Raw genomic sequence first — 57,671 nt, 5'->3', positions numbered from 1 at the left:
CTCGCGCGCGAAACCGCGCGTGCGGCGATCTCGGGCTTGCTCAAGGGGCGCTCGCCATCGACACGTCTGCGCAGCCTGCTCGAAGACACCTGGACCGACGCGCTGGCACTGTCAGCGCTGCGCGGCGGCGCCGATGGCTCCGAATTCACCGAATGCCTCGACATTGCCGCCGACCTGCTCGCCCGCGGCATGAAGCCACTCGGAGACAGTCCGGGCGACAGGAAACTGCGTCAGGGTGCAGCCACGCACTTGCGTGCGGTCGGCCTGCACGAGGACGAGATCAATGGCCTGATCGACAACCTGTTCGAGCAGGCGCCGACCGACGCCGCGCTGGCTCAGCTCGAGCGCATCGACGAGGCGCTGCGTGCCAAGCCGCGGCTCGGCGGCGAGACGCCCAAGCAGGCCGAAAAGCCCAAGCAGCCACTCGATCCCAACGAACAGAAGATGCTCAACCAGATCATGCAGACCTCGTTCGGCACCTGGTTCGAGTTCACCAAGAACGCCAAGGGCGAAGTCACGCGGCGCAAGCTGGCCTGGTTCTCGCCGATGACCGGCAATTGCCTGTTCGTCAATCAACGCGGCGCGCGCATCGAAGATCTCACGCTGGACCTGCTCGCGCGTGAAATGGCCAGCGGGCGTGCCCGCGTGGCCACCGCCGAGAAGACCCGCTTCGTCGATCGCGCCTGGAAAACCATCGTCTCGCTGCTGCGCCCGCAGGCGAGCGCACTGCCCGTGGGAGAGGCCACCGCATGACCGTCACTCCGCGCCAGCGCGCCGCCCGCAAGCGGCCCGATCACACCATCATGGTGGTTGACCAAATGACGGGAGAACAGACCGGTCACATCGGCAACCTGTCACTGAGCGGCATGATGCTGATTGCCGACCATCCCTTCGTCGAGGATGCGCTTTACCAGCTTGCCTTCACCCTGCCCCATGCGAATGGCCAGCGCACGATCGAGGTCGGCGTGCATGAGCAGTGGCTGGCTGACGGCACCGTCCGCGGTCAACAATGGGTTGGCCTGCAGTTCATCGACATCTCGGAAGAAGACGAAAGCGCGCTGCGGCAATGGCTCATGCACGCGCCCGACGATGACCGCTGATGCCGGCAATGTCGTTTGCCGCGCTCAGGAACGCGCGCGCGCGACCCCGTAGGCGCGCAGGAACATTTCGGCCGTGGCGGCAAGGTGCTGATCCAGTTCGGACGCGGTCCATGACGCGCCACAGCCACACATCATGCGGGAATGCATTTCGCCTTTGAGCAGGGCGAAAAACTGTGACGCAGCGCGTGGTACATCCTCGATCTGCAGCTGCCCGGCTTCGATCTCCTCGTGCAGAAAGGTCTGAAAGGCGTCCTGCACGCGTTGGGGACCGGCTTCCCAGAACAGTTCGATGAGCTTGGCGGGTGCCGAGCCCGAAGCCAGCAAGCGATTGAGCGCAATGGCGTCTTCCGACGTGATCAAGGCGAAGAACGCCCTGCCGATCGCCTCGAGCTGGCGTCGCAGCGACCCTTGCACCTTGATGTCGAACAGGGCCTCGGGCATCTGCTCTTCGCAGCGCTCGCGGATCGCGGCGAGAAACAGCGTGTCCTTGTCATGGAAGTGGCTGTAGACCGTGAGCTTGGACACCCCGGCGTCGGCAGCGATCGCGTCCATGCTGGTGCCCTCGTAACCGCTCGACGGGAACAAGCGCTTGGCCGCGGCCAGGATCGCAGCACGCTTTTCCAGGTCCTTGGGCCGCCCGGGCCTGGCTGGCTTGGCACTGACATCGGATGGACGCGTCGCGGGTTTCATTTGGATGACTTATGTCACTGGTTCGACCGGCTGGAACCCGATACTATACTGGAAAGTTCGAAAATGCCTGCCGCAGCTGGCTTGAATGCCACGCAGTGGCGCGGTTTCCGCCAATTGTTGCCGGTTTTCCGCAGGCAAACCCTGATCTGCGGCAATTGATGGGGCATTCGTCGCTTCAAGTCTCTCGCCGCACCGTCCCGGCCCACCTCCCTCCCCGCGACCGGGCCGGTGCGGACGGGAGCATCGCTGTCCGCACGCGGACAGTGTCCGGCCGCGGACGCGGTGACTTCCGGCACTTCGGTGCCGTTGTCGTCATGGCAAAGGATGGATTTGCCCGCACGTCGCGCTCCTCCTATGCTCTTCGACCTTTTTCCTTCCAGGAACATCGAAATGTCGATCGACACCGAACTGGCTCGGAGCAACATGGTCGAGAATCAGGTTCGCCCGTGGGAAGTGCTTGATCCACGCGTGCTCGATACGCTGCGCGACCTGCGCCGCGAGAACTTCGTGCCCGCCGATCTTCGACATCTGGCCTTCGCCGACATCGCATTGCCGATTGGCCACGGCGAAGTGATGTTCAAACCCGTGATCGAAGGCCGCATCCTGCAGGCGCTCGCCCTGCAGGGCAATGAACGCGTGCTCGAAATCGGTACCGGCAGTGGGTTCCTGACTGCTTGCATGGCGCACTTGGCCGCATCGGTGACCAGCGTCGAACGCCATGCCGACCTCGCCGATGCCGCGCGCGCGCGCCTGGCCGCCGCCCGCATCGATAACGTGCGTGTCGAAGCGGGCGATGCGCTCGGTGACGCGCAGACCAACGAGACTTTCGATGTGGTGGTGCTCGGCGGCGCGGTTCACAGCCTGCCCGAACGGCTGCGCGCCTGCGTGCGTCTGGGTGGCAGGATGTTTGCATTCATCGGCCAGTCGCCCGCGATCGAAGCCGTGTTGCTGACGCGCGACGCGACCTCGCACTGGACCCAACAGAGCTTGTTCGATACCGACCTGCCCTATCTTTACCATGCCGAGCCACCGCATCGATTCACGCTGTGACCGTGCTGGCCTGAATCCGTTAAAAGCCTCCGAGGTAGATTCGATGATCCGCTTTCGCACCTTGCCACTTGCCATCCTCCTGAGCTGCGCCGGCACGGCCCATGCAGAGGATCTGCTGCAGATCTACCAGCAGGCGCGCAATTCCGACCCGACCCTTGCCGGCGCGCAGGCGACCAAACTTGCCACCGACGAAGTCGTCGACCAGGCGCGCGCGCAGTTGCTCCCGCAGATCGGCATCGACCTGAGCTTTTCGCGCTCGCGCTCGGGCAGCAATGGCAGTTCCCAGGTCGCGCTCGACCCCAGTGATCCGACCAACACGGTCACGGTCGACGGCATCACGCGCACTGCCTATACGCGCAGCACCGGCGCATCGGTGAGCCAAAGCATCGTCGACATCAGCCGCTGGACTGCGCTCAAGTCCAGCCGCTACACCGCCAAGGCCGGCGAAGCGACCTTCGACGCCGCCCAGCAGCAGCTCATGATCGACAGCGCCCAAGCCTACTTCAACGTGCTGTCCGCGCTTGATGCGCTGCGCTTCGCCGATGCCAACGAGAAGGCGCTCGCACGCCAGTATGAGCAGGCGCGTCAGCGTTTCGATGTCGGTCTGGCCGCAATCACCGATGTCAACGACGCCAAGGCCCAGCACGATCAGGCCGTGGCTACCGTGATCAGCAACAAGAATGCAGTCGATACCGCGCGCGAAGCGGTGCGTCAGCTCACCAATCAGGAACCGGGCGAGTTCAAGCACCTGCGCGAGGATCTGCCGCTCGATCATCCCACGCCCGACGATCCGGCGGCCTGGGTCGACGTTGCGCTCAAGCACAATCCGTCATTGCAGGCGGCTGCGCTGCAGATCGATGTCGCCAACGCCAACATCAATACTGCACGCGCCGGTCACTTGCCGACGATCAATGGCACCTTCAGTTATGGCCGCGCGCAGACCTGGGGCGATACCCGTTACGGCGGCGTCGGTACCTCGCCCATCTATGCCGGCGATCCGCGCTGGGGCAGCACGGTGACCTTGACCCTGAACGTGCCGCTGTTCAGCGGCGGCTTCACCCAGTCGCGCGTACGCCAGTCGATTCATCAGCGCGATTTCGCCCAGGACCAGTTCGAGGTCGGTCGCCGCCAGGTCGAAGCCAATACCCGCAACAGCTATCGCTCGGTGATTGCCGGCGCGAGCGAGGTCGAGGCCACGCGCGCGGCGGTGGTGTCCGCGCAGAGTTCGGTCGAGGCGACCCAGGCCGGCTACGAGGTCGGCACCCGCACCATCGTCGACGTCCTCATCAGCCAACAGACCTTGTTGCAGGCGCAGAGTGCCTACTCGTCCGCACGCCACAACTTCGTCATGAATGGCTTGCGCCTCAAGCAGGCTGCCGGCGTGATCGAATTCAAGGATCTCGAAGCGATCAACGCCCTGCTGGAGTGACATCCTGATCGGCGCACCGCGCGGCTCACTGCGCCGCGCTCAGGCCGGCATCACCCGTTCGATCAGCGCCAGCGTGCGCGCCACCGCGCCGCGCTCGCGCTCCATCACCGCGAACGCCGCTGCGCCCATGCTGCGCCGCTCGACATCGCGCGACAGCAGACGCAGCACTTCCGGACCCAAGGCTTCGCCATCGGCAATGCGCAGCACCGCGCCGGCATTGATCAGGTTCTCGGTGACTTCGGCGAAGTTGAAGGTCTGTGGACCAACGATCACCGGCTTGCCGAGCGCCGCCGGCTCCAGCAGGTTGTGGCCGCCGACGGCGACCAGACTGCCCCCGACGAAGGCAACATCGGCGGCGGCGTAGAAATCGAGCAGCTCGCCCATCGAATCGGCGACGAAACACTGGCACGCAGGATCGGCATCAAGGTCTTCGCTGCGCGTGCGCGTGTTGAACCCGTAGGCACGGCATGCCGCCGTCACCGGCCTGAAGCGTTCGGGATGGCGCGGCACGATCAACAGCAGGGCGTCCGGAAAGCGCCGCAGGATCTGCGCATGCGCCTTGAGTACGGCCAATTCCTCGCCTTCGTGCGTGCTTGCAGCAATCCACACCGGCCGCGCACTGCCTGCCGCCTGGCGAAACTCCACACCGCGCGACTTCACGCCTTCGGAGACGACCAGATCGAACTTGAGATTGCCCACGGTGGCCAGACGTTCGCTGGTTGCGCCGAGCGCCAGCAGCCGCTCGTAGTCGGACGAAGACTGCGCGGCAATCACGCTCGCGCAACGGATCGCGCGGCGGGCCAGCGGCTGGATTGGCCAGTAACCACGCAACGAGCGCTCCGACAGGCGCGCGTTCGCAATCACGATCGGAATCCGGCGTTCATCGCAACTGATGAACAGATTCGGCCAGATCTCGGTTTCCATGATCACCGCCAGGCGCGGCCGCACCCGATCGAGGAAGCGATTGACCGCACTGGTCAGGTCATAGGGCAGATAGACATGGAACACGCGCTCGCCGAACAATTTGAGCACGCGATCGGAGCCCGTCGGCGTCACGGTGGTGATCACGAAACGCGAGCCGGCATAACGCCGCATCAAGGCTTCGATCAGCGGCGCCGCGGCATTGACCTCGCCCAGCGAAACGGCATGCACCCAGATGCTGTCATGTATCTGCGGATCGGGAAAGAATCCGAAACGTTCCTTCCAGCGGGCGAAATAGCCGTGGTACTTGATGCCGCGCGCCGTCAGTCGGTACAACACGAACGGCGTCAGCAGGTACAGCGCAAGGGCGTAGATGAAGCGCTGAAGCACGGCGTAACCGGAAAATGAGGGCGCGGCAGTATAGCGTCAGGCCCGCGGGCGTTTGCGTCCCTGCCGGGACGCTTCCCGCATAATCGGCGGCATGCCGCAATCGCCCCCTCCGTTTCGCCGTACCCTGCTCTCGCCCCGGCATTGGCCGGCCTGGCTCGGTGTCGGCATGATGCGTGTGCTGGCATTGTTGCCTTGGCGCTGGCTGCTGCGCGGCGGCCGCGCTCTGGGCTGGCTCATCGCGCGCGTTCCTGGCGAGCGCCGTCGCGTCGCTGCGACCAATCTTGCGCTCTGCTTTCCCGATCTCGACGACGCCGCCCGTAGTCGCCTGCTTGAAGAAAACCTTCGCGATGCCGGCTGCATGCTGGCCGAGTTCACCCTCGCCTGGATGGGCTCGGACGCAGCCATCGCGCGGATCGCGCTGACGATCGACGGACTCGAGCATCTGGAAGCCGCCCGCTCGGCCGGCCGCGGCGTGTTGCTGGTGGGCGCGCATTTTTCCCATCTGGAATTGTGCGCACGACTGGTCTCCCGCCGGATCCGCATTGCCGGCATGTACCGCGAACATGGCGATGCCGCCTTCGAATGGGCGATCAAGCGCGCACGCCTGCGCTACGCCGACGCCATGTTCAGCAAGGACGAACTGCGCGCGAGCATCCGTCACCTGAAGAGCGGCGGCACGCTCTGGTACGCCCCTGATCAGGACATGCGCGGCAAGGAGGCCGTGTTTGCGCCGTTCTTCGGCGTGCCGGCATGGACGATCACTGCGACCCACCACCTGGCACGACTGTCGGGAGCGCAAGTGATCGCCTTCTATCACCAGCGCACGGATTCAGGCTACGCGATCCGCCTGCAGGCGCCACTGGCGGACTTTCCCGGTGCCGACGTGGTCGCCGACACCACCCGCATCAACGCCTGCATCGAGGACATGGTGCGGGCCGCGCCGACGCAGTACTTGTGGCTGCACAAGCGCTTCAAGACCCGACCCGCGGGCGAAAGCTCGCCCTACGCCTGACTGCGATCGGCTGGCACAACCGCGCTTTGTTCGGCAGCGAGAACGCCCTGGATATCCGCCGCCGGCATCGGCCTGCCATACAAGTAGCCCTGGAGTTCGTCGCAGCCATGCCGGCTGGCCCAGTTGGCGACTTGCTGCGTTTCCACGCCTTCGGCGACGATCGTCACGCGCATCACCTTGCACATCGCGATGATGGTCTGCACGATCGCAGCATTGCGCGGCAGGGCCGCGATCAGACCTTGGTCGATCTTGATGCAGTGGATCTCGGTGTCGCTCAGGCGCGCGAGGTTGGAGTAACCGGTGCCGAAATCATCGATCGCGATGCGCATGCCCAACGCGCGCAGCCGATCGAGGTTTTCATGCACGGTGCGCTTGCCCTCGACCAGCAGGGTTTCGGTGATTTCCAATTCGATTCGATTGACAGCGCAGCCGGTTTCGGTGAGCAGTTGCGCCAGCAATGCGGCAAAACCCGGATCGCTCAGTTGCTGCTGCGAGACGTTGACCGAAATCGCCACGTCCAGCCCCATGTCCTGCCAGTTGCGCTGCTGCTGCATTGCCTTGCGCAACACGAAGCTGCCAAGCGCGTTGATCACGCCTGAACGCTCGCACAAGGGGATGAATTCACTCGCCGGCACGGTACCGTGCTCCGGGTGATGCCAGCGCGCCAGCGCCTCGACCGCAATCGTCCGCCGCTCGGCCACCGAATGGCGCGGCTGGTAGTAGACATCGAACTGACCGCGCGCATCGGCTTCCTTGAGGTCGGCCAGCAACTGCACCTGGCGCTCCATGCGCACACGCAGCCGGTCGTTGAAAATCCGGAACTGGCCATAACCACGCGAGCGCGACTCGTACATTGCCCAGTCTGCATGGCGCAACAGGGTCTGCGCATCTTCGCCATGCTCCGGAAAGCGGGCCACGCCGATGCTCGGCGAAATCACCAGGTGCCGTCCGCTGCCGTCGACGGGAATCGCCAGCCTTTGCAGCATCTCGCCGGCCAACAACTCCAATCGAGACTCGCCCCGCGGTTCGACCGCAAGGAACAGGAATTCGTCTCCCCCCAGACGCAGGGCGATGTCGTCCGCACCGCGCAAGGCCAGCAGGCGCCGTGCGACCTCGCGCAGCAGGCCATCGCCATGCGGATGGCCGAAGGTGTCATTGATCACCTTGAACTGATCGAGGTCGATGAAGAACACCCCGATCGTCGAACCATTCGCCCGCGCCTGCGCCCCCAGCCGATTGAACAAGGGCTCGACCATGAGCCGGTTGGGCAAACCGGTCATCGAATCACGATGGGCCATGTCCTGCGCCACCGCTTCGGCTTCCTTGAGGCTGCTCACATCGGTTGCGCTGATCAGGATCGACGGCGCTCCCGAAGCCGGGTCAAGGCAATTGCGCGCGGTGAGTTCATGCCAACGGATGCCCACCCGCGTGTAGACGCGCGCAGTGACACGCGCCTCGCCATGCTTGCCAAGCGCCTCCTGCAGGCGCGTTTGATCATCACTTTGCACGAAACGATCGAGCAGCAAATCGGCTCGCCCTTCGAAAGCGCTGCGCGCCGCCGGATTCAGGTAGAGCGTGCTGCCGTCCTGTCGATGCAGGGAAATCATCATCTGGGTATGCAGCAGCGCATCGGTGCTGCGTACGACCTCGGGCTCGATCGCGCCTTCCGGGATGCCTTCGCACAACATCGCCATGCGCTCATCCGGCAGGCGCACGCCGCTGAAACGCACCCGCATCGTCCTCGGCACACCGCGCGGATAGAGTGTCCACAACTCGGTGAACTGCGCATTGCGCGCGCTGAAATCAGCCTGAAACTGCTGCAGTCGGCGCAATACGGCAGGCGACATCGTCTCCTTCATGCGTCGAGCGCGCAGCTCGTCGAGACTGTCGGCACTCCACACCTTGAGCGCAGCCGGATTTGCCCACACCACCCTGCCAAGATCAATGTCGAATACCCAGATTGCCGCGCTCAGGCCATCGAGCAGCCAGGCGTTTTCGGCAGCGGGATCAAACTTGTGCACGTGGCTTGCGCTCATCGTTGAACCCCCCGCTTCGACGCGAGGATGGCCGATTGCCCAATGTCCGCGCCCACGCACATGTGCAGGCCCGCGCCGCTGCGGCTCGGCTTCACGCTTGCCCGCCTGGAACTCGTTCGACGCATCGTCAGTTCGCCCCCTGCAAGGCCGGCCGCCGAGCAGCGCAGGATCCGCCTGGTCACAACCGGATCCTGGCAGCGGTGATCGGACTCCGGCATCACTATAGGGCAGGCGACGCTGCATGGGCAGATGCCCTGCCGGCGGATCTCGACCGGAGTACCGCCCGCCCGGATGTGCAATCCGGGCGCCGATGGGCTGCAGGAATCAAGCCGGCGCGGACTCGGCCGTGGCGTTCCCGGCATCACCGGCCAGGGCCGCACAATAGAGCGCCAGCAGCCACCAGAACAACAGTCCCCACCAAGCCGAGTAGAACGCCAAGTGGGTATTGAGGGGAAAGCACATTGCGATCAGGCACATTCCCGGCGCCCGCGCACGCGCGCGCGCTGCGGCCCCTGCCCTACGCCACGCACGCACCGCCAGAGCGGTGCCACACAGCCATGCCAGCAGACCGACGATGCCGGTCTCACTGAGGATTTCCAGCACGATCTGATGAGCATGTGCAGCCCCGGTGCCGCGGGCGACATCGACGAAAGCGTCACCGGGCGCCGCATAAGCCGGATAGGCGTAACGAAATCCACGCACGCCAACCCCGGCCAGCGGATGATCGACAATCATCGCGGCGGCGGTGCGCCAGATACGCAGCCGGCCCGCGCTCGCCTCGTCGACCGCCGCCTCGGTGCCCTTGAGGACAAGCAAGCTGCGCTCGATGCGTGCGTCCAGCCGCAACGAGCCCTGCCACGCCACCGCCACCAGGGCGGCGCCGGCCACGGCCAGCGCTGCCAATGCCGGCAGAAAATGGCGCGCACGCCGCGTTTCGCGCCAGGCGAGGATCACCAGCACCAGCGCATAGGCAAGCCATCCTGCACGCGAACCCGCAAGCAGGATCGGCAAGGCCATGACCGCCATCGCCAGCAACAATCCCGTGCGCCCGAAACGCTCGCGTGCCGCCAGCAGAACCAGCGGCGACAACGTCGCCAATACCTGACCAAGCTTGAGATTGCCGGCACCGAACACACCGGAAATTCGTGCCTGCTCGGGTGCCCCACCCAGACTCAGTCCGGTCAGGGCCTGCAACCAGGCATCGAGCGCCCACAGCGCAACAATCGCGCCACCGGCGATCAACAGGCGTGGCCAATTCGGTGCGGCGCGCAGTGCCCAAACCGCAAAGCAGACGAACGGCAGGAAACGCAGCGTGCTTGCCACCGTCATCCACGAGCGCTCGGGCGCCACCGCGTCAATCGCGGAAATCGCCGCCGGCAGCCAGTAACAGGCAAACAAGGCAAGACCCAGGCGCATGGCGGAATCGCGCCAAGGCATGCGTCCACGCAGCGTGAGCACCAGAGCCAGCAAGGCCATCACTGCCACCGGCAATTCGGCGCTTCGTCCGACCGGCAGCAAAAGCAGGGGCGAGAGTACCAGCAGCCAAGGCCATTGGGACAACAAGCGGGCTGACACTGGACTGGACATCATCACCTTCCGCGCAAGAGCGCACATTCTAGGCAATCCGCGGATGCCGCCGCGGCGGTCGCCGGAAACATGCCTATCCCGCCCCTGCCTGCGTCCCGCCACATGCAGCAATCCGGTCCATTGCCGTGCCGGCTGCGCGCGAAGTCCGCCGGCATCGGCGACACCGCCCCGCCACGATCGCGGCGGCCACGCTCTGTCCGTCAGGAGGTACTGTCCTCGCCGCTCACGAGGCTGGCGTAGAGCTTGAGCGTCGCCGCCTGCATGTCGACCAGTCGATAGCGATTGAGCGGCGTGATCGGCGGCGCGGCGCTCAACAATTGGGCGGCACGCTCGGTGAGGCGCTCGCGATCACCGGGCGGCACGCGTCCGGCCGGATAGAGATCGGTGAGGAGCTCGCCGACACCGCCGTGGTCATAGCCGAGCACCGGGCGGCACAGCGAAATAGCCTCGATCACGGTGCGCCCGAACGACTCGGGCTTGTTCGACAACTGCAGCACCAGGGCCGAGGCGGCACAGACATCGCGCGCATCCTCGCGCTGTGCGCTCATCGCGATCCAATCGTCGACACCCAGGTCAGCCGCGAGCTTCTCGAGCTCGGCCACATAGGCCTCGCGTCCGCTCTGGCGCACGCCGAGCAGGATCAGGCGCGTCTCGATCGCGCGTGCCTTGAGATCGGCCAACAGGCGGATTGCGTCCGCGTGCCCCTTGAGCCGGGTCCCACGCGCCGGCAAGGTGAGCAGGGGCGCGCCCTTGAGCTGGGGAAACTCGGCGAAGAACCACTCGCGCCAGTAGTCGTCAGGCTGCCAGCCATAGGGAAACGCTTCGGGGTCGACCCCGCGCGGAATCACCACCAACCGACGCGGATCGGCAAAGCGGTAATGCCGCAACAGATGGTCGCGCACCATGTTGGAGACACAGATCACGCGCTCACCGCGCGCCATGATCGAGCTGTAGAAGCCGGTCGAGTTGAGGCCGTGTGCCGTGGTCACGAAATGCGCGCGATGAGGCTTGCCGCGCAGGGCAAGCCAGCCGATCCAGGCCGGCACACGCGATCGCGCATGCACGATGTCGGGCTGCACCTCGCGCAGCAACGCGCGCAACTTGGGCACCTGCAACAATGTGACCGGCGACTTGGCCGCGATCGGCATCTCGATGTGGCGACTGCCTTCCCGTTCCAGCGTCGCCGTCAGACGACCACCCGTGGACACGACCAGCGAACGGTGACCCGCAGCAACCAGCGCCCGCGCAATCTCCAGCGTCGAGCGCTCGGCGCCGCCAGCCTCAAGGGCCGGAATCAACTGGAGGACGGTGAGCCGCTCCCTCATCCCGGATCAATCTGCGAGATCGTACTCGGCGCTGCAATACGGGCAGCTCACATGACCGCCATCCTCGACGATCGGCAAATAGACGCGCGGATGCGAATTCCACAACGACATGCCGGGCATGGGACAACTCAAGGGCAGGTCGTCTCGGCTGACCTGGTAGCGATGCTCGGCATTGGCGGGGACCGCCTTGGCCAAGGCAGGATTTGGACGTGACATGAAGGCCTCCAGGGAAACGCGAAAGTCTAGCAGGCCGCTCAGTCCGATCCGTTCCGGGTCCGACCCGCCACCGGGCATCTGCAAGCCGCACCGTCGCCGATGTCCGCAATCAGGTCAAGCAGGATGCATGCCAGCAGCGTCGAATCGGCAGCGTGACACGGTTCACAGCGCCGCCGTGATGCAGTGCGGGCGCGTTGCCCGCCACAGGTGACTAGAATGCATGGGTTTTTCCTTCTCGCTCATTCCGACCCGGGAGATTCCAGTGGATATCAACAAGATCATTGGCCGCGTCCAGAACATCCTGCTGACACCGAAAACCGAATGGCCGGTCATCGCCAACGAACCGGCGACGGTGGCCGACCTGTACAAGAACTACATCGCGATCGTGGCCGCGATCCCGATCATTGCCCAGTTCATCAAGGGCAGCCTGATCGGCTATGGCGCCTTCGGTATCACGGTTCGCACCCCGATCGGCAGTGGTCTCGTCGCGGCCGTCATCGGCTACGCGCTCAGCCTCGGCGTGGTCTACCTGATGTCGCTGATCATCGATGCGCTCGCGCCGAACTTCGGCGGCCAAAAGAATCAGGTACAGGCGCTCAAGGTCGCCGCCTACGCCTGGACCGCCTCCTGGATTGCCGGCATCGGCGTGATCGTGCCCTGGCTGGGTTGGCTGATCGCGCTCGCCGGTTTTGCCTATGCGATCTACCTCATGTTCATCGGCCTGCCCGAGACGATGAAGTGTCCACCCGAAAAATCGGCCGGCTATACCGCGGTCAGCGTCATCCTCGGCATCGTGCTGAGCTGGATCGTAGCCATCGTCGTCGGCGGTATCGCCGGCACCGGCGCGCTCATGAACGCTGCCAGTTTCAATGGCAGCGCGGATTCAGTCACGATCGACAAGGACAGCCCCTTGGGCAAACTCGGCGCCTGGAGCAAGAAGATGGAGTCCGCCGGCAAGCAGATGGAAGCCGCGCAGAAGTCGGGCGATGCTGACGCACAGAGCAAGGCGATGGGGGCAATCGTGGGCGCCGCGCTCGGCGGTGGTGACGCGGTCGAGGCCCTCGCTCCCGACCAGCTCAAGCCCTTCGTGCCGGAGACCCTTGCCGGCCTCAAGCGCAGTGATTTTTCCGCCGAACGCAGCGGCGCAATGGGTCTGCAGGTTTCAACTGCGCAGGCGACCTACAGCGGCGACGATGGCAAATCATTGCATCTGGAAGTCACCGATACCGGCTCGGCCAAGGGCCTGATGGGGATTGCGAGCTGGGCCGCGGTACAGAACGACCGTGAAACCGATCATGGCTACGAGAAAACCTACAAGCAGGATGGCCGCCTCGTCCACGAAGAGTGGAACAACCAGGACAAACACGGTGAATTCTCGATCGTGCTCGGCAATCGCTTCACGGTGAAGGTGTCCGGCAACGCCGACAGCATTGATCAGCTCAAGGCCGCGGTCGCCAGCCTCAACCTCGCCGGGCTCGAAGCGCTCAAGGCGCACGGCGTCAAGAACGGTTGACCGCATTCGCTTGCGGCCAGACGGAGATTCTTGCCGAAGCCCGTGCGTGCGCGGTCGGTGCGGCACGAACCTCTCGAATTCGGGCACTCAACGGGCGCGGTGCCCGGCACCGCGCCACGCGGCAGCCGCAGATGCGGCCTACTTTGCCGCCTCGGCCTTCACCGACGATTCGACGGTGATGCGCAGGTTGATGTCGTCGCTGATGTTGGGCACGTAGCCGCCGATGCCCCACTCCGAACGCTTGATCGTCGCATGCGCATCGAAGCCGGCTGATGGCTTCTTGCTCATCGGGTGCGGGCCGACCTTGTTGATCGTGACGTCGAGCACGACCGGTTTGGTCACGCCGTGCAGGCTGAGGTCGCCGGTGACCTTGAGATGATGGGCGTCGGCGCCCGCCTCGACCTTGGTGCTCTTGAAGGTCGCCTGCGGATACTTCTCGACATCGAAGAAGTCGGCCTTCTTCAGATGATCGTCGAGAGCCGGCACGTTGGTATTGATGCTGCCGACGTCGATGTTGACCTCGACCTTGGCCTTGGTCGGCGCGGCGGCATCGAAATCGAGCGTGCCGCTGACCTTGCCGAATTGGCCGCTCGGGTTGGAATAGCCGAAGTGGTTCCAGCTGAACACCACCTGGGTGTGCCCGGGATCGAGCGTGTACGTGGCGGCAAATACAGGTGCGGTGACCAGGGCGAGCGCGCTGGCAAGGGCGATGCGGCGGATCATCGGTCGTCTCCTTGGGGTGGATGGGTCGATCAGACTGCCAACAATGCGGCAGCGTGGCGCCAAGCTCAAGCGACACAACCCGGAAGCAGTGTTTCCGGCAGGGAAACGATCGCGGCCGGCCGCGGCTGCATTACGCTCACCGCATGAAACCCGAAGACTCTGCCGATTGCTGGGTGCTCAGCGACGGCGCCGCCGGCAACGAACGTCAAGCATTGGCACTCGCCCATGCGCTGGAACGAGTGCCGCGCGTGATCCGCCTGCGCATCCATGAACCCTGGAACAGTCTTGCCCCGCATGGATTGACGGGGGCTGGCTGGGCCCTGCGTGACGCGCAAGGTCAGCGCCTTGCTGCACCGTGGCCGGCTCTCGCCATCGGCTGTGGCCGTCGCGCTGCATTGGCAACGCGCGCCTTGCGTCGCTGGAGCGGGCGACAAAGCTACTGCGTGCAGATCCTCGATCCACGCATCGACAGCCAGCAGTTCGATCTCGTCATTGCCCCGCTGCATGACGGCCTCGACGGCGCCAACGTGATCACCAGCATCGGCGCCCTCAACGAGGTCGGTCCCGAATGGCTCGCGCGCGGACGCCAGCGCTTCGCCGGAATCGCTACATTGCCTGCGCCGCGCACTGCGCTGCTGATCGGCGCCAGCACCCGCGCACAGCGCCTCGACAAAACATGGTTTGCGACTCTGGTCGAACTGCTCACGGCGCAGCAGGCACGAGACGGCGGCAGCTTCCTCGTCAGTGTCTCACGCCGCACGCCGACACCGCTGGTCGCCCATTTGCGCGAACGCTTCAACGGCTTGCCCGGCTTGTTCTGGGGTGGCGAGGAAGATGGCGAGAATCCCTATGCCGGCCTGCTCGGCTGGGCTGACCGCCTCGTCGTCACACCCGATTCGGTCAACATGATCAGCGAGGCCTGTGCAACCGGCAAACCGGTATACACCTTCACGCCCCGCCCCTTGTCGGGCAAGCTCGCGAGCTTCCACGCCACGCTCCGGGCAAGCGGTCATCTGCGCGAACTCGGTGACACCAACGCGCGGGCGCTGCCCGCGCCGCTCGATGAAACCCGCGAAATTGCCGCGCACGTGCGCGAGCGTTGGCTGGCGCGCTGAACAGGGTCTTCAGAAACATGCTTCACGCTCAGGCGCTGGCCATGCCATGCCGCGCAATGATCGTTCGTGCTGCGGCGACGGTCGCCTCGATCCCGGGATCACGCGCCAGCATGCGCGCGCGCCCATCCAGCGTGCAACGGATCGCGCGATCGAGCAGCAGCGTGTGGGTTTTGAGCAATTCCCGTGCCTCGCCGGCATCGAGGATGCCGCTGTCTGCGAGCGCGCCAAGCAGACGCGCCGAGTTGCCGCTGCCACGCAGCGCTGGCTGCCGCGCCGCGTGGATCAGCACCAGGGCCTGCAGCAGGAACTCGATGTCGACCAAACCACCCGCGCCTTGCTTCAGATCGAACAGGGCCGCGTCGGAGCGATCGCGCTCGCTGCGCCAGCGCCCGCGCATCTCGATCACGTCGGCACGCACAGCCGCCGCGTCGCGTGGCGAGGCAAGCAGTTCATCCCGCAGTTGCGTGAATCGGCGTGACAAGGCGACATCGCCGGCAACCGCACGCGCACGCACCAGCGCCTGCAATTCCCAAGTCCAGGCGCGCTCGCGCTGATAGGCAGCGAACGCCTCCATTCCGAGCACGAGCATGCCCTTGCTGCCATCGGGGCGCAGGCGTACATCCACTTCATACAGACGCCCGGCGCGCGTGAGCACACCGAGCAGGTGCACCACGCGTTGTGCCAGACGCGCGTAGTAGCGCGAGGCATCCAGCGGTCGCGCGCCATCAGACTCGCCTTGCGCGATGGCGCCGTCATACAGAAAAACCAGGTCCAGGTCGGAGCTGAAGCCGAGTTCCTCACCGCCGAAACTGCCATAGGCAATGATGGCCAGACCGCTGTCCGCGCCCGGGATTGCGGCAAAGCGGCCATGACTGGCCATCAAGTCGCGTTCGGCTATGCGCAGCACCGCGGCCAACGCGACTTCGGCGACCGTGGAGAGCGCAGCCGCAGCCGCCACCGCGTCAAGGTGTCCAGCGAGGAAGGCCAGGCCGATGCGAAACAAGGCCGACTGCCGCACCTCCTGGATCAACTCGATCTCGGCCTCGGCATCGGCCTGCGCAAGCGCGGCAAAGCGCCGTGTGAGTTCGGCCTCGATCAGGGCGCGCGTCGGCGGCGTCGGTTCGACCCGATCGTCGAACACATCATCCAGCAAGAGCGGATGCGCGATCACGCGCTCGGCAAGGAAGGCGCTGGCGGCGAAAACCGCGCTGACGCGGCGCAGGGCCGCGGGCTGTTCATCGAGCAAGGCGAGGTAAACCGAGCGACGCGCCACTGCCTGCACCAGGCGCAACAGCCGCACGAGGCAGGCAACCGGATCGGTCTGCGCGGCAGCTGCGGCAAACAAGGCTGGCATCACCCGATCGAGCCGCTCGCGCGAGCGGGTGGACATGTTGCGCAGATTCACGCCGCCGAGCAGGGCTTCGAGTTCGTCGATCGCAGGCTGCGCCGGCACGAAGCCTGCCGCCAGCAGCGGCGCGGGATCGAGCGGCGCGCCGGCGCCCAGATCACGCCACCACTCGACCCATTGCAGCTGCGTGCGCTGCATGTCGCCACGCGCCTCCACTGCCATCAACGCGGCGAATTCCTCGGCAACTGCGTGCCGGTGGCGTTCAAGTTCCGATTCCAGGGCCTGCGCATCGGCAAATCCCAGCGCCACCGCCACGCGCTGGCGCTGGAACTCATCCGCAGGCAAGGCGTGGGTCTGCTCGTCGGCAAACATCTGCGCCCGATTTTCCACCCCTCGCAGGAACAGATAGGCCTCGCGCAGGATGCGCGCGCGATCGAGCGGAAAGAAGCCGCGTTGTTCGCAGGCTGCCAGCGCCGGCAGCAAGCCGCGCACGCGCAGGGTCGGTTCGCGGCCGCCACGGATCAGCTGCACCAATTGGACAATGAACTCGATCTCGCGGATGCCGCCGGGGCCGAGCTTGAGGTTGCCAGCCAGATCCTTGCGCGCGACTTCGGCATCGATCAGGCCCTTCATCTCGCGCAGACCCGCAAACGCGCCATAGTCGAGATAGCGCCGATAGACGAATGGACGCAGTGAGTCGAGCAGGCGCGCTCCGGCGATGCGGTCACCCGCGACCACGCGCGCCTTGATCCACGCATAGCGCTCCCAATCGCGGCCCTCGCGCTGGTAGTACTGCTCCATCGACGCGAACGACAGCGCCAGACGACCGGCGTTGCCGAACGGCCGCAGGCGCAGGTCGACGCGATAGACATAGCCATCGGCATCGTGATCGGCCAGCAGGGCCACCATCGCCTGGGCGACGCGCGCGAAATAGGCCGCGGCATCGAGCGGGCGCGCACCATCGCTCATGCCGTCCTCGTCGTAGGCGAGGATGAGATCGATGTCGGAGGAAAAATTGAGTTCGCCACCGCCGAGCTTGCCCATGCCCACGACCACGAGGCGCTGCTCCTTGCCAGCGGCATTGCGCAACACGCCGTGCCGCTGCGTGACCTGCAGCTGCGCACCCCGCAGTGCCTGTTCGATGCAGGTATCGGCGAGCAGCGAGGCGCCGGCCAAGGTGGTGGCGACGCTGTCATCGCCATTGACGTCGCGCCAGATCAGGCGCAGCGCCTCGCGCAGGCGGAAGCGGCGCAGCAGGCTGCGCAGCTCCAGTGGATCACGCACCTCGGCAAATACGCCGGCACGGGCGTCGGCGTGGCGCGGATCGCTCATCAGGCGCAAACCGTCGGGGCCAAGCAACATCGGATCACGCAGCAGGCTGTGCCAGGCAAACTCACTGGCCAGCAGCACCCGCTGCAGGCGTTCATCGACGCCGGCATCATCGTGGAAGGGCACGGCCGCCGAGCGACACGCCGCCTCCAGGCGCGACAGGCGCTCGGTGACGAACGCGACCAGGGGCCGCGACCAGCGGGGGAGATCGGACATGCGGCGATTGTCGCAGGCGCCGTGCAGGGCCGGCCAGTCAACGCCAGCCAAACAGCCCGACCGTCTGCAACGCGAAGTTAACGCGGTCTTGCCCGCAGCGTGGCAATGTCGCGCCCCACCATGCCCAAGCCCCTTGCCATCCCGCGCAACCTTCGCTGGCGCCCGTGCGTCGAGCGCGAGTTCACCGCGCTGTGCGCCTGTGTGCTGCTGCTGGTGCTGAGCGTGGCCCAGCTCGATCCGGGCATCGATCTTGCCGATGCTCACGGCTCAGCGCCTGCGCTGCGCGTGCTCGCGCTCAACCTGCTTCCGGCATTGACCGGATTCGCGCTGGTGCTGGCACTCAGTCGCCGTCTGCTGCTCTCGGCCTGGTTGCTGTTGCTCACGATTGCCGGGCTGTATGGCGCCAATGCCGCCAAACTCGGCGCGCTGCAAATGCCGCTGCTGCCCGCGGACCTGCGCTTGTTCATCGAGCCCAGGCCGGCGCTGCAATTGTTTTCGCACTACGTGCGCGTCGACTTGCTGCATGGCCTGCTCATCGTTGTCGGCGTCGGCATCACCTTCACGTTGCTGCGCGAACGCCCACTGCGCCTGCTCGACCCGCGTCGTCGTCTGCTCATGGGCGCGACCGCGCTGTTGGCCGGCACCACGCTGTACGCCGGCGCGCAGCCGTGGCGCGAGCTTTACCGAAGTGCCGAACGCGACTTCCAGCCGTGGGCATTGGAGCAGACCGCGATGCGCACCGGCCTGCTCGGCAGTTTGCTGCTCTACCACTGGGAGATCGGCAGTCGCGGCATTCCCGCCGCCGACCGCGCGGCGGCAGTCGCCTTGTTGCAGGCCCATGCACCCGAGCTTCGAGCGGGGCTGGCACTGTCATCAACGCTCGCCAGTCGACCCGACATCGTTGTCGTGCAAAGCGAATCGCTGTTCGATCCGGCGCGCATGCGTGGTGTCCTCAGTGACCGTTGGCTGCCCAGGTACCATGCCTTGCGCAAGCGCGGGCAGAGCGGCGAACTCACGGTGCCAACCTTCGCCGGCGGCACCATTCGCACCGAATTCGAAGTCCTCACCGGCGCACCCCTGACAAGTCTGGGCGGCATCCAGTATCCGTGGCTCGAGCTTGATCAGACCGAATATCCGGGCCTGACCCAGGTACTGGAAACCAACGGCTACGCGACCACGGCCCTGCATCCCAACGCCGCGGCATTCTGGAACCGCGACAAGGTGTTTCCCGCGCTCGGTTTCGAACGCTTTCTCGATGCCGGCGCGTTCCCGCTCGACCGCATCGTCGGCCTGTTCACCGCCGACGCGGCGCTCACCGAGCGCATTCTGGCCGAACTGGCCAATGAGGGTCCGCCGCAGTTCCTGTTCGCGATCAGCATGGAAAACCACGGCCCCTTCGATTGGCGCCCCAACCTCGATGCGCAACGACTGGCCGCCTTGCCGATGCCCGAAGGCCTCGACGAAGGTTCACGCCTCTGGCTGCGCAACTATCTCTATCTGCTCGATGACGCCGATACCGAGCTCGGACGCCTGGCCAAGGCGCTGGCCAAGCGCAAGCGCCATACCCTGCTGCTGTTCTATGGCGACCATTTGCCCGATCTCGGCCCGGTCTACGCCGAACTCGGATTTGACGATGGCGGCGACGCCAAGGCGCAGAGCGTGCCCTGGTTGTTGCTCGACAACCGCAATCCACGCGCACGGCGCAGCAACCTGCACGCCTTCATGCTGCCCGCCCGTCTGCTTGAAGCCGCCGGCATCCGCGATGGCGCGTGGTTCGACATCCTCACCACCCTCACGCACTCGCCCGATTTTTCGTTCGACGACCCGCCCACGCGCGCCGGTCTCGATGCACTGGCCCAGCTGCATCTGCACGGCGAACTCAATGCCGTGCTCGACGACACTTTCGGTCTCGCAGCCGTCGAGCCGCAATGAGGCCCGCGCGCCTCGTCGGCACACACGCGCGGCACGTCAAGATGAGGGCGCAATTTCGAAGTTGTCCGAGAAGATCCAGTCGGCAATGCGCTCGTAGGCACCCAGATCCTGTGGGCCGAAGACATCCTGAATGTCCATGTCGAACACGCGCGGGCCATGGTCGCGTGTGCTGTTGGCGACCTGCGGTGGCGCGAAGTCAATTGCCGGCGAATACAGCGTCAGTTCGAAATTGCCCGCGGCTGGATCGACGAACACGGGGTCGGCAACCACGAGGTCGTCTGCCTGGAGACCGGCGAAGTCATTGCCGACGAGATAGCGGAAACACTCCGCGTGGATTCCCAGCCAGGATTCCAGAACAGGGTGGCCCGCCTGCCAGATGATGCTGCGATAGACATGCGTGCCGCGGTAATCGCTGTTGATGTCGCATTCACCGCCGGCGCCGATCACGCCACGCCCCGATCCCAGCACATTGCCGGACACCGTGCTCGCCGACAGCACCAGGGAATTCTCCGAGCCTTCGTTCGCCTCAAGCAGGACCGAGGATGCGGTATTGCGCACCAGCAAGGCGCCATCGAAGGACACCTGGCCATTGGTGTTGACATGGCTGCTCAAGGTCTCGCCGCTGTTGTGCTCCAGGCGCGTGCCGCGAAACGTGGCCCGCGCCATCTCGCCGGACTCCGCATTGACGATGATCGCACTGCCCTTCTTCGGCGTGCCGCCCTCGATCGCCTGATTGTCATGGATCCTGTTGCAGGCTTCGGGGTCGGCGCAGTTGACCGCGGCAGATGGCGCGCCGCGCGTCGAGCCCTGCATCAGAAAGTTGGTTTCGGTGCCGGAGTTTGCCCAGGCATGCAGGTAGACCGCGCCGCCCATGAGGCTCGCCGTGTTGTGGTCGATGTTGATGTCGAACGCGCGCAGCTGCGCCCCGCCCAGAAGAGCGACACCGCCGCCGAATGCTGCGCTGTTGCCGGCGATCCGCGCCGGCGCCAGTGGATCGATGGTGTAGATGTCCCCCTGGCTGCGCTCACCCAGCATGACGAGGCCACCACCCGCACCGGCCACGGCGGTGTTGCCAAGCAGGATGACACCGTTGATTCCGCTCGAGCGCGCCTCGATGCGGCAGTCCACCGCATAGATTCCGCCGCCAACGTCCGAGGCCGTGTTGAGTGCCACATGGGACTGGTCAAACAACATCACCGTCGCGCCATTGCAGTAGATGCCGGCGCCACCAATGGCCGAATTGCTGTTCACGGCGGAGTTGCCGAACAACAGCAACTGCATGCCGTCGAGGCCATCCTGCGGGTCGACATTCCTCACCGCAATGCCACCACCGACGTAGGCCTGGTTTGCGCGCACCCATGTGTTGGTGAGCATGAGCACGGCGCCACCACTGCCGCTCACGTCGATCCCGCCGCCATAGCTGTTTGTGCCGCCATCGACAAGGTCGAGATTGCTCAGCGACACCGTGCGGGTACCGAGGATTTTCAGAACCGGCAAGTTGCCATCACCATCGATCACCGTGCGCGCGCCGGCGGCCGGCGTGCCGCTCGAACAGGCGGCATAGCCACCGACGAGGCTCAGACTGCCTTGCACCTGATCGATCAGGATGGCCTGCTGCACGTAGGTCTGTGACTGGCTGATGCGGATTTCATCGGCCTCGGCGCTCTGGCTGGCCGCGCCAACCGCCGCCTGGATCGAGGCATGGGTGCAGCCGGCGCCGCTGCCGACCCGGTAGATCGCCGCCGGTGCAGGCATGGCAGCAAGCAAGGACGTGAAGGTCAGTACGCGAAGCATGCCGTGCCACATGGGTGTCACCTTTCGGAGTGGGTCCGATCACCTCGACGACGAAGTGTCACCAAAACCGACATGCCAAGGCTCCGACCTCCCGGCATGCCGCCGCCGCGGGCGATGCGCTAGAGTGACCGTGGAGGACTTCGCCATGGCTGACAGCCAACCCGTTGCCATCGACGACACGGTATTCAGCGCGGTCTACCAGCGCCTGCGCGAGGTCGCCCGGCGCGAACGGCGGCGAGTCGGCGCGAGCGACACCGTCAACACCACGGCGCTCGTGCACGAGGTCTACATCGATATCTGCAAGAGCGAGAACGCACCCTCGATCCAGGATTATTTCGGTTACGCAGCCCGCGCGATGCGCAACCTGCTGATCGACCACGCGCGGCGACATTTGCGACCCAAGCATGGCGGCGATCTGCAGCGCACCGTGCTGGACACCGGATCGCTCGGCGGAGTCTGCATTGACGCCAGTCAGGCGCTGGAACTGGATTCGGCGCTGGAACGACTGGCCACGCTCGACCCGCGCGCGGCACGGGTGGTGGAACTGCATTTCTTTGCCGGCCTCGACCTCGCGCGCATCGCGCAATTGCTGGAAGTCTCCGATCGCACCGTCAACCGCGACTGGCGCGTGGCCAGAGCCTGGCTGCAGCGCGAACTGGCAGATTGAGGCCATGTCGGTTCCGGCCCCGATTCCGCGTCATGCATCGACATGAACCCGACCGACCGCAACGCCTACCTCCGCCTGCGCGAACTGTTCGAACGCTGCGTCGACATGGCGCCGGGCGAGCGCGACAACTGGTTTGATCGCGAAGGCATCGGCACCACCGCGCGCATCGAACTCGAACTGATGCTGGCCGCCGACGCCAACGCGAATGACATGCTGCAGCACGACGTGGTGGAACTGATCGGCAAGTTCGGTGATGACGCAGATGCAGTGGATCCGGGGCGGCTGATCGGCCTGCGCTACGGCGCTTTCCGGCTCAAGCGACTGATCGGCAGCGGCGGTCAGGGCACGGTGTACGAAGGCGAACGCGTCGATGGCGAATTCGCGCAAGCGGTCGCGGTCAAGCTGCTGCGGCGCGGCATCCACGACCCCACCGAATTTCGTCGCTTCCGCCGCGAACGCGACATACTCGCCCGTCTCGACCATCCCGGCATCGCCCGTCTGATCGACGGCGGCGTCAGTGCCGAAGGCGTGCCCTACCTGATCATGGAACTGGTCGACGGTGAACCGCTCGATCGCTGGTGCGAGCAGCACGCGCAAGACATCGGCGCGCGGCTTGCCTTGTTCGAACGCCTGTGTGAAATCGTCCAGGCCGCGCATCGCATGCTCATCGTGCATCGTGACCTCAAACCCGCCAACGTGCTGGTCGGCACGAACGGCGCCGTCAAGGTGCTCGACTTCGGCATCGCGCGCCTGCTCGACGAGGACGACGCGCAAGAGCGCACCATCGTGCCCATGATGACACCGGGCTACTGCGCGCCCGAGCAACGCGATGGGGGCCAGCTCACGCTCGCCACCGACGTCCATGCGCTGGGCGTGATCCTGCGCCAGTTGCTTACCGGTCAGACACCGGTCACCGGCAAGAGCGTTCGGCAGTCACCCGTGACAAACCCATCGCTTCCTGCCGAATTGCAGTGGATCGTCGCCAAGGCATGTGACAGCGAACCGACGCGTCGCTATCGCGACGCCACCGACCTGCTTGACGACCTCGTCCGCTATCGCCGCGCGCAACCGCTCCACGCGCACCCGCCATCAAGGATTTACGCGGCACGCAAATTCGTGCACCGTCATCGTGGCGGCGTATTGGCCACGATGCTGTTCCTCATCGGCGTGCTCGCCAGCGCCGGCGTCGCGTTGTGGCAGGCCAAGGTTGCACGCGAGCAGGCGCAGCGTGCGGAAGCCACGCGTGACTTCCTGCTCGGCATCTTCGAGACCGCCAGACAGGACTCGCCGCGCGAAACACGTCCGACCCCGGAAGTGCTGGTGCGCACCGCCGCGAAAAAGCTCGACGGCGATTCAAGCCTCACGCCTGAACTGCGCGGCGAGTTCCTCGGCACGCTCAGCGCGATCAGCTACAGCAGCAGCGACTATGCGACCGCCGTGGAGCAGGCCGAGCATGCCTTGCAAGTCTTGCAGAGTGCCGGCTTGCAGGATTCGCGGCAGGCGCTTGCCCTGACCCTCCGCCGCGCCAACGCACTCATCAGCCTGAACCGCGCCGCAGAAGCCGATGAGGCGCTTGCGGCAAACCTGGGCCGGATACGCGCGGCCGCCGACAAGACCGCCGTGGAGGGCTTGTCGTCCGCCAGTGCCGCACGCTTCGGCAATGGCAAGGTCGATGACGCGATTGCTCTCGCCGGCGAAGCGGCGCAACTGGCCGAGCGCGTGTTTGGCAAGGACTCGCAAGACACGCTCGAAGTCGAACTCAACCATGGCGATCTGCTGGTGGTCGCTGGCCGCAGTCGCGAAGGCGCCGCCTCACTGGAGAAAACGCTTGAGCGTTGGCGAGCCGCCGGGATCGCACAAGACAGCGATTTCGCCAACTCGCTGCAAAGCTTGGCCGAAGCAAAATATCGTCTGGGCGATCTGGCCGCGAGTGGGCGCGCGCAGCGCGAAGCGCTGACCCTGCTGCAGCGGATCTACACGGCGCCGCACGAGAAGATTGCCGATGCGCTTTTCAGCCTCGCGGTGCCGCTCATGAATGAAGACAGGAATGACGAAGCCGAGCAGGTATTGCTCGATGCAGCGCAGATGTATTCGGCGCTCTTTCCGCCGCTGCATCCGCAGAATGCGGGGATGCTCGATGGTTTGGGTTCGTTCGAACTCAAGCGCCAGAATTACCCGAAGGCTGCTGGCTATTTCGAGCGCGCGACGCGCATCTGCATCGAAGGCAAGCTCGACAGGAATCCGGATTGCGCGCGCTTTTGGCAGAACCTGAGCTACACCTATCTCAAGCTCGATCGCATCGATGATGCCGCACAAGCCAATGCGCACAGCCTCGAACTGCGTCGCAGCCTGTTTGGCGAACACCATGCAAGCTACGCGAGCAGCCTCGGCGGTCTGGCTGGGGTGCAGCTCGCGCGCAAGCAGCCAACGGCCGCGCTGGCGACGATCGACCAGGCTCTGGCGATTCTTGCCGAGCATGGCCAGAGCGAGAGCATCGGCGCAACGATGCTTTTGCGCACGCGCGCACGCGCACTCAAGGACCTGAGTCGCCCCGCGGAAGCGCTGGAAATACTCGATCGGCTCGTTGCGCTGCTCGACCGCCTCGTGCCTGACGACACCGAGCATCACCTCAACGCGCTGTCGCTGCGCGCCGAAACACTCGAAGTCCTCGGGCGCACGGACGACGCGCGCAAGGCGGCGCGCGCGGCGCTCAAGTTCGAACGGCAGCGTGCTCTGATTTCACCCGAGCGCTGGCAGCATCTGAAGGCGCTGGCACGCTAGGGCAACGCGGCTCAGGCCAGCGCGGTTTCCAGCTCGCGCTCGACTTCCAGGTTCTGCCGATCGCGCCCCAGCGTGACCGCGGCGAGCAACTGCCCTTTGCGCAGCAAGCGCACGCAGACATCGCCGGACGCGATCGAGCCTTCCATGCGCGCCTCGTCGAAGTCACGCGCATGCCCGGTGTAGCGCAGGTCCATGCCGTAGTGGTGCGTCCAGAAGAAGGGCACGTCGGCGAAGGCATGCCGCTCGCCAAGCAGGTTGCGCGCCGCGCACTGCCCCTGACGCTGCGCATGCACCCAATGCTCGATGCGCGTGCGCTCCCCGCGCCAGACGAAGCGCGCGATGTCGCCCGCAGCGTAGATGTGCGGATCGGAGCTGCGCAGACAGGCATCGACCAGCACGCCGCCCTGCTCCATTTCCAGCCCGGCGGCGCTCGCCAGCGCGGTGCGCGGACGCACACCGACGCCAACCAGCACCACGTCGGCGGCCAACACGGCGCCGTTGTCGAGCTGTAGTTGACGCGCCGCGGCGTCGTAGCGTGCGGGTGAGCGCTCCAGATGGAACTGCACGCCATGACTGCGATGCAGGTCGACGACCTGCGCGGCAAGCTCTGCACCGATGACGCGCGCCATCGGATCGCTCTCGCGCGCGATCACATGCACGTCGAGCTTGCGTTCGCGCAGCGCGGCCGCGGCTTCCAGTCCAATGAAGCCGGCCCCGATCACCGCCACCGAGCGCGCACCTTGCAATGATGCAATCAAGTGCCGCGCATCGGCCATCGAGCGCAGCACATGCACCTTGGGTGCATCGAAGCCGGGCACCGGCAAACGCACCGGCTCGGCGCCCGTGGCCAGCAGCAGCTTGTCGTAGGTCCACTGCCGACCATCGCTGCTGCGCAACGTGCGCGCAGCGCGATCGAGCGCGCTGATCTCGCAATCCAGCTGCAGGTCGATCCTGCGCTCCTGATACGACTCCGGCGACTGCAGCGGCATCCAATCCGCGGGCGCGCTGCCGGCGAGGAAGTCCTTGGATACGTTGGGCCGATCGTAAGGCGCGTCGCTGTCGGCGCTGAGCAGGTCGAGCGCGCCGTCATAACCGAGCTCGCGCAGGCGCAGCGCCGCCGCGGTACCGGCCGCGCCACCGCCGACGATGACGATGCGGCGTGGCACATCGGCGCCACGCACGGGTGCTGCTGCAGGCAAGGCGGGCAGCATCTCGCCCACGCGCACGCGATCGCCTTCGATGAGAACCTTCCAGCGCGGCAGTGGCGCCAGCGCCGGGCCCCCCAGGCAGCGCCCACTGCAGACATCGAACTGCGCGTGATGCCAGGGGCAACGCACCTGACCATCGACCACGAGTCCTTCGCCCAGCGGCGCGCCGTAGTGGGTACAGCGCCCGCCGATCGCATGGACCTGCCCCTCGCGCCGCGACAACAGCACCGACTCGTCGCCGACATGCCCGGCGAGCACGCCCCCTTCGGGAATGCTCGCCAGTGCCACGCCAGCGGCCAGATCCGGCCCCAGCGGGGCGCCCTGATCATTACTCATGGAAACGTCTCCTGCATGCGCAAAACACACTCAATCTACACCTTTGTCACGCCTGCTTCGCCACGCGCGCCCATGTGACGCGCGGGCGCGATTCAGACTCATTACCGATCGCTTGCATTGGATGCGTGTTCGCGCGCCGACGTTCCCGCGCGCGAGCACGATCTACAGCAGGCCGGACTCCAGCGCCAGACGATGCAAGTCCAGATCACTGCGGACAGCGAGCTTGTCGCGAATGACGCTGCGGTGCAGGTAGGCGGTCTTGACGCTGATGCCCAGATCCGCAGCCGCCTGCTTGGGCGTCACGCCACGGGCGAGCAGCACGAACACTTCGCGCTCGCGCCTTCAGACCACGCATTCCTTGCATGGCCCGATCTGCCGCAGTTCGGAAGAACCCGGTGCTTCGCCTAGCCGTGCAAGCGGTGTGGCTCAGTCCCGCGCGATCAACACGGCGATGTTCGCGCTGTTCATGGTCGGGGCGTGAGCAGGGCAGATGACCCGCGAACGCGGACACTCAGCCTGCCGGCCTGAAGCGCAGGTGGACGACGGTGCCGCCATCGGGATTGCCGTCAATGTCGAGGCGCCAGCCGAAGTGTTCGCACAAGCGTGCAATCAGGTCCAGGCCGATGCCGCCGCCGTCGCGGCTTTCGCCGCGCGCCAGGCGTGAATAGATGCGCGCGACTTCCTCTGGATTCATCCCATGACCTGGATCAGAGATGGTCACGCTGGCATCGGCGTCCAGGCGCACGTGCAAGGTACCGCCGTCACTGTGCTCGATGGCGTTGCGCAACAGGTTGCCAATCGCCGCGCGCACGATACCCGGTGGCGCATCGACCTCGCATTCGGCCAATGCGTCGAGCCGGATTTCGAGTTGCTTGCCGCCTGTCAGGTAGTGATGATCATTCACGATCTCCGGCAACAGCTCGTGCAAGGGGACGCGCTCGGCGGCGTCGGCCAGTCGTTTCGGGTCCTTGGCCAGCGTCAGCAGCAACGCAATCAGCCGCTCCACGTGGCGCGTGGTGGACAGCACGCGACGGACCTGTTCGTAGGCGGACTTGGGCAAGCCTTCCTGTTGCACAACCAGTTGAGCGGCGCCGGCAATGGCGGCGATGGGCGTGCGCAGTTCGTGGCTGGCGCTATCGATGAAGGCGCGCTCGCGCTCGAGGAAGCGTTCGTTGCGCTGCAGGTAAGCGTTGAAAGCGTCGGCGATGACCTGTTGCTCGTGGCAGTCGCCGGGACCGACCTCAATGCGCTGCCCGCCGCGTTCCGGATGCAAGCGGGCGATGTCGTCGGCCAGCGTGGCCAACGACCGCACGGCGCGGCCGATGACGAGCACCAGCAACACGCCCAGCAACACCACCACGCCCAGTATCAACGCCATCACGCGCAGACCGATCGAGGCTTCCAGATCCTCGAACTCGGTGATGTCAAGCACCAGCGCGAGACGTCCCTGCGCTGAGTCACGCACCAACACAACGCACAGAATACCTTCAACCCAGACGTCATCGTGCAGGCCAGGCGCCAGCGGTGCCAGTTCTTCCGGCGGCGGCCCCTCGTTCCAGTGGAACAGGCGCATGCCATCCGCGTCGTGCCAGTGGTAGCCGGAGTCTTCGGCGCTGCGCTGCAGATAGTGGTTCATCTCCGTGTTCAACAGCGAACGCCAGACCATGCGCTCGGCGTGTTCGTTGAGGACCAGACCGGCGACAACCAGCGCGAGCGAAAGCAGCGTGAGGTAGACCAGCAGCCAGAACAGCAACCGGTTCTTCAGGCGCGGGCGGCGACGCGGTTCAGTTGCCATGCGAGGGCGCCCCGACCACGGCCAGGCGATAGCCGATCCGTGGCAAGTTGTGCAACAGCTTGATCGCAAACGGACCGTCGATGCTGCGCCGCAGTTCGTACATGTGGGACCTCAGCATGTCGCCGTCGGGCGGATCTTCGCCCCAGAGCGCGTATTCGAGGCGATCGCGGGTGACCGCGGCGGGACTGGCCCGCATGAGCACTTCGAGCAGCTTGCGGCAAGCCGGGTACAGGTGCAGCGGCAAGCCCGCGCGGCTGGCCTCCAGCGTGGACAGGTCCAGGCGCAGGTCGCCCACCTGCAGCATCCGGCTGTGGCCACGGCCGCGGGTGCGCGCCAGAACCGCTTCCAGCCGCACTTCCAATTCGGGCAGGTCGAATGGCTTGGTCAGATAGTCGTCGGCGCCGGCGCGAAAGCCGGCGATCTTGTCCGGCAGTTCGTCGCGTGCGGTCAGCATGATCACAGGCACGTCGCTGGCGTGTTCCTCGCGCAGGCGGCGCAGCACTTCGCGCCCGTCCATGCGCGGCAGCATCCAGTCGAGCAGCACGGCGTCGTAATCGCCATGGCTTGCCAGGTGCAGGCCCGTGACGCCGTCAGGCGCGGCGTCGAGGTGGTGGCCATCCGCCTCGAAATAGTCGAACAGGTTGGCGACCAGAGTGAGGTTGTCTTCGATCACGAGCAGGCGCATCGCGGGGTCCGACGAGGGCCGCCGTTGTGCGGCGCCGATGATTCTCCCACGACGACTGCCTGAACGCAGAGGCCAAGTCGGACGCGGCAAGTGCTCGATTCCGACCGTTTTCCGACAACGGCATGGCCAGTATCGCTCGTCGTTGTCGAAGTGCGCCGCACCCCGAGGATTCACTGATGCTGCTTGCGTCCCGCGAGGGAATCCTTCGCCTGTCTCCACCGCCGCAGGCACCGCTTGGCCCTCACCTGCTTGTGCCGCTGCTGCTGTTCACCCTGGCGACGCTGTGGCTGGTCCCATTGCATGGCGACTTGTGGATCGCAGATCGGATCTATGCCTGGGAAGGCTACGCATGGGCGCTGCGCGACGCTTACGTCACCCAGTCACTGGTTCACGTAACGGGAAGGAATCTCAGCGTGTTGGCGTGGCTGGCGGTGGCCGCGCTCTACGCCGCCACATGGCGCCTCGCTCGTCTGCGCGCGTGGCGCCGGCCGCTGCTGTACCTGCTGATCGCAGTGGCGCTGGGTGCCGGGACGGTGTCGGTGCTGAAGCACCTCACCAATGTGGACTGTCCGTGGGACATCGCGCGCTACGGCGGCTTGCACCCGTACATCGCGCCGTTCGTTGCGCGTTCGAGTGAATTGCCGCGCGGCGAGTGCTTCCCGGCAGGACACGCCAGCGCTGGCTATGCATGGCTTGCGTTGTATTTCTTCTTCATGGCGGCGCGACCGGCATGGCGCTGGCGCGGGCTGGCCGTCGGACTGGTGGCTGGCGCGACGTTCGGAATCTCGCAGCAGTTGCGCGGTGCACATTTCCTGTCGCACGACCTGTTCGCGCTGATGGACTGCTGGTTGGTGGCGCTGGCCGCGCACCGGGTGTTCTGGCCGGCAGCGCGAAGCTCGGCGGCTGCGCAGCCACTGCCGGCGCGGCAACGAAGGACCCTCGGGTGAGCACGGGCGCGCTCAATGCCATCGTGCGGAGCAGACGCGGCTCCGTGACTGCCTGGCTCGGCTGGCGGCCGGAGTTGTCCTCCGAAGCGTTGGTGGTGCTCACCTGCTTGTACTTCACCGTGTTCAGCAACGGGACGTTCTGGCGCAACGCGATCGTCGCGCCTCTGGCGCAATGGAAACTGGTGGCGGCGCTGTTCGTCGTGATCACGGCGCTGCATGTGTTGCTGCTGGGGTTGCTGGTCCATCGCGCGTACGCCAAACCGCTGCTGACCGTACTGATCCTGGCCACCGCGGCGGCGGCGTATTACATGTCGGCATTCGGCGTGTACATCGACGCCGACATTGTCGGCAGTGTGCTGCGCACCGACTTCAAGGAGTCCGGCGAACTTTTCATCTGGCCACTGTTCGCGTCGCTGCTGCTGGCGCTGGCACCCGTCGCGCTGCTGTGGTGGGTGAAGCTGAGGCGGCGGCCGTGGCAACGCGCATTGCTGGCTCGGTTGGGCTTGCTGCTGGGCGCGCTGGCTGCGCTGGCACTGGCGGCGATCCTGTCCTACCAGGATCTCGCGTCGCTGCTGCGCAATCATCGCGAGATCCGCTACCTGGCGGCACCGTACAACCTGATTGCAGCGACGTCCAAAGCGTTGTCGTCGACGCCGCCCGGTTCGAGCCGCCCGAAGCTGCCGATCGGCGAGGATGCCAAGCAGGTTGCGCGCGCGCCGGGCGCGAAGCCGCGGCTGCTGGTGATCGTGGTCGGCGAAACCGCGCGGGCGATGAACTGGGGTCTGAACGGCTACGCCCGCGACACCACGCCTGAGCTGCGCAAGCTGGACGTCATCAACTTCCGCGACGTCACCGCATGCGGCAGCGCGACCGAAGTATCGCTGCCGTGCATGTTCTCACCGTATGGCCGCCACGATTACGATCAGGACCGCATCCGCAGCCACCAGTCTCTGCTGCACGTGCTCGAACACGCCGGCATCAGGACGGTGTGGCGTGACAACCAGACCGGCTGCAAGGGCGTGTGCGATGGCCTCGCCTTCCAGTCGCTGGAGAACTCGAGGGCGCCGCAATGGTGCGCGAACGAGCGCTGCCTGGATGAAGTGCTGCTGGACGGGTTGGACGAAGAAATCGCGCCCGGTCCCGGCGACCGCGTGGTGGTGTTGCACCAGTTGGGCAACCATGGCCCAAGCTACTACTTGCGTTATCCGCCGCAGTTCAAGCGTTTCGCGCCGACCTGCGAGTCCGCCGATCTGGGGCGCTGCGATCGCCAGAGCATCGTCAATACCTACGACAACGCGCTGCTGTACACCGACCACTTCCTCGCCCGCGTCATCGAATACCTTCAGCGGCACGACGCCTACGACACCGCGCTGGTTTACGTCTCGGATCACGGCGAATCGCTCGGCGAAAAGGGCCTGTACCTGCATGGCGTGCCGTACGCGATCGCGCCGCGCGAACAGGTCAAGGTGCCGATGGTGATGTGGTTCTCACCGGGCTTTGCCGTCGACGCGCGGCTGGACGTCGCCTGTCTGCGTCGCGAAGCGGATGCGCCGGCCAGTCATGACAACCTGTTCCCGTCGGTCCTGGGGCTGATGGACGTGCGCACGGAGGTTTACGACACCGGCCGGGATCTGTTCGCGCGTTGCCGTGCGGAGCGTTGAAACCGGAAGCCACGGTTCCACCACCGACCCCGAAGCCAGGCTTTACCGCAAGCGCAATGCCGCGATGGCGAAATTGCACTGTCTGGCCCAGGTTCTGATGAAGAATCGCAGTAACCTCATCGTGACCGTGGAGACCACGCCCGCCACAGGCAGTGCCGAGCGCGAGGCGAACCTGCCGCTCGCTCGGTGGCACGGCCCGATCCATCGAAGAGGTTCAGCTCATCGCGGACCCCTGTCGGGACTTGCCCTGAGGATCCGCGTAAGAACACCGCAGCGGGAACTCCGCAGGCGTTCCCAAGCGCGAGCGCGATCTACAGCAAGCCGGACTCCAGCGCCAAGCGATGCAGGTCCAGATCACTGCGAACGGCAAGCTTGTCGCGGATGACGCTGCGGTGCAGGTAAACCGTCTTCACGCTGATGCCCAGGTCCGCAGCCGCCTGCTTGGGCGTGACGCCGCGGGCGAGCAGCACGAACACGTCGCGCTCGCGCTCGCTCAGATGCCGCAGGCCGCCGGGGCGAGGTGGCACGCGATCGGCGATATCCGTGCTGACATACGACTGACCGGCATGGATCGCGCGCACGGCGCCCACCAACTCGTCGGTGGCCGCGCCCTTGCTCACGTAGCCGCGCGCACCGCGGCGCAAGGCTTCGGCAATGTACGGTTCGCGATCGTGCATGCTGAGCACGAGCAGGCCAAGCAGGGGCTTGGTCTCGTGCAGGTTCGACAGCAAGGCGAAGCCGCCACCGGGCATGGACAGATCCAGCACCAGGACGTCCGGGTCGAGACTCGCCACGAGCTCCTTCGCCGTTTGCGCATCCGCGGCCTCGGCCACGATGCACAGGTCCTCTTCCTGCTCGATCAGGGCACGAAAACCCGTGCGCACGATGGCATGGTCGTCGGCAAGCACGATGCGGATCATCGCCCGAGCATAGCCCATGCACGCATGGCGGGAGCCTGGATTTTTTCCAGGCGCAATTGCTGGCGTGCACGACGGCGACCTTCGCTACCATCGGGTCATGAACCGCCTCCCCGCCTGGCTGATCGATCTGCCGTGGAGCCTTGGCTACGCCTTGGTCTTCTACGCGGCGTTCCAGACCGCGCACCTGTTCTGGTACCTGCCCGCGGGCGTGCGCTTCGGCGCGTTGCTGATCTCGCCGTACCGCCGCTGGCCCTGGCTCATCGCAGTGGAAGCCGCACTGTTCAGCGTGATCCTGTACGACCGCTTCATCGCGGTGCACGGCGCTCTTGCCATCGCCACGCTCGTATCCAACCCCGCGCTGGCCGCAGTGGGGCCATGGTGGCTACGCAAGACAACGTGGCGTGCGCGCCCGGCATCGACGGGCTTCATGGTGCGCCTGCTCTGCGCGCTGGCCCTCGCCGCACTGGGCGGCTTGCTCGGCAACCTGTTCTATCCATTTGGGGAAGCTGCCCACGCGTCGGCGGCCTCGATGGCCCTGCAGATCGTGCTGGGTGACTACATCGGCATGCTCTCGCTCGTTCCCTTGATCGTGATGGCCGCATGGCTGCGACCCGCGGCAGACCTGCGACGCCGCTGGCGCGTCGATGTTCCTGGCGTGCTGGTACCGGCGCTGGCGGTGTACCTGCTGCTGGCCACGCACTTCACCGATATGCAGTCGTTCTTCATGGCGTCGATGCTCGCCTTCGTCCCGAGCCTGTATTTTGCGGTGCGCAGCGGCTGGCGCGGCGCCGCGATCGCAATCGCCACGGCCACCATGGCCGTGACTTGGACGGGCGTGATGGCCGGGGATGCCACGGTCGCACTGCAAGCCCAGGGTTTGCTCGCCATCGCGGGCAGCGTCTGCCTCCTGCTGGGCGCCTCGCAGGATGCACTGCACGCCAGCGCGCTGGCCCTGTCCGCGCGCAATGCGCAGCTCGCGCGCGCCCGCTCGCGCCAGCTCCAGCTGGACGACGCCTTGCGCCAGGCGGCCCGTCGCAATCTCGACCTGTCCGAGCAGGTGCGCCGCTGGATCACCGCCGAGCTGCACGATGAAATCGGCCAGAACCTCACCGCCATGCAGACGCGCCTGCGTCTGCTCGAGCGCAAGGCCAAGCTGCCAGGCAACGAGTTGTTCGGCGAACTCAGCGCAATCCTGCTGCGCATGCGCCAATCGGTATCCGGCCTGCTGTCGAGTCTGCGGCCCATCGGGCTCGACGAACTCGGACTCGGGTTCACGCTGCGCGACGGCGCCATCCGGCGCCTCGTCGAGAGCGCGGGTCTGCAGTACGACCTCGCCATCGAGGATCCCCGCGACACACTCGAAACGCTCGACGACGACACCCGCACGACGCTCTACCGCATCGTGCAGGAAGCAGCGACGAACACCGTTCGCCATGCCCGCGCGACGTGCTTGCGGGTGCGCCTGCGCATTGCCGGCGACCACCTCCTGCTGGTGATCGCCGACGATGGCCGCGGCTTCGAACCCGCGCCCGCCAAGGCCGGCATCGGCCTGCAGGGCATCGGCGACCGCGTGCTCGCGCTGGGCGGACGGCTGCGGGTACGCAGTGGCCGGTTCGGAACGCGGCTCAGTGCGCGCATCCGGTTTGCACCCGACACGAGCGGCCATTGATGCCGACGTCCCGTCGAATCAGGCCAGACGATCGCTCACCAGCCGGTTCAGGCTTTCCGACTTCGGCGCAAACCACGACAGGCCGCGCGCGAGCTCGCTAGCCCGGCAAGCGTGCCGAGCGGGATTGCGCCTGCAGCAGCTTTACCGCCTTACGGTCAAATGACACGAACACCTCTGCGCCCAGCCAGTGGCCCTCGTAGGCAATGACACCATCGGCGAAATCGCCGCCGGCACGCAGCATGGACAGACCGGCATCGAGAGCGGGCCGATTCAACACGACATTGGCGCTGTCGGCCAATCGCTCGACCGTTTGCGCGATCCGCACCGGCGCAATCTTGTAGCCTTGCGCCAGCACCCAAACCAGCTCGCACAAAGTCGGCAAGGTAAGCACGATCGTTTCCGCACGCGCCAACTCCGCCTGCGCCACGCGTGCCTGCGCGGCATCGTCACCGACGATCGCACGCACAAGCACGTTGGTGTCTGCCGTGATCTTCACCGCTTGCCGGCCCAGCCGCTCGCCGCGATGCGTTGAATCTGCGCGAGCGACAAGGCCTTGCCCCGTGCCGGCTTCAGCACGTTGAAAACATCGGAAACCCGCCCCTGCGCTCGTTCGGCGCGCACTTCGACACGACCATCGGGCAGCATGTCCACCACGATCCTGCCGCCCGGTCGCACGCCCATGTGATTGAGAACGTCCTTGCGCAGCGTGACCTGGCCTTTCGTCGTCACCGTCAGCGTACCCATGACCACCGCTCCGAGTAAGGTGAATCTACCTTACCCCTGTCGACTTGCCGACGCAACCTGCGCCCGACGTCGAGAAGGCCGCAGCGCACAGCGCGCGGACGATGGCGTGAGCTTCGCCCCCCGGCTCAGCATGCACGCGGCACGGCGTGCAGGGCATGCGTGATCGCACGCTCGCACCAGGCAGGCGCCTGCGGCTGCGCAGCGGCGGATTCGGAACGCGGCTCGGCGCGCGTATTCGGTTTACGCCCGGCACGAGCGGCCACTGATGCCGATACCCCGTCGAGTCAGGCCAGACGATCGCTCACCAGCCGGTTCAGGCTGATGCCCTGCTCGGCTGCCTGCACGGCCAGCAGCCGGTGCCGTTGCGGCGGGATGCGCACCTGGAACCTGCCCGAATAACGCCGGGCGCTGATCGGCTCCGGAACGGTTTCGCCCTGCTTGCGCAGGTCGCGCACGACCCTGCCGACGATGCGTGCGATACCGCCGAGCGCATCTTCCATTTTCGGCGCGAGCCAGGACAAGCCGGGGAATTCCGCGCACAGGCCGACAAACTCCCCGTCCTCCTCCGACCAGATGACCCGATAGGTGTAGTGCTGCGCGTTCATGCGGATGTCTCCAGTTTTTCGATGGCGGCCAACACCTGCCGCACCTGATACGCCTTGGCCATGCCGCCGGCACTGCGCTGAATGTTGACGCGCGGATCACCCGGCCATGGCGTGCGGTACACGCGGTGGCTGGTGCCGGCCTGGCGCGGCTTGCCGAAGTAGTGGTCGCAGACCTTTGCGAGATCGGCAAAGCGCACGCTGCTCGGTGCATTGCGCATGGACTCAAGCAGCTCGACCAGCTTTCCCATGTGTTCAATATAGTGCCACTAACGATACTGTCAATGCATACAACGTGCATCACGCGGCGCGCCCATGATTGTCCGCATAGACCGGCACGACTCAGACTTGCACACAGGGCGAGCAGCTGGAATTTTTCCAGTGGACGCGCACCAACCCGTGATCCAGCATTGCGCCACACCACAGCTTCCACAGGGGGAGGCCATGTCACGCCACGATTTGACACGCCTGATCGTGCTCGCCGCCTGCACCGCAGCAGGTATCTCGCCTTCGGTTGCCGGCAACTGGTCCGCCGCCGGCTCGATGCTGCAATCGCGCGTTTTCCACACCGCAACCTTGTTGCCATCAGGAAAAGTGCTCGTGGCCGGCGGCCAAACCTACGACCCGAATGCCGCCACACTGGCGAGCGCCGAACTGTACGACCCAAGCACGCAGCAGTGGACGAGCACGGGAACGATGCTGCAGGCACATCATTCGCACACGGCAACGATGCTGCCTGCAGGCAAGGTTCTCGTGATCGGCGGCTACAATGGTCAAAGCGGCGGCCTGGGCGGCGCAGAACTGTACGATCCAGCGACCGGCACCTGGTCGGCTGCGGCCATGCCCAATAGCCAACGTGCTTACCATTCAGCGACGCTGCTTCAAACGGGTCGGGTGCTGGTGGTCGGAGGCTGCAACTACAACTGCGGCACCGTTTACACGAGTGCCGAGCTGTACGATCCGGCAACCGATTCCTGGACGGCGGCGAGTTCGATGCCGGTTGCGCATGGATTTCACCATACCGCCACCTTGCTCGCGTCGGGAAAGGTCTTGGTAGCAGGTGGCATCGGTTCCGACGGCGAGGTTCTCGGCGCTGCCGAGCTGTTCGACCCCGCGACCAATCAATGGATCACGACCTCGGCCATGCAGCCGCCGCGGCGCAGTCACAGCGCAACTTTGCTGGCATCAGGCAACATCCTGGTGGCCGGCGGTTGGAACCCGAACGATCTGGACAGCACCTTGTCGTTTGATCCAAACCCGCAAGTGTGGTTCGCGCAGTCACCCATGCAAGTCAAACGCAACGGTCATACCGCCAGCTTGCTCGGCTCGGGTGAGGTCCTCGTCGCCGGCGGTCGGAACATGACCAGCGGGGTGCAGAACACCACCGAGCGCTTCGATGCGACCACGGCAACCTGGGCCGCCGACGGCTCGATGATCACTGCGCGAGAATCGCACACGGCAACGCGCTTGCTCGATGGATCGATCCTCGTCGCAGGCGGCGCCGGGCCAAGCGTAGGCAGTCTGGCCAGCGCGGAAATTTATGCGGACGCGAGCACCGAGATCATTCTTCGTGACGGTTTCGAGACAATTTCGCCATGAGGACGCGACACGCGTATTGGTGGCTCGCCGTTGGTTTCGTCAGCACAGCGTGGGCGCAGACCGACGGACGGTATGCGCACATGGAGTACGGCATCAGCACGCCGCAGCGCCTTGCGGCCGCGCGCGAAGCTCTGCGCGACGACACGTTTCCGGAGTTGAACGATTCCGCGAACACCGAGAACTTCATCGCCATCGACATGGCCTGCGAAAAGTACCCCAAAGGGCCCGTACGACAAACCTGCACCGATGCGGGCAAGGTTCGCTATCGCGACCGGGACAAGGGCACCACGACGGCCGCACCCGCGGGTGCGCAACGCTCCATCGCCGAGCAGGCCCGCGAAATCCAGGCGGCGACCGCCGTGCGCGAGGCTGCGGCCGCCGACAAGGAAGCGCGTCAGGAACGTGTCCGTGCGGCGACGGCAACGCTCTCTGGCTGGGACGAGCACGACGCCTACAAGCACTGCATGCAGGAGCGCAATCACGACGAGGCACCGAATCCGCCGCCGCGCGTCGATATCCGCGATCGACGAGCAACCCGCACCGAACCAGCCATCCCTCCGCCGGATATCGCCGAGGCCTGTGTCACCGATGCAAAGCGGTTGGTCGCCGAAGAGAGGAAACGCAATGCCGCCGCGAAGGCTGAAGCCGATGTGGCCGCAAGCGAGCGCCAGCGCGCGCGTGAGGCCTGCAAGAACTCCGATGCCGCGAGACTCGCGGAGGAATCACGGTTGCTGGTGATGAATCGGGAGCTTCTGAAAGTCGCCATTGCGGCTGCCCGGGAAAAGCTCGAGCGCGACAAGCAAATCGAACGCCTGACGGGCGTGGCCGATCTGAAACTCCGCCACGATGCGGGGGACATGATCGTGAACGGGCCCGCGCAACTGGCAATGCAATTTGATGCCTACCGCTCGCTCGGCGGCACGGCGCGATCCATCGAAGAGGTCCAGGCCATCGCGGACCCCTGTCGGGACTTGCCCTGAAGTCCGTCGGGAAAGCGACCTGCCGAAGCCATGGAGTCCCCCAAGCTCGAAAACGCCAGGGGCACAAGATGAAAGCAGTGGTTCTGACCGGCCAGGTTCTGCCGGGCGCGGACGCAGGGCAGGTGTGGCGCAACATTGCTGGCCTGTTGAAGATGGACGCCGCGCAGTTCCGCACACGCGTGTTCGCACGTTGACCGTTCACGATCAAGCGCGCTGAAGCCGAGCAGGCGGAGTGCATGCGTCAGGCGCTCCTGCAGCGCGTAGCCCATGTGCAGGTGTTCGATGCGGACGACGACTCATGGCAACTGGACATGGGCGCGCCATGCGAAACCAAGGGCGTTTGGTGAACCAAACGACCGCAATTTGAGCACAGCGCGCCGCCAGGGGCGTTCGGTGACGTCAACAGCAAGCGGATGAATTCTTCACAGGCTCTCAGTCACGTGTGGAGACGAGATAGGCCACGTTCGTCCCCTGCGCCCAAGGCGTGTAGGCGCGCAGGCGGTTCTGGCTGCGGTCGTACCACGCGACGCCGTGCAGCGTGGTCGTGCCGAAGGTGCAGCCTGCGGACATCCCACGCAACGTCCAGCCGAACAAGTTGCTGTCGGAGGCTTCAAGCCGGCCCTCGAACTGGCAACTGCCCGCGGTGCCCGTGACCCTGCCATCCACGGCGACCTCGAAGCTCGCCGGGCGCCCGTTCTGCACCACGCCGAGTATGCCGCTGTGGTGGCCAGCCACATCCGCAAGAGGTGTGGGCGTGTCGAAGCCCGCGTCCCAATGGGCATCGAGGAATTCGTCTTCGGCTTGCGCTTCCGTGATCGTGGTGGTCAGGATCGACTGCATCGGGCCGCCGCGCTGGAATGTGCCCTTGAAAAGCACCGGCGGCGCCCGGTAACGACCTTCGGACGGCGCGAGGCGCAGGCCGAAGGAAATGCCCTGCGCTGGCGAGCTGAACTGGTTGCCATTGATGTTGATGTTTCCGTACGCCAGCCGGTCATCTGCGTTATTGCTGGAGAAGATGATCAGGTAGCTGTCGGGATCCGGAATGACGATGTGGAAGGCTCCGCCGTTGGCCTCCGTGCCTTTCCACGAACCGATCGCGGCAAGGGATACCGGTGGCTGCACGGCGCATCCTGTCCGCGGCGGGGTGATCCGCAGCAGCGCCAGCGTGCCCTGGCTGCCGGCGAGCGCGCCGGCGGTGAACTCATAAGCCAGCGTGGCATGGACGCAGTCCTGCATGTCGAGTTTCACGGTGCCCACGCGCGTGGTGGTCGTGGCCGCGTGGGCGTCGAAGCGGCCATCGCGGGTGGCATAGATGCCGATGTCCGCGATGCTGGTCGCGCCCGCGGGCACGGCAGTCTGGAGCGTGTACCAGTCCTGGCCGGCCGCGCCGGCGTTGGCTGCCGCGCCACGGGCAAACGCATACCAGGCGCCGAACATCAGCTGCTGGTCGGGGTTGAACTCCAGCACCAGCCCCTGGCCACCGTTGCTCGGATCGGCCCAGGCGCCCGACCAGGCGGCACTGCCCGGCGCGGCGGGCGAGCTTGCGCCCGGCCTGCAAGTGGCGTTGCCAAGCAGGCGCGCGAGCGGAAGATCGCCCGTGCGGCCGTCGTCGAAGCGGTAGTTCGCGCTGGCATGCGTGCAGTCGGTGAACTCGATGCTGAACTCGCCTATGGCCTGGGTGGTGGCAGGCTGGGGCGAGTCGAAGCTGCCGCCCAGCGTCTGGTAGATGGCCATGGTGGAAGCGCCCTGGCGGGCCAGCTCGCCCTGGACGGTGTACCAGCGCACTCCGCCGGCCGCATCGGTATCGTAGGTGAACCAGCCGCCGAAGATGAGCGCGCGGCCCTCGCCTTGGAAGTCCTCCACCACGTCGAAGACGAAACCCTGGCCGTCGGTGGCGGCATTTGCCCATGAGCCGGACAGCCCGGCCTGATTGGGGTCGAACGAGGCCGCACGCGCCGTCGCGCAAGCGCATGCCAGCGCGCAGAAGGCGACACAGGCGAACAGCAGGGGCAGGAAGGTCGAGCCCAGGCGCGTTGCGCGCTTGGGCAGCCGATGGGATGCGTGCGTGAACCGGGGCATGACAAGGACTTCGCTGTGGGTAATCGAGAGTTGCGCGTCTGGCGACAAGGATTACAGGAACCGGAGCGGGCTACTGCTACGACGTTGATCCCGGCGCCTCCTGGCGGCCGATGAATCCTGTCCGCGCTTCGCACCGAGTGCGACGGCATGGGCGAGTTCCAGATCTTCGCCGATGCGCTGTACGGCGTCCCAATGCTCCGAACTTAAGCTCGTCATCCCGGCGCAGGCCGGAATGACGGTGAAGAGAATTCGGGTAGGCCCGCCCAGGTGACGGGCAAGGCGCAAGGTTCGGAACACTGTACGGCGCCCCGTCGACGCCTTTGCATTGCCGTCCCGGCCGCGCGAGTCCATCCGCAGCGACCGCGGTGGCCTACTCCGTCTGGCGCGCGCCGACCCGGGAGCCCAGCATGTACTGCATCCTGCTGCGGCCGGCGAATGGCGTATAGCTGTGGAAGCTGCGGGTTGCAGTGTCATACCAGGCCAAGCCGGTAAGCGGGCCGGCTCCGAACAGGCAGCTGGGAGTAAGGCCGCGCAGGATGAAATCGAACAGGTTGGTGGCGCCGCGCGCTTGCAGCCTTGCGCTGACGCTGCAGGCGCCACCGCCGATCGAACCGCTGAACTGGCCGGTCGCATCGATGCTGAAATCCACCGCGAGGCCGTTGACGGTCACTGCCGCATAACCCTGGTAGCCGCCCGCCGCATCGGCGACTCGCGCCGGTGTTTCGTAGGTCGGATCCCAGGTCGCGGAGAGCAGTTCGCTGTCAGCGCGCCGCGTGAGCCGCAGTTGCATGGATTGGCGGGCCACGAAACTTCCGGCGACGCCAACATCGGTGGCGCGGGCATCAGCGAGTGCACCGATGTGGATCGCGAACTCGGCGCCATCATTCGAGACGAACTGCCCGTTGTCCTCGACCAGCGTTCCGTACACGAATCGCTGATCCACGCCTTCGTGCTGGAAGACGATGGCATAGGTTCCATCGCCGGGGACGATGATGCGGAAGTCCTGTCCCTTGCTCGTGCCTTTCCAGTAGCCCTCGGCATTTCCTGCCGCTGGCGCGGGCACTGCACAGCCTTCTTGCGGCGGCGTCAGGCGCAGCAGCGCCAGCGTGCCCTGGCTGCCGGCGAGCGCGCCGGCGGTGAACTCATAAGCCAGCGTGGCATGGACGCAGTCCTGCATGTCGAGTTTCACGGTGCCCACGCGCGTGGTGGTCGTGGCCGCGTGGGCGTCGAAGCGGCCATCGCGGGTGGCATAGATGCCGATGTCCGCGATGCTGGTCGCGCCCGCGGGCACGGCAGTCTGGAGCGTGTACCAGTCCTGGCCGGCCGCGCCGGCGTTGGCTGCCGCGCCACGGGCAAACGCATACCAGGCGCCGAACATCAGCTGCTGGTCGGGGTTGAACTCCAGCACCAGCCCCTGGCCACCGTTGCTCGGATCGGCCCAGGCGCCCGACCAGGCGGCACTGCCCGGCGCGGCGGGCGAGCTTGCGCCCGGCCTGCAAGTGGCGTTGCCAAGCAGGCGCGCGAGCGGAAGATCGCCCGTGCGGCCGTCGTCGAAGCGGTAGTTCGCGCTGGCATGCGTGCAGTCGGTGAACTCGATGCTGAACTCGCCTATGGCCTGGGTGGTGGCAGGCTGGGGCGAGTCGAAGCTGCCGCCCAGCGTCTGGTAGATGGCCATGGTGGAAGCGCCCTGGCGGGCCAGCTCGCCCTGGACGGTGTACCAGCGCACTCCGCCGGCCGCATCGGTATCGTAGGTGAACCAGCCGCCGAAGATGAGCGCGCGGCCCTCGCCGTGGAAGTCCTCCACCACGTCGAAGACGAAACCCTGGCCGTCGGTGGCGGCATTTGCCCATGAGCCGGACAGCCCGGCCTGATTGGGGTCGAACGAGGCCGCACGCGCCGTCGCGCAAGCGCATGCCAGCGCGCAGAAGGCGACACAGGCGAACAGCAGGGGCAGGAAGGTCGAGCCCAGGCGCGTTGCGCGCGTGGGCAGCCGATGGGATGCGTGCGTGAACCGGGGCATGGCAAGGACTCCGCTGTGGGTAATCGGGAGTTGCGCGTCTGGCGACAAGGATTACAAGACCCGGAGCGAGCGGCGGCGGCGAACATGATCTCCGCCCATTTTTTTACAGCAGGCCAGTTGCGCTTGCTCCAGCGCACCGTGCCTCTCGAAGTGGGTGAGGATGGCGCCGCCGAGACCGTCACATCGGGCGGGCTGAAGCGCGGTAATCGCGCGACCGGTTCGTGGAATCAGGAGACAGCCGCCTCGCCGAGGCGGCCAGAACCGGAGCTCCGCGACCATGCCCACCACCTGGAACCCGCCGACGGAACGCTCCGTCGTCGGCCTCGACCTCTCGCCGGCCCAATCGGGCATCTTCACCCCGGGCATCGAGACCATCGTGCTGACCGGCGGCCAGCTCGAACGCTTCAACGCCATTGCCCACCTGTTCGATCCGGCCATGCCGACGCTCAGCGCCGAGCAGCTTGCCGGTGTGGCGCGTCGCGTGCTGCGCACCGCCGCCGCTGGCGGCCAGTCGCCCTTCATCGCCTCGCGCATGCGCCGCGCCGCCGAGCTGCGCGCCATGCTGGCCGATCCGGCTTGGACCATGGACGCGGAACTGGCCGCGCGTATCGCTACCCTGCTGGCCTACATCGACGATGCGAACGAGCTTTTCGGTGATGCCATCCCGGTGCTTGGACTGCTCGATGACGCCCTGCTGGTCGATGTCGCGATGGAGACCGTGCGCAGCGAGCTCGACGACCATGCCGAGTTCTGCCGCTTCCGTCAGGCCGATGTCGCCCGCGGCGAGCCGGGCGTGATCGATCGGGCCGCCTGGCAACAGGCACGGGCGGACGAACTGCGGCTCGAACAGCAACTGCGCCGCAGCCGCGACGGCCAGTACACCAGCACCGCCGAGCGCCTGTTCCGCGTTTGCTGAAGCGCGCGCCAGGCGCTTGTCGGCGCGCCATAATGCCGCCGCATGCAGGCTGCCGGGAAAGCCCATGAGCCAGTTCGAGACGACCCGCTGGAGCCTCGTGATGGCCGCCGCCGGCTGCGGCACGGATGCGCGCGCGGCACTGGAGAGCCTGTGCCGGACCTACCGGCTGCCGGTGCTGGCCTACGTGCGTCGCCATGTCCATTCGGCAGAGATGGCCGAGGACCTGACCCAGGCGTTCTTCCTTGAGTTCATCGAAAGCGCCCTGCACGCGCGCGCCGATCCGACGCGCGGCCGTTTCCGCGCCTACCTGCTCACGGCCGTGAAGCGTTTCCTGATCGATCAGCAAGTGAGCTCGCAGCGCCTCAAGCGCGGTGGCGGCGTCGCCTTCGAGTCGATCGACCTGGACGGCGCCCGCGAACTGGCCGACGGCGACAGTCCGGATGCGGTGTTCGAGCGTGACTGGGCGCTGGCGGCGTTGGCGGCGGCACTGGCACGCCTGCGTGAGGAGGCCGCGGCGGCAGGCAAGCTGGAACTGTTCGAGCACCTGCATGAGTTCCTCACCGAGCGCCCGGCCGACGCCGACTACGCACGCGTGGCCGACGCCCTGCACCTGCGCCGCAACACTCTGGCTGTCGCCGTGCACCGGTTGCGCCATCGCCTGCGCGAGCTGGTCCGGGCCGAAGTGGGCGAAACCACGGGCGACGCCGAAACCCTGCACACGGAACTGCGCAGCCTGCGCAGCGCCTTCGCTTCGGCGCTCGGGGATACCCGATGAGCGCGCATCAACGAGGACGGCAGCGCCGATGATCGACACGAGCGAACCTGCGTCGGCTGCCGGCGTCCGGGCCACGGGCTGGTCGCTCGTGCTGAACCGCGACCCGGCACCGGAAGCGCGTCGCGCCGCGCTGGGCGAACTGTGTCGCCGCTACTGGTATCCGGTCTACGCCTACCTGCGCCAATGCGGGCACGATCCGGATACCGCGCAGGAGATCGCGTCCACCTTCTTCGGCGAACTCACTCGCCACGACGCAGCCATGACGGCTCGGGTCTCGAACCAATGTTTCCGCGACTTCCTGCTGCAGCGCCTGCAGACCTTCCTTGGCGCCGACTGGCGCGAACTGCCCATGGCGGATGCAGCCGACCTGGCGCCGCCACCGGCCGAACTGGAACACCGCAATGGGCAGGACAACCCGCCGGGCACGACGGCGGACGATGCCTTCCAGCGCGGGTTCGCAGCCGAGGTCATCGCGCGCGCACTGCAACGCCTGCATGCCGAGGCTGCCGGCGAAGGACACCTTGAAATGTACGCGGCCCTGGTGCCCTATCTCGCCCGCGAACCTTCCACGGATGAATACGCGGCGATCGGGGCCGACCTGGCACAGCGCCCGCTGGCGCTGATCGTCGCGCTCAAGCGCCTGCGCCAGCGCTTTCGCCATCTCGTCGGGCATGAGCTGGCCGACACGGTCGGCACCGATGCCGACCTGCGCGACGAACAGAAGGCCCTGCACGGCTTCCTGAGCCGGAATCGAGATGGCTGACCGCGCCCACCAATCGCCGCCGCCTGCCCCATCCGGCCTGCGCCTGGCACAGGCGGCGCTCGCGGAACTCGCCTTTGGTGGTCTCTCCGCCGCGGCAGCGCCGAGCGACGCGACCGCGCCGCTCGCGCTGCTGCCGCTGGACGCCCTGGAGCTGGATCTCACCGATCCGCTGCAGCGGCAGTTCGGCAGCTACGAATTGCTAGAGCGCATCGGCGAGGGCGGCATGGGCGTGGTCTACCGCGCGCGCCAGGCCGGGCTCGAGCGGGAGGTCGCGATCAAGCTGCTGGCGGCGGGGCCCTGGGCTTCGCGCGCCTTCGTCGAACGCTTCCTTGGCGAGGCGCGCCACGCCGCGCGCATGCAGCATCCCAACATCATCACCGTGCACGAAGTCGGCACCGCCGAAGACCTCCACTACTTCAGCATGCGTCTGGTACGTGGCTGCAGCCTGGCCGAAAGCCTGCGCGCCGAAGGTCGCTGGGAGCCGCAGCGAGCCGCCGCGCTGATGCGGGTGGTGGCCGAAGCGACCGCCTATGCGCACAGCCTCAACGTGCTGCACCTGGATCTCAAGCCCGGCAATATCCTGATCGACGAGGACGGCGTCCCGCATGTCGGCGATTTCGGCCTGGCACGCCAGTTCGACCCGCTGCGCGCGCTGGCGACCACCGAGATCACCGGCACGCCCAGCTACATGGCGCCCGAACAGGCTGACGTCGGCACGGCGCCGCTCACCCCCGCCACCGACATCTGGGGACTGGGCGCACTCCTCTACGACCTCGTCACCGGCGCGCCGCCCTTCCGTGGCGACAGCGCACAGGCCACGCTGGCGCTGCTGCGTGCCGGTCAGGTGCGCCGACCTAGCGCGCTGCGCCCGGGGCTGCCGCTGGATCTGGAAGCGATCATCCTGCGCTGCCTCGAACGCGACCCGGCACGACGCTACCCCAGTGCGCGCGCCCTTGCCGACGACCTCGCACGCTTCGTGGAAGACCGGCCCGTGCAGGCTCGCCCACTGGGCACGGCGCGCCGGATCGGGCGTTGGGCCAGGCGCGAGCCACGCCTGGCGGGCACCGTGGCGTTGGCCGCAGCCACCCTCGTGGCGGGCATGTTCGCCACCACCCAGCAATGGCAGCGCGCCGAGAACAACGCCCGGCGCGCGGCCAGCAACGCACAACTGGCCAGCGCCAATGCAAGGCAGGCGCTCGATCGCCTGCAGGCGGGTCGGCGCGACAATGCCATGCGTCTCATGCGCGACGGCAAGGGCTTCGCCGCGCTCTCGCCCCTGCTCGACAACCTGGACGAACTGGAACGCGACGGCCGCGCCGATCCTGCGGGCGTGGAACGCCGCGAAATCGGCATGATCCTGTCCCAGGGCGTGGTCCTGATCGATCGCATGGTGGTCGCCGACGCAACGCCGCTGGCAACCGCGCTGAGCGCCGATGGCGGCATGCTGGCGCTGGGCCTGAGCGACTTCAGCGTGCGCTGGTACGACACAGCCACGCTCAGCGAGCGCGGTCGCGTGGATCTTGCCGACGTGCCCACCTCGGATGGCAACCCGCGCCTGCCGCGCCACCTGCAGTTCATCGATGGCCAGCGGCTGCTGGTGAGCCTGGACTGGTTCGACTATCTCGCCAGCCCGTCGTGGAACGACACCGTGCTGGTCGATCTCGGCCAAGCGGCGGTGGTGGCGTTCCCCGCCGCCTTCGCCGATCCGGTCGAGGCCATCTACAGCGCGGATGGGCGCCATGCCCTGCTGCGCAATGCGCGCGACGAGGTGCAGCTGTGGCAGGTCGCGCCCTGGCGCGCCCTCGGCCCGCCGCGCGTCAAGCCGCGCTCGAACGTGTGGGCGGGACTGCTCGGCCGGAACGGCGCCTGGCTGGCCGAAAAGGAAGAAGCCACGCGCGGCTTCCTGACCCTGCGCGATCCGCGCGGCAACCAACAGGCGGCCATCGTCGCCGGCATCCACGGCGCACCCACGGCCTGGGTCGAGAGCCATGACGGCTCCCGGCTGGCGATCGGCGATTCACGCGGCCGCGTGTACCTGGTCGACACGGCCACCCACGCGGTGCGTCAGTTGCCGACACCCGCCGGCCGCGAGGTGACGTGGCTCGCCTTCAGCGAGGACGACGCCTGGCTGGCGGCAGTGCGCTGGGATGGCGCGGCATTCGCCTTCGACGTCGCCAGCGGGGATCCCCTGCACGCCGGCCAGATGCAGAACGACTTCGAGCCACACGAAGTCGCCATCGACCATCGCGAGCGCCTGCTGCTGGTTTCCGGCCTGGGTCACGGTGCACTGTGGCGCCTGCCCGAAGCGGGGCCCAACCCGCTGGAGGCGACACGCCTCATCGCCACGCCGACCTACACCGGAGCGGGTGGCACCAACGCGCTGGGCAGCGCCCTGGGCGCGCGCCTGCTGGCAACTGCCGACCTGCGCGGCGAAGTGCGCCTGTGGCGGGTGGCGTCGCCGCCCTTCCTCGACGCCTACGGTGCCCCGGATGGGCAGGTGGCCGGCAACCTGCATGTCGACGGCACGCGACTGCCGGACGTGGCGTGGAACCAGGTGCGCATCGTCGACAGCCGCGGCGCGCCGCTCACGCCTTGGCGGCGCTTGCCGCAACCCCCCGTGTTCGCCGAACTCACCGCCACCGGCCGCGTGTTGGTGGTGGCCTCGGGGCCAACGCTGTTCGTCCTCGACGCCGACACCCTGCGCGAGCGCATTCCGCCCATCGCACTGCGCGCCAACCCGATGTACCTGACCGTCGATGCCGACGGACGGCGCGCGCTGCTCGGCTATGGGCACAATGCAATGGATGGCTACCAGATCGACATCGAAGCCATCGATCTCGCCAGCGGGAAACCCCTCGCCGCGACCCGCACGCGCGGGCCGCTGCGCCAGTTCCAGCTGGCACCGGACGGCCTGCGCCTGCTCACCACCGGGCCTGCCGACGGCGCCACCGAAGTATTCGATGCGGCCAGCCTGCAGCGCATCGGCCGCCTCGCCCATGAGCGCGGACAACCGTTCACCTGGGGCGCGTTCGTACCCGGATCGGAGACGCTCTGGCTGCTCGCTCGCGATGCCGACGACAACCTCGCCGACCGCGCCGACCTGTACCGCTGGAACCCACGCAGCGGCACGCTGGGCGAACACCGGCAGATTCCGGGCGCCTTTCCCGTGGCGCTGGCCGCCGTGGGCGACAAACCGCTGCTTGCCACCCGCGCGCACGATCTGCTGGACGCCGGCAGCGACAGCGAACGCGTCTCGCAACCGCTGCTGCATGCGGAGAACACCGCGGTGTTCGCCATCAGCCACGACGGCCGCGTCATCGCCCACGCGCGCGGACGGCATGTGCAGTTGTTCGATGCGACCAGCCTCGCTCCGATCGGGCCGCCGCTGCACTCCAACGCCGGCCAGTACCTGTTGCCGGTGCAACTGGCCTTCGCGCCGGACGACCGCACGCTGCTGGCCTGGGCGCGGCCCTGGCTGGTCTGGCCGGTCGCGGCCGATGCGCGGCCGCGCGCGCAATTGCGTGCCCACGCCGACCTGCTGGCCGACGCCATCGGCGGCCATGCGGTGCTGGCCCTCCCGGGCGCAGCCCAGCGCGCCGAGCTGCGGCGCACCGACCCCGGCCCGCCGCCCCCCCTGCAGTCACGCCCCGCCTTCGCGCCGGCACGCCACGTGCAGGGCGTGCCGATTCCGCCGCGCGACCACGCCGCGACGGCGTTGCAGCTGGATCTCACCACCCACTACAACCGACCGGCCAACCTGCGCGCCGACATCACTTCCGGCGCCCTGCCAGGCTACATCGGGCTGCGCCTTGGACTGGCCCGCATCGACGGCATCGACTACGACCTGCGCGGCGCCATCGAATTGCGCCGGCACGGGGCCAGCGGCTTCGATCGCGCAGCCGGAATCGTCGTTCCACGCCAGCCCATCGCCGCGTTCCACATCCTTCTGGCGGCGCCACTGGCCACCCCGGAGCAAGGGATTCGCGACTACGCCTGGCTGCGCCTGCACTACGCCGACGGCAGCCAAGCGCGCGTGCCGATCCGCACCCAGGTCGATGTGCCTGGAATGACCGGCGCCGGATCGGCCGCACCCATCGGCTGGGTACGGGCGGATTTCCAGCGCCAGATCGGCATGACGCGACTGCAGGAAATCAACAATCCACGTCTTGCCAACCCCCACCCGGACAGGCACATTCTGTTCGTCGATCTGGAAACCGCGGTCGACGCCTGGTCGAACCCGGTGTTTTTCGCGATCACGGTGGAACCTGTAATCGACAGGGACAAACGAGGAAATTGAATCGCACCCGGCAGAGCACGACGGGCGGCTGTACACGGCTATTCGCTTCTTGGGGGGGAACGAAACCATGGAAAGCGCTACCGCAATATCGTTTCGGGCACTTGCGTGCTGTACCTGGATCATCCTCGCACTTGCCCCCAGCCTCGCCCGTGCCGGCGGCGGACCGGAAACCGCCGAGCAGGCCCTGAACCCCTCACCCAAGGGACATGGCTCGTTCTCGGTGGGTTACCAGCAAACCTACGTCAACGGGCTGCGCACCAACGACAGCACGGTGCTTGACGTCGGCGAAGGCACCATGCGCAGCCTGCACCTGGACGTCAATTATTTCGTCAGCGACACCTGGTCGGTGCACGCCGGCATCCCGTTCGTTTCCAACGTGTTCCACGGCTCGCCGCATTGCCCGACCACCGCACCGCCGCAGTGCCGCAACGGGCCGGCGCTCAACCCGCCCCATCCGGAATCGAGGTTCCAGGACGACGGCCGCTACCACGGCACCTGGCAGGACTGGAACCTGGGCGTCGCCTGGCATACGACGATGCGCGGCAATTACCTGCTCACGCCATCGCTGACCGTGTGGTACCCGAGCCACGACTACGTGTTCTTTTCCAATGCCGCGCCGGGCCAGGGTATCTGGAAGGTGGAACCTTCGATCGAACTCGCCCACCAGTTCGATTTCACCAACCTGTATTACCGCGCGCGTTACAGCTATTTCTACACCGAGAAGGTGCTCGACACCCGCCTCAGCCACCACCGGCTGGAACTGGAACTGGGCTATTTCATCAACGACCGCCTGACACTGCGCGGTTTCACGATGGCCAAGAAGGGCCAGGGCTATTCGCTGGCCGAACTTGGCCCACTGACCGCGGGGCGCACCAATGCCTACTGGTACCACCACGACCAGTTGGCCAAGCACAATTTCGCCGAGGCGGGCATCGGCGTCGACTATCACTTCGGCGGCTCGTACACCCTGTCGGCGGCGTGGCACGAAATGATATGGGGCGAGTCGGTGATCAACTTCCGCCACGCCTTCGAGATGCGCCTGGTGCGCGATTTCTGATGTCCTGAACACGTCGCCACCCGGCGCTGGCCGGAATGACGGCAAAAGCGACCCATTCGGAATTTCTCCAGCAACGCCCGCATCGGCGGGGATCCATGAACCCAGTCACGGCGACCACGGCCACATGCCACCCCGACCGCGAAGACCCACAGGAAACGGAGGATTGCATGAACACCCAACCACGCATCGGCATCCGTCCAGCCATCCTGGCGACGGCCCTGCTGCTCACCGGCAGCGTCTTCGGCATCCCGTCCGCCCAGGCCTGCGGCGAGGTGATGTACCGCATGGGCGGCGCGCTGCGCTACCAGGCGTGGGTATCGCGCCATCCGGCCCAGATCCTGCTCTTTGGCGATGCCGCCAGCGCCGAGGCGAAAGGCCTGGATCGCGAAGGTTTCCAGCGCAGCCTCGAACGGGCCGGTCATCACGTCCAGGTGGTCGACGACGCCACAACGCTCGACCAGGCCCTGGCCACCCATGCCTTCGACATCGTCATCACCGCCGCGGACCACCTGCCGACCGTGCGCGATGCCCTGTCACAGGTGGCCGTTGCGCCCGCGCTGATGCCGGTAGTGGCACGCGGCGACCTGGACGCCACGCGCCGGCAATATCCGGAGGCGGTCGCCGCCAATGCCGGGATCAATCGCTTCCTGAAGACCATCGAACGCACCATGGAGGCACGCGGTAGCTGATCGCGTGCGAGGCAACTCCGCTTCCGGGAGAATGTCATGCATATCCTGCGCAATCTCGTGGCCGGTTTCGCCCTGCTGCTGGCAGGTGTCGCCGTCGCCGGCAGCCAGACGCCTGCCGCCCCCGTTGCACCGGTACGGCCCGTCGTCGACGATTATTTCGGCACGCGCATCACCGACGACTACCGCTATTTCGAGCAAGCCGACAATGCCGAGGTGCGAGCGTGGATGAAGGCGCAGACCGCCTTCACCCGCGCCCGCCTGGATGCGCTGCCGGGACGGGCCGCATTGAGAGATGAGCTGGGGGCGATCATCCGCTCCCAGCCCGCACGCGCGTACGGCCTGCAGATCATGAATGGGCACTACTACACCCTGCGCACGCCGCCGGATGGCTCCATTCCCAAGCTGCATGTGCGCAAGGGCGCGCGCGGCACCGACCAGTTGCTGCTCGATCCCGAGCGCCTCAGCGGAAAGGACGGGGCGCACGTTTCGATCAACGGCTATGCGCCCTCACCCGACAATCGCTACGTGCTCTACGGCCTCTCCGAAGGTGGATCGGAGATGCCGACCCTGCACATCCTCGACCGCCGCACCGGCAAGAACCTGCCGGAAACCATCGACCGCAGTTTCGCCAGCGTGTTTTCCTGGCGTCCGGACAGCCGCGGCTTCTTCTACACGCGCCTGCAGGAGATGCGCCCGGGCATGCCGGCCACCGCGCGCTTCCAGAACCAGCAGGTGTGGCTGCACCAGCTCGGTCAGCCGGCGAGCGCCGACCGCGCCATCGTCGGCCACGGCATCAGCGACGCACATTTCGCCCTCGCCCCCGACGAAATTCCGTACGTGACGATGGCGCCCGGCTCGAAGCACGCCATCACGTGGATCAGCCTTGGCGTCGATCCGCGCCTGCGTGCCTACGCGACGCGGCTGGATGCGATCGACCGTGGCGGCGACATCGCCTGGCGCACGCTGGCCGCCAGTTACGACGACCAGTTGATCGTCGGCAACGTGGATGCCGAGCTGGTTCCGGCACGTCTGCAGGGCGATACGGTGTACGCGATATCGCGCAAGCGCGCGCCCAATGGCGAGGTCATTGCCCTTGATCTCGCCGGCGAGGGCGCGCCGCGCAGTCGCACGCTGGTGCCGGCTGGCGACTTGCCGATCAGCGCGATCGATGCCAACCACGATGCCTTGTGGATCGTGCGCATGGACGGTGGCAACAAGCGCGTCGAGCGCCTGCCGTTTGCCAAGGGTGCGAACGCACAACCGCTGACCCTGCCGTTCCCCGGCAGTGTCGATCGCGTCTTCACCGATCCGGTCGGCCGCGCCGTCATCGTCGAAGCCTCGTCCTGGCTGCGCGTGCCCGCGTGGCTGGCTTGGGAAGCGGATCGCCGGGCACTCGGCGCAACGACCCTGCGTCCGGCCGGATCCATGGACGTCGACCGCGACATGGCGGTAACGGAGATCAAAGTGCCCAGCCATGATGGCGCGCAGGTGCCGCTGACCCTCGTCCATCGCAAGGGCATCGCCCTCGACGCCAGCCACCGCGTGATGATGCTCGGCTATGGCGCCTATGGCCTCAGCATCACGCCTGATTACGATCCGACCAATCGCGCCTGGTTCCAACGCGGCGTCATCCTCGCCATCGCGCATGTGCGCGGCGGCGGCGAATTGGGCGATGCCTGGCACCGTGCCGGCTTCCAGGCCACCAAGCCGAATACCTGGAAGGATTTCATCGCCTGCGCCGAGTTCCTGGTCAAGGCGGGCTACACCCGACCGGCGCGGATGTCCATCGTCGGCGCCAGCGCGGGCGGCATCCTGATCGGCCGCGCGATCGAGGAGCGTCCCGATCTGTTCGCAGCGGCCGTCCCCATGGTTCCGGTGTCCGACCTGCTGCGCTTCGAGACCACGGCCAACGGCATCGGCAACGTGGCCGAGCTCGGCAGCGTCGCGACCGAACCCGGGTTCCGCGCGCTGCTCGCCATGAGCCCCTACGCCAATGTGCGCAACGGCGTGGACTATCCGGCCGTCCTCATCACCGCGGGCATCAACGACATGCGCGTGGATGCCTGGCAGCCGGCCAAGCTGGCGGCGCGCCTGCAGGCGGCCACGGCCAGCGAGCGCCCGGTATTGCTGCGAGTGGACGAGGATGCCGGCCATGGCATCGACAGCACCCGCCAGCAAAGAATCGAAAATGCCGCGGACATGCTGGCCTTCATCCTCTGGCAAACCGGCGACCCGGCCTTCCAGCCGACGCCGGTCGTGGACGAGCGATTGTAGCGAGCGGCGCAGTCCAGGCCCGCCCGGCGCGCAGAACCTGCTGCTGGCAGACACCGAGCCGGCACGGTTCTCGTCAAGCTGCTGCCGCACGGCCGCGACGGGGTGTGCGGCGACGCCCATGTGCCCGGCGTGAGCCGGCCCGGCCCGTGATGAGCGCTGGGCTGCACGCGCTGGCCGTCGTTCTGGCGCTGCTGGCTGCCCTTGTCGCTTGCCATGCTGCTGCGAAATTTGGTGTCGATCGCGTCACCAATAGCGAAGCAGCGATGGGGCCACGCAAGGCCTGTCTCTGGAACCAACGCCGCCGCGGTTCTATGCTCCGGCTTTGGTTTCAATTGGAATCGAGCATGACTGCGCGCAAGCCTTTATCGTTGTCGAAGGCCTCGATACTTGTCGCGCTGTCTTGCGCAAGTGGCGTCACGCTCGCACAAACATGGACGGGCGGAACGCCCTACGGTGGCACGGTGACCGTGCTGCTGCAGTCGCAGGACGCGCATTTCCTGTTCGCGGGGACGAACGGCGGTCTGTTCCGCAGTGACGACAACGGCCTGCATTGGTCGCGCAAGCTCGGCGGCACGATCGGCAGTGGCCCGGCCGAGTTTGCGGCACTCGCGCGATCGAACACGCATCCGGGGCGTCTGTGGATCGCGGATGCGCGCGGGACAATCCATCGCAGCGACGACAACGGCGAGACGATCGCGGCGACGGGCACCTTGCCGGTCGCGGGCGCGATCATCACGCAATTGCTGGTCACGTCCGGTACCGAAGAACGGCTGTTCGCAGCGACGACCAACACCGGGCTCTGGTACAGCACGGACGCCGGTGCCAGCTTCGCGCGCGCCGACGTCGGCCTGGACGGCGGCTTGGGCATCACCAAACTCATCGACTCGCCCGATGACTCGTCCTTGCTCATGGGCTTCACGGCAATCCCATCGTCCTGGTCGTTTTATTTGTCGACGAACGGCGGCACAGGCTGGGTGGAGCAATTCGGCTTCGACGGCCCTCTCACGACGGGCACCTTCTTGAGTGGCGGTGCGATGCTGGTCACTTCCAGTGGCCCGTTCGCTACGCTGTGGCGGGCATCTTTCGGCGGTGGACTGTGGCAGCCGCAATCCGGCGCATGCTGGCAAACCAACAGCCTGTTGCTCGATTCGACGGACTGGTACGTGGACTGGATCGGTTGCGACGATGGCCTGTTTGGAACCACGCCACCGGTCGCCCCGCCCATGGTCCTCGACGGTGTCAACGCGCCAATCCGGAAATTGCTGCGCGACCGCGCCGATCCTGCCCAGCTGCTGTGGGCGGCGACCGATCACGTCGGCATCTTCAGCAGTTCCGATGCGGGTTTGTCATGGATCGCGCGCAACAACGGACTTTCCGCTACCAGCTTTCGCTCCGTCGCGGTGCATCCACATGCGCATCGCCTCTACGCCGGTTATGCCGACGAATACACGACGACGACCAATCCTGCACTGCTGTTCAGTGACGACGACGGAGTCACCTGGACGGCTTCCGATCTCGGCCATTTCATCTGGCTCACGCGTGCCATTACGGTCGATCCGACGGTAGCGGACGTCGATGTGACGCCGGTGTATGCCGCCGGAGTTGACGGCGTCATGGGGCCGGGCTTGTTCAAGAGCCTTGATGGGGGCCGCACGTTCTCGATCCTCGGCAGCGGCCTGTCTATCCAGACCCGTACCGTGCGCGACATCGCGCTCGATCCACGCTCATGCGCATCGCCGCCTCCGGCCGGGCCATGCACGAGTGGCCCGCTGCAAACCTTCTATGCGATCGCCAGCGGAGATGCCCAGTCGAATTGGCGTGTGATCCGCAGTGATGACGCCGGCACCACCCTGCTCGACCGCAGCGCCGGACTTCCGCTGCGCATCATCTACCCGGACAACGCCGGCATCGAAATCAACTATCCGATTTCGATGGCACTGGATCCGCACGACAGCCAGACGATCCTTGTCGGTACCTATTTGCAACAAACGTGGAACGGCAATGGCGCCGCACCAATGCCGACCCTGACGAACGGCGTCTTTCGCAGCCGCGACGGTGGCTCGACCTGGCAAGCCGTCAATACCGGGTTGCCGCGCAGGGGCAATTCCGCCGATACGGCCATCGACATCTACGCGCTTGCATCCGATCCGAACCTCGCCGGTCGCATCTGGGCCGCGGGCGCATTCCACGACGGCAACGAAGGCAGCACCATTTTTCGCTCCGATGACGCCGGCGACCACTGGGTCGAACAAGGCACGTTCGCGGATTGCGACATCCGCCGCCTGCTCGCCGACCCGCAACGCGCAGGGACGATCCGTGCCAGCGGCATGTCCAAGGCGGCGCATGGCACTGGCTGCGTCCTGCGCAGCCGCGACAGCGGCGAGACCTGGAGCCGCATCGATGAGGGCTTGCCGGCCACGCGAGTGTTGGCGATGGCGACGATGCCCGGTGCGCCGGACGCACTCCTCGTCGGTACCAACTCGGGCGTGTGGCACCTGCGCGATGCGCCGGACTTGCTGTTCCGCAACGGTTTCGACTGACCCGGCTCGCATCCGCGCGCTACCCAACCCTCGTGCGCGGCATGTTTCACAACGCTTCATGGGTGAACGCGTCGCACATCATGCCGAGATGGCAGCGGAGCACGCTCTGCCCTGCAAAGGTGATCCTGTTCGTGTGGAACCGAGCTTTCCTGGCTGCCGCACTGACCCGGCCATGCAGGGCTCCTTGCTCGGCGGCTGGGTTGCTGCCGCCGTCCATCCGTGCGAGCGTGGCGTGGAACGGATCATCCTTGCACCATCCCCAGCAACGCCACAGCGCATATGTTCGTCGCGCGCCTCGCGTGAGTGCGGGCGAGGCGATACCTTACGGGTTGCATCGGGCCGCCATGAAACACGAAGCCCGGCACAAGGCCGGGCTTCGCATTCACGCTTCAAAGCGGTCGGGCAGGATCAGAAATCCATCCCGCCCATGCCGCCCATGCCGCCGGCCGGGCCGTGGTTGTGCGCCTCTTCCTTCTTCGGCGCCTCGGCGACCATGGCTTCCGTCGTGACGACGAGGCCGGCGATCGACGCGGCGTTCTGCAGCGCGGTGCGCGTGACCTTGGTCGGATCGAGGATGCCGAGCTCGACCATGTCGCCGTATTCGCCCGTCGCGGCGTTGTAGCCGAAGTTGCCCTTGCCGTCGGCGACCTTGTTGAGGATGACCGAGGCTTCCTCGCCCGCGTTCGTCACGATCTCGCGCAGCGGCGCTTCCATCGCGCGCAGCGCGATCGCGATGCCGTGGTTCTGGTCCTCGTTGCTGCCCTTGAGATCCTTGACCGAGGCCTTGGCGCGGATCAGCGCGACGCCGCCGCCCGGCACGATGCCTTCCTCGACCGCCGCACGCGTGGCGTGCAGGGCGTCCTCGACGCGAGCCTTCTTTTCCTTCATCTCGACTTCCGTCGCGGCACCGACCTTGATAACGGCCACGCCGCCGGCCAGCTTGGCCACGCGCTCCTGCAGCTTCTCGCGGTCGTAGTCCGAAGATGTCTCTTCGATCTGCGCCTTGATCTGCTTGATGCGCGACTGGATGTTGGCCGCTTCGCCGGCGCCGTCGATGATCGTGGTGTTCTCCTTGGAGATCACGACCTTCTTCGCGCGGCCGAGATCCTGCAGCGTCGCCTTTTCGAGCTGCAGGCCGACTTCCTCGGAGATGACCTGGCCGGCCTATAACCGCATGGCGCAACTGGATGCCGATGAACGCGCACGCGGCGTGATTGCCGCTTCGGCAGGCAATCATGCGCAGGGTGTGGCGCTGGCCGCGAAAAAGCTGGGAATCCGCGCCACCATCGTGATGCCGGTAACCGCACCGGAGGTGAAGATCGACGCGGTGCGCCGACTCGGCGCGGAATACGTCGATGTCGTGCTGGCGGGAGATTCCTAGCCGATGACGCCGCCGACGACGCGCGCAACACCGCCGGCCCGCCGCCGAAGTCGGGCGCGCCGTCACGCTCTGGCCGCTCGCGCGATGGACGCAGCGGCGAACGTCGCGGCGAACGGTCGCGCGGCGAAGGACAAGGCGCGCGCGGTGGACGCGGGCACGGCGAACAGCGCCGTGGTGATGCGACCACGAAGCCGCAGCAGCCGTCGGCCATCGCGACGACATCGCCGACTTCCGGCGATCCCGCTGCCGCACTGAACGGCGAAGCGCCGCGCAAGCGTCGCCGCCGCGGTGGTCGCGGTCGCAACAAGCGTCAGGAAGGCGAGGCCACGAACACAGTCGTCAGCGCGACGCAGGAAGCCGCATCGCGCCACGGCGCCGAACGCAAACCGCGCCGCGAACACGCGCGCACGGTACCGACCGCGACGCCGGCTGACGCCGCCGCGTCGACGCCGGCGAAGCCACCGAAGCAGGGCATCTTCCGCCGCATCATGCGCATGTTCACGTCGCGCTGAGCGCGGCGTTGTTGCCGCGTCGATTCGCGACCGAATGCGTCGGTGCGG

At 66.4% G+C, this 57,671-nt stretch carries 44 protein-coding genes and 3 pseudogenes (1 of these 47 running past the window's edge); 25 read left to right on the top strand and 22 right to left on the bottom strand.

Features of this window, described 5'->3' with window-relative positions:
• Both KF759_RS04250 and KF759_RS04245 read left to right on the top strand, forming a co-directional pair.
• On the top strand, nt 1-753 hold the 3' portion of the coding sequence (locus tag KF759_RS04250) for a DUF1631 family protein (RefSeq protein ID WP_291223163.1). The gene continues 1,572 nt to the left of window position 1, outside the view; 753 of the gene's 2,325 nt are visible here — the last part of the coding sequence; the start codon falls outside the window, past its left edge; its stop codon occupies nt 751-753.
• On the top strand, nt 750-1,100 hold the full coding sequence (locus tag KF759_RS04245; protein ID WP_291223162.1) for a PilZ domain-containing protein: 351 nt from the start codon (nt 750-752) through the stop codon (nt 1,098-1,100). The genes KF759_RS04250 and KF759_RS04245 overlap by 4 nt, the downstream gene beginning before the upstream one ends.
• Before the next feature lie 24 nt (nt 1,101-1,124).
• On the opposite strand, the gene KF759_RS04240 is transcribed toward KF759_RS04245, so the two are convergent.
• Nucleotides 1,125-1,790 carry a TetR/AcrR family transcriptional regulator gene (locus tag KF759_RS04240; RefSeq protein ID WP_291223161.1) on the bottom strand — a complete coding sequence of 222 codons (666 nt, stop codon included), beginning with the start codon at nt 1,788-1,790 and terminating at the stop codon, nt 1,125-1,127.
• Nucleotides 1,791-2,180: 390 nt separating this feature from the next.
• Here KF759_RS04240 and KF759_RS04235 point away from each other — a divergent pair, with 390 nt between their 5' ends.
• Nucleotides 2,181-2,840 (top strand): protein-L-isoaspartate O-methyltransferase, encoded by a 660-nt coding sequence (locus tag KF759_RS04235; protein WP_291223160.1) that lies wholly within the window; start codon nt 2,181-2,183, stop codon nt 2,838-2,840.
• A gap of 43 nt (nt 2,841-2,883) precedes the next feature.
• Nucleotides 2,884-4,269, top strand: coding sequence for a TolC family outer membrane protein (locus KF759_RS04230; protein ID WP_291223159.1), 1,386 nt, complete (start codon nt 2,884-2,886; stop codon nt 4,267-4,269).
• 39 nt (nt 4,270-4,308) lie between these two features.
• Here KF759_RS04230 and waaA read toward each other — a convergent pair whose 3' ends face one another.
• A complete protein-coding gene (waaA, locus tag KF759_RS04225; protein WP_291223158.1) occupies nt 4,309-5,580 on the bottom strand; it encodes a lipid IV(A) 3-deoxy-D-manno-octulosonic acid transferase in 1,272 nt (423 codons plus the stop codon).
• A 91-nt stretch (nt 5,581-5,671) separates the two neighbouring features.
• Between waaA and lpxL the strand changes: the two genes are divergently transcribed.
• Nucleotides 5,672-6,592, top strand: a complete 921-nt coding sequence (gene lpxL / locus KF759_RS04220; RefSeq protein WP_291223157.1) for an LpxL/LpxP family Kdo(2)-lipid IV(A) lauroyl/palmitoleoyl acyltransferase — start codon at nt 5,672-5,674, stop codon at nt 6,590-6,592.
• Here lpxL and KF759_RS04215 read toward each other — a convergent pair.
• From KF759_RS04215 to KF759_RS04200, 4 genes are all read right to left on the bottom strand, one after another.
• Nucleotides 6,583-8,628: an EAL domain-containing protein gene (locus KF759_RS04215; RefSeq protein WP_291223156.1), complete on the bottom strand. Its 2,046-nt coding sequence runs from the start codon at nt 8,626-8,628 to the stop codon at nt 6,583-6,585. The genes lpxL and KF759_RS04215 overlap by 10 nt on opposite strands.
• A 324-nt stretch (nt 8,629-8,952) precedes the next feature.
• The gene (locus KF759_RS04210) at nt 8,953-10,215 is read right to left on the bottom strand and encodes an O-antigen ligase family protein (RefSeq protein WP_291223155.1); all 1,263 of its coding nucleotides are present in this window, start codon (nt 10,213-10,215) and stop codon (nt 8,953-8,955) included.
• A 200-nt stretch (nt 10,216-10,415) separates the two neighbouring features.
• On the bottom strand, nt 10,416-11,540 hold the full coding sequence (locus tag KF759_RS04205; RefSeq protein ID WP_291223154.1) for a glycosyltransferase: 1,125 nt from the start codon (nt 11,538-11,540) through the stop codon (nt 10,416-10,418).
• Nucleotides 11,541-11,546: 6 nt separating this feature from the next.
• Entirely contained in the window at nt 11,547-11,756 is a 210-nt protein-coding gene (locus KF759_RS04200; protein WP_291223153.1) for a zinc-finger domain-containing protein, read from the bottom strand.
• A 262-nt stretch (nt 11,757-12,018) separates the two neighbouring features.
• On the opposite strand from KF759_RS04200, the gene KF759_RS04195 reads away from it, so the two are divergent.
• Entirely contained in the window at nt 12,019-13,269 is a 1,251-nt protein-coding gene (locus KF759_RS04195) for a Yip1 family protein (protein WP_291223152.1), read from the top strand.
• 138 nt (nt 13,270-13,407) lie between these two features.
• Here the strand turns inward: KF759_RS04195 and KF759_RS04190 are convergent, their stop codons facing one another.
• Nucleotides 13,408-13,992: a YceI family protein gene (locus KF759_RS04190; RefSeq protein ID WP_291223151.1), complete on the bottom strand. Its 585-nt coding sequence runs from the start codon at nt 13,990-13,992 to the stop codon at nt 13,408-13,410.
• Nucleotides 13,993-14,135: 143 nt separating this feature from the next.
• On the opposite strand from KF759_RS04190, the gene KF759_RS04185 reads away from it, so the two are divergent.
• On the top strand, nt 14,136-15,107 hold the full coding sequence (locus KF759_RS04185) for a mitochondrial fission ELM1 family protein (RefSeq protein WP_291223150.1): 972 nt from the start codon (nt 14,136-14,138) through the stop codon (nt 15,105-15,107).
• A gap of 28 nt (nt 15,108-15,135) precedes the next feature.
• On the opposite strand, the gene glnE is transcribed toward KF759_RS04185, so the two are convergent.
• A complete protein-coding gene (gene glnE, locus KF759_RS04180) occupies nt 15,136-18,000 on the bottom strand; it encodes a bifunctional [glutamate--ammonia ligase]-adenylyl-L-tyrosine phosphorylase/[glutamate--ammonia-ligase] adenylyltransferase (RefSeq protein WP_291223149.1) in 2,865 nt (954 codons plus the stop codon).
• Between the two features lie 120 nt (nt 18,001-18,120).
• On the opposite strand from glnE, the gene KF759_RS04175 reads away from it, so the two are divergent.
• The gene (locus KF759_RS04175; RefSeq protein WP_291223148.1) at nt 18,121-19,932 is read left to right on the top strand and encodes an LTA synthase family protein; all 1,812 of its coding nucleotides are present in this window, start codon (nt 18,121-18,123) and stop codon (nt 19,930-19,932) included.
• A gap of 36 nt (nt 19,933-19,968) precedes the next feature.
• Here KF759_RS04175 and KF759_RS04170 read toward each other — a convergent pair whose 3' ends face one another.
• Entirely contained in the window at nt 19,969-21,726 is a 1,758-nt protein-coding gene (locus KF759_RS04170; protein ID WP_291223147.1) for a hypothetical protein, read from the bottom strand.
• A 145-nt stretch (nt 21,727-21,871) separates the two neighbouring features.
• Between KF759_RS04170 and KF759_RS04165 the strand changes: the two genes are divergently transcribed.
• Nucleotides 21,872-22,393 carry an ECF-type sigma factor gene (locus KF759_RS04165; protein ID WP_291223146.1) on the top strand — a complete coding sequence of 174 codons (522 nt, stop codon included), beginning with the start codon at nt 21,872-21,874 and terminating at the stop codon, nt 22,391-22,393.
• A gap of 42 nt (nt 22,394-22,435) precedes the next feature.
• On the top strand, nt 22,436-25,174 hold the full coding sequence (locus KF759_RS04160) for a serine/threonine-protein kinase (protein ID WP_291223145.1): 2,739 nt from the start codon (nt 22,436-22,438) through the stop codon (nt 25,172-25,174).
• Nucleotides 25,175-25,185: 11 nt separating this feature from the next.
• Here the strand turns inward: KF759_RS04160 and KF759_RS04155 are convergent, their stop codons facing one another.
• The 4 genes and pseudogenes from KF759_RS04155 to KF759_RS04140 form a co-directional block, all read right to left on the bottom strand.
• Nucleotides 25,186-26,718 (bottom strand): FAD-dependent oxidoreductase, encoded by a 1,533-nt coding sequence (locus tag KF759_RS04155; RefSeq protein WP_291223144.1) that lies wholly within the window; start codon nt 26,716-26,718, stop codon nt 25,186-25,188.
• Between the two features lie 162 nt (nt 26,719-26,880).
• Nucleotides 26,881-27,048: pseudogene (locus KF759_RS04150) on the bottom strand (LuxR C-terminal-related transcriptional regulator); the annotation flags it as partial.
• A 181-nt stretch (nt 27,049-27,229) separates the two neighbouring features.
• Complete coding sequence (locus KF759_RS04145; protein ID WP_291223143.1) at nt 27,230-28,513, bottom strand: HAMP domain-containing sensor histidine kinase; 1,284 nt, start codon at nt 28,511-28,513, stop codon at nt 27,230-27,232.
• The gene (locus KF759_RS04140; RefSeq protein WP_291223142.1) at nt 28,503-29,198 is read right to left on the bottom strand and encodes a response regulator transcription factor; all 696 of its coding nucleotides are present in this window, start codon (nt 29,196-29,198) and stop codon (nt 28,503-28,505) included. Before KF759_RS04140 ends, KF759_RS04145 begins: the two co-directional genes overlap by 11 nt.
• A gap of 176 nt (nt 29,199-29,374) precedes the next feature.
• Between KF759_RS04140 and KF759_RS04135 the strand changes: the two genes are divergently transcribed.
• Entirely contained in the window at nt 29,375-30,145 is a 771-nt protein-coding gene (locus KF759_RS04135) for a phosphatase PAP2 family protein (protein WP_291223141.1), read from the top strand.
• A 23-nt stretch (nt 30,146-30,168) separates the two neighbouring features.
• On the top strand, nt 30,169-31,806 hold the full coding sequence (locus KF759_RS04130; protein WP_291223244.1) for a phosphoethanolamine--lipid A transferase: 1,638 nt from the start codon (nt 30,169-30,171) through the stop codon (nt 31,804-31,806).
• A 311-nt stretch (nt 31,807-32,117) separates the two neighbouring features.
• On the opposite strand, the gene KF759_RS04125 is transcribed toward KF759_RS04130, so the two are convergent.
• On the bottom strand, nt 32,118-32,726 hold the full coding sequence (locus KF759_RS04125) for a response regulator transcription factor (RefSeq protein ID WP_291223140.1): 609 nt from the start codon (nt 32,724-32,726) through the stop codon (nt 32,118-32,120).
• Nucleotides 32,727-32,823: 97 nt separating this feature from the next.
• On the opposite strand from KF759_RS04125, the gene KF759_RS04120 reads away from it, so the two are divergent.
• On the top strand, nt 32,824-34,395 hold the full coding sequence (locus tag KF759_RS04120; RefSeq protein ID WP_291223139.1) for an MASE1 domain-containing protein: 1,572 nt from the start codon (nt 32,824-32,826) through the stop codon (nt 34,393-34,395).
• A 97-nt stretch (nt 34,396-34,492) separates the two neighbouring features.
• Here the strand turns inward: KF759_RS04120 and KF759_RS04115 are convergent, their stop codons facing one another.
• The 4 genes from KF759_RS04115 to KF759_RS04100 form a co-directional block, all read right to left on the bottom strand.
• Nucleotides 34,493-34,891: a type II toxin-antitoxin system VapC family toxin gene (locus KF759_RS04115; protein ID WP_291223138.1), complete on the bottom strand. Its 399-nt coding sequence runs from the start codon at nt 34,889-34,891 to the stop codon at nt 34,493-34,495.
• Complete coding sequence (locus KF759_RS04110) at nt 34,888-35,139, bottom strand: AbrB/MazE/SpoVT family DNA-binding domain-containing protein (RefSeq protein ID WP_291223137.1); 252 nt, start codon at nt 35,137-35,139, stop codon at nt 34,888-34,890. Before KF759_RS04110 ends, KF759_RS04115 begins: the two co-directional genes overlap by 4 nt.
• A 284-nt stretch (nt 35,140-35,423) precedes the next feature.
• Entirely contained in the window at nt 35,424-35,744 is a 321-nt protein-coding gene (locus tag KF759_RS04105) for a toxin-antitoxin system HicB family antitoxin (RefSeq protein WP_291223136.1), read from the bottom strand.
• A complete protein-coding gene (locus tag KF759_RS04100) occupies nt 35,741-35,992 on the bottom strand; it encodes a hypothetical protein (protein ID WP_291223135.1) in 252 nt (83 codons plus the stop codon). Before KF759_RS04100 ends, KF759_RS04105 begins: the two co-directional genes overlap by 4 nt.
• Nucleotides 35,993-36,185: 193 nt before the next feature.
• Between KF759_RS04100 and KF759_RS04095 the strand changes: the two genes are divergently transcribed.
• The 3 genes from KF759_RS04095 (at nt 36,186) to KF759_RS04085 (ending at nt 38,514) form a co-directional block, all read left to right on the top strand.
• Entirely contained in the window at nt 36,186-37,340 is a 1,155-nt protein-coding gene (locus KF759_RS04095) for a kelch repeat-containing protein (protein ID WP_291223134.1), read from the top strand.
• Between the two features lie 80 nt (nt 37,341-37,420).
• A complete protein-coding gene (locus tag KF759_RS04090; protein ID WP_291223133.1) occupies nt 37,421-38,320 on the top strand; it encodes a hypothetical protein in 900 nt (299 codons plus the stop codon).
• A gap of 68 nt (nt 38,321-38,388) precedes the next feature.
• Entirely contained in the window at nt 38,389-38,514 is a 126-nt protein-coding gene (locus KF759_RS04085) for a hypothetical protein (RefSeq protein WP_291223132.1), read from the top strand.
• 238 nt (nt 38,515-38,752) lie between these two features.
• Here the strand turns inward: KF759_RS04085 and KF759_RS04080 are convergent, their stop codons facing one another.
• Nucleotides 38,753-40,399, bottom strand: coding sequence for a hypothetical protein (locus KF759_RS04080; RefSeq protein ID WP_291223131.1), 1,647 nt, complete (start codon nt 40,397-40,399; stop codon nt 38,753-38,755).
• A gap of 370 nt (nt 40,400-40,769) precedes the next feature.
• Entirely contained in the window at nt 40,770-42,419 is a 1,650-nt protein-coding gene (locus tag KF759_RS04075) for a hypothetical protein (protein ID WP_291223130.1), read from the bottom strand.
• A 277-nt stretch (nt 42,420-42,696) separates the two neighbouring features.
• Between KF759_RS04075 and KF759_RS04070 the strand changes: the two genes are divergently transcribed.
• The 8 genes from KF759_RS04070 to KF759_RS04035 all read left to right on the top strand — a co-directional run bounded on the left by KF759_RS04070 (nt 42,697) and on the right by KF759_RS04035 (nt 55,730).
• Nucleotides 42,697-43,335: a hypothetical protein gene (locus KF759_RS04070; RefSeq protein ID WP_291223129.1), complete on the top strand. Its 639-nt coding sequence runs from the start codon at nt 42,697-42,699 to the stop codon at nt 43,333-43,335.
• Nucleotides 43,336-43,399: 64 nt separating this feature from the next.
• Complete coding sequence (locus tag KF759_RS04065) at nt 43,400-44,110, top strand: sigma-70 family RNA polymerase sigma factor (RefSeq protein WP_291223128.1); 711 nt, start codon at nt 43,400-43,402, stop codon at nt 44,108-44,110.
• Between the two features lie 28 nt (nt 44,111-44,138).
• Nucleotides 44,139-44,873 carry a hypothetical protein gene (locus tag KF759_RS04060; protein WP_291223127.1) on the top strand — a complete coding sequence of 245 codons (735 nt, stop codon included), beginning with the start codon at nt 44,139-44,141 and terminating at the stop codon, nt 44,871-44,873.
• The gene (locus tag KF759_RS04055) at nt 44,866-49,170 is read left to right on the top strand and encodes a serine/threonine-protein kinase (protein WP_291223126.1); all 4,305 of its coding nucleotides are present in this window, start codon (nt 44,866-44,868) and stop codon (nt 49,168-49,170) included. The genes KF759_RS04060 and KF759_RS04055 overlap by 8 nt, the downstream gene beginning before the upstream one ends.
• A 67-nt stretch (nt 49,171-49,237) precedes the next feature.
• Entirely contained in the window at nt 49,238-50,227 is a 990-nt protein-coding gene (locus KF759_RS04050) for a hypothetical protein (protein WP_291223125.1), read from the top strand.
• Nucleotides 50,228-50,394: 167 nt separating this feature from the next.
• Nucleotides 50,395-50,916, top strand: coding sequence for a hypothetical protein (locus tag KF759_RS04045; protein ID WP_291223124.1), 522 nt, complete (start codon nt 50,395-50,397; stop codon nt 50,914-50,916).
• 36 nt (nt 50,917-50,952) lie between these two features.
• Nucleotides 50,953-53,190 carry a prolyl oligopeptidase family serine peptidase gene (locus KF759_RS04040; RefSeq protein WP_291223123.1) on the top strand — a complete coding sequence of 746 codons (2,238 nt, stop codon included), beginning with the start codon at nt 50,953-50,955 and terminating at the stop codon, nt 53,188-53,190.
• 344 nt (nt 53,191-53,534) lie between these two features.
• Complete coding sequence (locus tag KF759_RS04035) at nt 53,535-55,730, top strand: hypothetical protein (RefSeq protein WP_291223122.1); 2,196 nt, start codon at nt 53,535-53,537, stop codon at nt 55,728-55,730.
• 408 nt (nt 55,731-56,138) lie between these two features.
• On the opposite strand, the pseudogene KF759_RS04030 reads toward KF759_RS04035, so the two are convergent.
• Nucleotides 56,139-56,885, bottom strand: a pseudogene (locus KF759_RS04030) (TCP-1/cpn60 chaperonin family protein); the annotation flags it as partial.
• 7 nt (nt 56,886-56,892) lie between these two features.
• On the opposite strand from KF759_RS04030, the pseudogene KF759_RS04025 reads away from it, so the two are divergent.
• A pseudogene (locus KF759_RS04025) lies at nt 56,893-57,108 on the top strand (pyridoxal-phosphate dependent enzyme); the annotation flags it as partial.
• Nucleotides 57,109-57,173: 65 nt separating this feature from the next.
• On the opposite strand, the gene KF759_RS04020 reads toward KF759_RS04025, so the two are convergent.
• The coding region (locus tag KF759_RS04020; RefSeq protein WP_291223121.1) for a hypothetical protein at nt 57,174-57,671 on the bottom strand (498 nt) is incomplete at its 5' end.

The sequence above is a fragment of the Dokdonella sp. genome, from assembly GCF_019634815.1.
Taxonomy (GTDB): Bacteria; Pseudomonadota; Gammaproteobacteria; order Xanthomonadales; family Rhodanobacteraceae; genus Dokdonella_A.
Note: the sequence above shows the minus strand (reverse complement) of the source record. Positions and strands in the feature narration are given on the sequence as shown.

Excerpts from the sequence above, each read along its gene's own strand:
- KF759_RS04065 (WP_291223128.1), top strand. The coding sequence starts at position 43,400 with ATGAGCCAGTTCGAGACGACCCGCTGGAGCCTCGTGATGGCCGCCGCC.
- KF759_RS04185 (WP_291223150.1), top strand. The coding sequence starts at position 14,136 with ATGAAACCCGAAGACTCTGCCGATTGCTGGGTGCTCAGCGACGGCGCC.
- KF759_RS04240 (WP_291223161.1), bottom strand. The coding sequence starts at position 1,790 with ATGAAACCCGCGACGCGTCCATCCGATGTCAGTGCCAAGCCAGCCAGG.
- glnE (WP_291223149.1), bottom strand. The coding sequence starts at position 18,000 with ATGTCCGATCTCCCCCGCTGGTCGCGGCCCCTGGTCGCGTTCGTCACC.
- KF759_RS04055 (WP_291223126.1), top strand. The coding sequence starts at position 44,866 with ATGGCTGACCGCGCCCACCAATCGCCGCCGCCTGCCCCATCCGGCCTG.
- KF759_RS04100 (WP_291223135.1), bottom strand. The coding sequence starts at position 35,992 with ATGGGAAAGCTGGTCGAGCTGCTTGAGTCCATGCGCAATGCACCGAGC.
- KF759_RS04045 (WP_291223124.1), top strand. The coding sequence starts at position 50,395 with ATGAACACCCAACCACGCATCGGCATCCGTCCAGCCATCCTGGCGACG.
- KF759_RS04245 (WP_291223162.1), top strand. The coding sequence starts at position 750 with ATGACCGTCACTCCGCGCCAGCGCGCCGCCCGCAAGCGGCCCGATCAC.
- lpxL (WP_291223157.1), top strand. The coding sequence starts at position 5,672 with ATGCCGCAATCGCCCCCTCCGTTTCGCCGTACCCTGCTCTCGCCCCGG.
- KF759_RS04235 (WP_291223160.1), top strand. The coding sequence starts at position 2,181 with ATGTCGATCGACACCGAACTGGCTCGGAGCAACATGGTCGAGAATCAG.
- KF759_RS04215 (WP_291223156.1), bottom strand. The coding sequence starts at position 8,628 with ATGAGCGCAAGCCACGTGCACAAGTTTGATCCCGCTGCCGAAAACGCC.
- KF759_RS04170 (WP_291223147.1), bottom strand. The coding sequence starts at position 21,726 with ATGCTTCGCGTACTGACCTTCACGTCCTTGCTTGCTGCCATGCCTGCA.
- KF759_RS04085 (WP_291223132.1), top strand. The coding sequence starts at position 38,389 with ATGAAAGCAGTGGTTCTGACCGGCCAGGTTCTGCCGGGCGCGGACGCA.
- KF759_RS04160 (WP_291223145.1), top strand. The coding sequence starts at position 22,436 with ATGAACCCGACCGACCGCAACGCCTACCTCCGCCTGCGCGAACTGTTC.
- KF759_RS04060 (WP_291223127.1), top strand. The coding sequence starts at position 44,139 with ATGATCGACACGAGCGAACCTGCGTCGGCTGCCGGCGTCCGGGCCACG.
- KF759_RS04080 (WP_291223131.1), bottom strand. The coding sequence starts at position 40,399 with ATGCCCCGGTTCACGCACGCATCCCATCGGCTGCCCAAGCGCGCAACG.
- KF759_RS04140 (WP_291223142.1), bottom strand. The coding sequence starts at position 29,198 with ATGCGCCTGCTCGTGATCGAAGACAACCTCACTCTGGTCGCCAACCTG.
- KF759_RS04050 (WP_291223125.1), top strand. The coding sequence starts at position 49,238 with ATGGAAAGCGCTACCGCAATATCGTTTCGGGCACTTGCGTGCTGTACC.
- KF759_RS04120 (WP_291223139.1), top strand. The coding sequence starts at position 32,824 with ATGAACCGCCTCCCCGCCTGGCTGATCGATCTGCCGTGGAGCCTTGGC.
- KF759_RS04230 (WP_291223159.1), top strand. The coding sequence starts at position 2,884 with ATGATCCGCTTTCGCACCTTGCCACTTGCCATCCTCCTGAGCTGCGCC.
- KF759_RS04155 (WP_291223144.1), bottom strand. The coding sequence starts at position 26,718 with ATGAGTAATGATCAGGGCGCCCCGCTGGGGCCGGATCTGGCCGCTGGC.
- KF759_RS04075 (WP_291223130.1), bottom strand. The coding sequence starts at position 42,419 with ATGCCCCGGTTCACGCACGCATCCCATCGGCTGCCCACGCGCGCAACG.
- KF759_RS04145 (WP_291223143.1), bottom strand. The coding sequence starts at position 28,513 with ATGGCAACTGAACCGCGTCGCCGCCCGCGCCTGAAGAACCGGTTGCTG.
- KF759_RS04035 (WP_291223122.1), top strand. The coding sequence starts at position 53,535 with ATGACTGCGCGCAAGCCTTTATCGTTGTCGAAGGCCTCGATACTTGTC.
- KF759_RS04105 (WP_291223136.1), bottom strand. The coding sequence starts at position 35,744 with ATGAACGCGCAGCACTACACCTATCGGGTCATCTGGTCGGAGGAGGAC.
- KF759_RS04070 (WP_291223129.1), top strand. The coding sequence starts at position 42,697 with ATGCCCACCACCTGGAACCCGCCGACGGAACGCTCCGTCGTCGGCCTC.
- KF759_RS04095 (WP_291223134.1), top strand. The coding sequence starts at position 36,186 with ATGTCACGCCACGATTTGACACGCCTGATCGTGCTCGCCGCCTGCACC.
- KF759_RS04090 (WP_291223133.1), top strand. The coding sequence starts at position 37,421 with ATGGAGTACGGCATCAGCACGCCGCAGCGCCTTGCGGCCGCGCGCGAA.
- KF759_RS04110 (WP_291223137.1), bottom strand. The coding sequence starts at position 35,139 with ATGGGTACGCTGACGGTGACGACGAAAGGCCAGGTCACGCTGCGCAAG.
- KF759_RS04210 (WP_291223155.1), bottom strand. The coding sequence starts at position 10,215 with ATGTCCAGTCCAGTGTCAGCCCGCTTGTTGTCCCAATGGCCTTGGCTG.
- KF759_RS04205 (WP_291223154.1), bottom strand. The coding sequence starts at position 11,540 with ATGAGGGAGCGGCTCACCGTCCTCCAGTTGATTCCGGCCCTTGAGGCT.
- KF759_RS04175 (WP_291223148.1), top strand. The coding sequence starts at position 18,121 with ATGCCCAAGCCCCTTGCCATCCCGCGCAACCTTCGCTGGCGCCCGTGC.
- KF759_RS04040 (WP_291223123.1), top strand. The coding sequence starts at position 50,953 with ATGCATATCCTGCGCAATCTCGTGGCCGGTTTCGCCCTGCTGCTGGCA.
- KF759_RS04190 (WP_291223151.1), bottom strand. The coding sequence starts at position 13,992 with ATGATCCGCCGCATCGCCCTTGCCAGCGCGCTCGCCCTGGTCACCGCA.
- KF759_RS04125 (WP_291223140.1), bottom strand. The coding sequence starts at position 32,726 with ATGATCCGCATCGTGCTTGCCGACGACCATGCCATCGTGCGCACGGGT.
- KF759_RS04200 (WP_291223153.1), bottom strand. The coding sequence starts at position 11,756 with ATGTCACGTCCAAATCCTGCCTTGGCCAAGGCGGTCCCCGCCAATGCC.
- KF759_RS04165 (WP_291223146.1), top strand. The coding sequence starts at position 21,872 with ATGGCTGACAGCCAACCCGTTGCCATCGACGACACGGTATTCAGCGCG.
- KF759_RS04135 (WP_291223141.1), top strand. The coding sequence starts at position 29,375 with ATGCTGCTTGCGTCCCGCGAGGGAATCCTTCGCCTGTCTCCACCGCCG.